Source organism: Kitasatospora sp. NPDC127111 (assembly GCF_042677465.1).
Classification (GTDB): Bacteria; Actinomycetota; Actinomycetes; order Streptomycetales; family Streptomycetaceae; genus Kitasatospora.
Window position 1 is genome coordinate 1 of sequence record NZ_JBHXTG010000018.1, and the last position, 56,783, is coordinate 56,783.

Sequence of the window (56,783 nt, forward strand, 5' to 3'; positions counted from 1 at the left end):
GCGCGGCCCCGGCCCGAACCGGCCGCGGTGTCACCCCCGCGGGGTGACTACTGCGGGGTGACGTAGGCCCCCGAGATGCCGCCGTCGACCAGGAAGGTGTTGGCGGTCATGAAGGAGGAGTCGTCGGAGGCCAGGAAGGCGACGGCGGCGGCGATCTCCTCGGGCTCGGCGAACCGGCCGAGCGGGATGTGGACCAGGCGGCGGGCGGCCCGCTCCGGGTCCTTGGCGAACAGCTCCTGGAGCAGCGGGGTGTTGACCGGCCCCGGGCAGAGCGCGTTGACCCGGATGCCCTCGCGGGCGAACTGCACGCCCAGCTCGCGGGACATCGCCAGCACGCCGCCCTTGGAGGCGCTGTACGAGATCTGCGAGGTGGCCGCGCCCATCACCGCCACGAAGGAGGCGGTGTTGATGATGGAGCCCTTGCCCTGGCGCTGCATGTGCGGGATGGCGTACTTGCAGCACAGGTAGACGGAGGTCAGGTTGACCTCCTGGACGCGCTTCCAGGCGTCCAGGCCGGTGACGAGGATGGAGTCGTCGTCCGGCGGGGAGATGCCCGCGTTGTTGAACGTGATGTCGAGCCGCCCGTACTCGTCGACGGCCCGCTGGAAGAGGTCCCGGACCGCCGCCTCGTCGGTGACGTCGACCTGGACGAAGAGGCCGCCGACCTCGTTGGCCGCCTTGGCCCCGGTCTCCGGGTCGAGGTCGGCGCAGACCACCTTGGCCCCCTCGGCGGCGAAGCGGCGGGCGGTGGCCAGGCCGATGCCGCTGCCCGCGCCGGTGATGACGGCCACCCGGCCGTCGAGTCGCTGCGTCATGCTGATCATTCCTCCGTGGCGATGAAGACGTTCTTGGTCTGGGTGAAGGCGTCGAGGGCGTCCGGGCCGAGCTCGCGGCCGAGACCGGACTGCTTGAAGCCGCCGAACGGCGTGCTGTAGCGGACCGAGGAGTGCGAGTTGACGGAGAGGTTGCCGGCCTCGACGCCGCGGGAGACCCGCAGCGCCCGGCCGACGTTCCTGGTCCAGATGGAGCCGGAGAGGCCGTACTCGGTGGCGTTGGCGATGCGCACGGCGTCCTCCTCGTCGCGGAACGGGACGACGGTGACCACCGGGCCGAAGATCTCCTCGGTGAAGGCCCGGTCGTCGGGCCGGACGGGCGCCAGCACCGTCGGCGGGTACCAGAAGCCGGGGCCCTCGGGGGCGCTGCCGCGGAAGGCGACGGGCGCGTCGGCGCCGACGTAGGAGGAGACCCGGGCGTGGTGCGCGGCCGAGATCAGCGGGCCCATCTCGGTCTTCTCGTCGGTGGGGTCGCCGACCCGCACGCCCCGGACGGCGGGCTCCAGCAGCGCCATGAACTCGTCGTGGACGGAGGCCTGCACCAGGATCCGGGAGCGGGCGCAGCAGTCCTGTCCGGCGTTGTCGAACACGGCGTAGGGGGCGGTGGCGGCGGCCTTGGCGAGGTCGGCGTCGGCGAACACGATGTTGGCGCTCTTGCCGCCGAGTTCGAGGGTGACCGGCTTCACCTGGGCGGCGCAGCCCGCCATGATCTCCTTGCCGACCCGGGTGGAGCCGGTGAAGACCACCTTCCGGACGTCGGGGTGGGTGACGAAGCGCTGTCCGACCACCGGGCCGCGGCCGGGCAGGATCTGCAGCACGTCCTCGGGGAGGCCGGCCTGCAGGGCGAGTTCGCCGAGGCGGATGGCGGTGAGCGGGGTGAGTTCGGCCGGTTTGACGATGACGGTGTTGCCTGCGGCGAGCGCCGGGGCCAGGGCCCAGGCGGCGATCGGCATCGGGAAGTTCCACGGCACGATGACGCCGACCACGCCGAGCGGTTCCTGGAAGGTGACGTCGAGGCCGCCGGCCACCGGGATCTGGCGGCCGAACAGCCGCTCGGGGGCGGCGGCGTAGTACTCGATGACGTCGCGCGCGTTCCCGGCCTCCCAGCGGGCGTTGCCGATGGTGTGGCCGGCGTTGGCGACCTCCAGGGCGGCGAGGTGCTCGCGGTCGGCGTCGACGGCCGCGGCGAAGGCGCGCAGCAGCCGGGCGCGGTCGGCGGGGGCGACGCGGCGCCAGGTGTCGAAGGCGGCCTTGGCGCGGGCGACGGCGGCGTCGGTCTCGGCGAGGCCGGCCAGTTCGACGGTGGCGATCACCTCCTCGGTGGCCGGGTTGACCACCTCGAAGAGGTCGGGTTCGGTCATCGGGCGGTCTCCCTGTGGCTCGCGGTGACGAGGGCGTGGAACAGTCGGGGGTCGTCGGGGTCGGTCTCGGGGTGCCACTGGACGGCCAACGCGAAGCGCCGGCCGGGCAGTTCGAGTGCCTCGACGGTGCCGTCGGAGCTGTGGGCGGTGGCGCGCAGCCCGTCGCCGAGCCGGTCGACGGCCTGGTGGTGGTAGCAGGAGACCTCGGCGGAGGTGCCGAGGACGTCGCCGGCCCGGCTGCCGTCGGCCACGTCGACGCGGTGGCGCACGAAGCCGGCGGGGACGATCTGGTGGCTGCGGTCGGGCAGGTGCTGGATGAGCGTGCCGCCGAGGGCGACGTTCAGCAGTTGCATGCCGCGGCAGACGCCGAGCAGCGGCAGGTCGCGGTCGAGGGCGCCGCGCAGCAGGGTGAGTTCCCAGTCGTCGCGGGCGGGGTGCGGCGGCCCGGTGCGCGGGTCGGCGGCGGCGCCGTAGCGGGCCGGGTCGACGTCGGGGCCGCCGGCCAGCACCAGCCCGTCCAGGACGTCGAGCAGGTGGCCGGCGCCGCCGGGCTGCGGCGGCAGCAGCACCGGGGTGCCGCCGGCCCGGGAGACCGCGTCGACGTAGGTCTGCGGGACGAGCGAGGCGCGTTGGCGCCAGACCGCCCAGGCGGCCTCGTCCTGGTAGCTGGTGATGCCGATCAGCGGCCTTCGGTGGTCCTCGTGGTGCACGGTCGGTGTCCTCGGTTCGCGGGCTGTCGGGGGGTCGCGGCCGGTCGCGGGGTCACAGCCGCTCGAAGCCGCGGCGGCGCTCCCAGTCGGTCACCGCCCGGTCGTAGGCGGCGAGTTCGACCTTGCCGGCGTGGGCGTAGTGGCGGACGACGTCCTTGCCGAAGGCGGCGCCCGCGACGGCGCTCTGTTCGAAGGCGGCGACCGCGTCGCGCAGGTTGGCCGGCACCCGGGGGGCGTCGGAGGCGTACGCGTTTCCGGTGAACTCCGGTTCCAGTTCCAGCTGTTGCTCGACGCCGTGCAGGCCGGCCGCGATCAGTGCGGCGACCGCGAGGTAGGGGTTGACGTCGCCGCCGGGGACGCGGTTCTCGAAGCGCAGCGAGGGGCCGTGGCCGACCACGCGCAGCGCGCAGGTGCGGTTGTCGCGCCCCCAGGCGATCGCGGTGGGTGCGAAGCTGCCGGGCACGTACCGCTTGTAGGAGTTGACGGTCGGGGCGAACAGCAGCGCGAAGTCGGCCAGGCAGGCGAGCTGTCCGGCGAGGAAGTGCTCCATGGTGCGGGAGAAGCCGTGGGGCCGGTCACCGGCGAAGACCGGCTCGCCCTGCTCGTCGCGCAGGCTGAGGTGGATGTGACAGGAGTTGCCCTCGCGCTCGTCGTACTTGGCCATGAAGGTGAGGCTGTAGCCCTCCTGGGCGGCGATCTCCTTGGCGCCGGTCTTGTAGACGGAGTGGTCGTCGCAGGTGGTGAGGGCGTCGGCGTACTTGAAGGCGATCTCGTGCTGGCCGAGGTTGCACTCGCCCTTGGCGGACTCGACGGTGAGGCCGGCGCCGGCCATGCCGTTGCGCAGCCGCCGCAGCAGGGGTTCGATCCGGCCGGTGCCGAGCACGGAGTAGTCGACGTTGTACTGGTTGGCGGGGGTGAGCCGGGTGTAGTCCTTCTCCCAGGCCTCCTCGTAGGTGTCCCGGAAGACGATGAACTCCAGCTCGGTGGCGGCGTGGGCCTGCCAGCCGTACCCGGCCAGCCGGTCCAGCTGGCGGCGCAGGACCTGGCGCGGGGAGACGGCGACGGGCGCGCCGTCGTGGTGGGTGACGTCGCACTGGACCATCACGGTGGCGGGGTGCCAGGGCACCGCCCGCAGGGTGGCGAGGTCGGGGCGGAGCGTGAGGTCGCCGTAGCCGCTCTCCCAGGAGGAGATCTCGTAGCCGTCCACGGTGTTCATGTCGACGTCGACGGCGAGCAGGTAGCCGCAGCCCTCGGCGGCGTTGGGCACCACGTCGGCGAGGAAGTACTCGGCGGCGACGCGCTTGCCCTGGAGGCGTCCCTGCATGTCGGTCATCGCGAGCACGACGGTGTCGACGGACCCGTCGGCGACGCGGGCGCGCAGTTCGTCGAGCGTGAGCCGGGGGGTGGTCATCGGGTCTCCAGTTCGGCGTCCAGGGCGGCCGGGCCGGGCGGGATCTCGTGGATGCGCGGTCCGGTGAACCAGTGGCGGGCGGAGGCGAGCCACCAGAGGCCGGCGAAGCCGACCACGACGGCGACGGCCACCGGGGTGTAGTTGAAGGTCTCGGCGGTGATCGGGTTGACGGTGGGGAGCATGAACAGGACGGTGATCACGGCCGTCCAGCCGACGGCGACGGTGCCGATGATCCCGCTCCAGCGGCCCAGGTGCCAGGGGCCACGCGGGAAGGCGGCGCCCTGGCGCAGCCGCAGGTAGACCGGGATCACGTAGGAGATGTACAGGCCGATGACCGAGATGGAGGTGACGGCGGTGTACGCGGTGGAGTTCCAGAGCGCGGGCAGGCCGAGCAGCAGGGCGCCGCCGGTCGCCAGCCAGACCGCGTTGGTGGGGGTCTGGGTGCGCGGGTCGATGCGGTGCCAGAGCGAGGAGCCGGGCAGTGCGCCGTCCCGGGAGAAGGCGTAGATCATCCGGGAGTTGGCGGTGACGGAGGCCATGCCGCAGAAGAACTGGGCACCGATGACGATCAGCAGCAGCACTTCGGCGCCGCCGGTGCCGATCGCGTCGATGAAGATCTGGGCGGGGGCCACGCCGGTGTCGCTGTCGAGCGCGCCGTCGTAGTCGCGGATGGCGAAGGTGATGCCGAGCAGCAGGATCCAGCCGGCCAGCAGGGAGACGGTGATGGCGTTGACGATGCCGCGCGGGCCGGACCGGGCGGCGTCCTGGGTCTCCTCGGTCATGTGCGCGGAGGCGTCGTAGCCGGTGAGGGTGTACTGGGCGAGCAGCAGACCGAGCATCGCCACGTAGAACTGGTTGTGGAAACCGGTGTTGTTGACGAACTCGGTGAAGACGAAGGAGGCGGAGGCGTGCTGGTCGGGCAGCAGGACGAGTGCGCCGACGATCACGGCGACGCCCACCAGGTGCCACCAGACGGACAGGTTGTTCAGGAAGGCGACCAGGCGGACGCCGCGGGTGTTGAGCAGGCCGTGCACCAGCAGGATGACGGCGAAGATCTCCACGGTGTGGGCGGGGGTGGCCTCGAAGCCGAACTGCAGGGTGAGGAAGGCGTTGGTGAAGAAGGCGGCGCCGTAGTCGACGCCGGCGGTCACCGCGACCTGGCCGAGGAAGTTGAACCAGCCGGTGAACCAGCTCCAGGCCGCGCCGCGGCTGCGGGCCAGCTTGGCGGACCAGTAGTAGAGGCCGCCGGCGGTCGGGTAGCTGGAGCAGATCTCGGCCATCGCCAGGCCGACGCAGAGCGTCAGCAGGCCGACCACCGGCCAGCCCCAGATGATCATCGCGGGGCCGCCGGCGTTCATCCCCGTCGCGTAGAGGGTCAGACAGCCGGAGAGGATCGAGACGATGGAGAAGGAGACGGCGAAGTTGGAGAAGCCGGACATCGAACGGGCGAGCTCCTGCGTGTAGCCGAGCTCGCGGAGCCGTTGTTCGTCGTCCGAAACGGGCGGTGCGTCCGCCGGAAACACCGGCGGGGCAGGGTGGTCGGTTGAGCGTTCGTCAGTCATGGGCACCCCTGGGGGTTGAGGTGTGCGGGTTGGGGCGCGGCCACGGCGGTGTGGCTTCGCCCGTCCCGGAGGGTCGACGGTCCGACGGCTCTTCAATGGTCTGGAACCAGACCATTGCGGTGGTGAGCAGCATCGTTCACCCCCCGCCGGGGCCGCGTCAAGAGCGGTACGGGCCACGATTCCCGGGCCGTCCGTGGGTACGATTCCGGCGTGGACGTGGACGAGGCACGCGAACAGGCACGCGAACGGGCGCTCATGGACTGGCAGGCGGGGGCGATCTTCCGGCCCGTCCGGACCGGCAACGCCTTCGAGGAGACCGTCGAACGGCTACTCCAGGCGATCAAGCTCGGCGTCTTCGGCCACGGCGACCGGCTGCCCCCCGAACGCGAACTCGCCGGCCGGCTCGGGGTGAGCCGCGAGACCCTCCGCGAGGCGCTGCGCACCCTGCAGCAGGCCGACTGCGTCGAACCGCGCCGCGGCCGCTACGGCGGCACCTTCGTCACCTACCGGATGCCGCCGCCGGACGTCACCGAGCTGCGGCGGGCCGCCCGCGACCTCGGCGGCGAACTGGAGGACGCGCTGACCTACCGGCTGGTGCTGGAGACCGGCGCCGCCGAGGCCGCCGCCCGGCGCACCCTCTCCGCCGGGCAGCAGACCCACCTGGAGGACCGGCTCGCCGAGCTGGAGGGCGCGCCACCGGAGCAGTACCGCCAGCTGGACTCCCGCTTCCACCTCGCCGTCGGCGAGCTGGCCGGCTCCCCCACGCTGGCGGCCCGCATCGCCGAGGCCCGGATGCGGCTCAACGACCTGCTGAACGCCATCCCGATGCTGGAGCGCAACATCGAGCACGCCGCGGATCAGCACCGCGCGATCGTCCGGGCCATCCTCGACGGCGACGGCGAGGCCGCCCGCCGCGCCACCGAGGAGCACCTCGCCGCGACCGCCGCCCTGCTGCGCGGCTTCCTGACCTGAGGCGGGTCCGACGAGATCCGCCGGACGGCACCAGCCCCCTCACCCGCCGTTCCCGCGCAGACACCCAGCGCGACCCGTACGCGCGTGCGGATATCCTGGTGGAATGAGCGAGAACCTCCCCCCCTGTCCCCAGTGCTCCAGCGAGTACACCTATGAGATGAACGCGCTGATGGTCTGCCCCGAGTGCGGCCACGAGTGGGTACCCGCCGAGGGCGGGGCCGGCGACGCCGCGGCGGCCGGCGAGCGGGTGATCAAGGACGCGGTCGGCAACGTGCTGAGCGACGGCGACACCGTGACCGTGGTGAAGGCGCTCAAGGTCAAGGGCAGCCCCTCGGGCATCAAGGCGGGGACGAAGGTCCGCAACATCCGCCTCGTCGACGGCGTCGACGGCCACGACATCGACTGCAAGATCGACGGCTTCGGGCCGATGCAGCTCAAGTCGAGCGTGGTCAAGAAGGCCTGAACCGGGCCCGCGAACGCGTACGACGGAGGCCGCCGGGTGTGCACCCGGCGGCCTCCGTCCTGTTCGCGCTCCGGCGGGATCAGACCGTGGCGCCGCCGGGCTCGGCCACCTTCGCGGCGGTCTCCCCGTCCGCCGCGGACTCGGCGGTGACCTTCGTCCCGGGGTGGAACAGCGCGCACCCGAAGGCGACCGCGAGCGCCGCCGCCATGCCGTACAGCACCGGACCGTTGGCCTCGGCGAACGCGCGGCGGACGGCGTCGATCAGCTCGGCCGAGGCGTCGGAGGCGCCACCACCGCCGTGACCGCCCTCGCCGTGGCCGGTGATGCTCTTGGTGATCTCCACCGCGGTGCCGTGCGCGGCCTCGGCCGGCACGCCGTGCGTGCGCAGGGCGTCCTCGACGTTGCCGGTGGTGCTGTGCAGCAGGACGGTGCCCAGCACGGCCATGCCGAGGCTCGCCGAGTAGTTGCGCACGGTCTGGGTGATGCCGGTGACCTCACCGTAGGAGGCGCCGATCGCGCGGTTCACGGCGTCCGTCGAGGCGGGGGTCATCAGCAGGCCGATGCCGCCACCGGCCATCGCGATGTACGGCGCCTGGGCGCCGAGCGACAGGTCGGTGATCTTGCCGGCCCAGAGCGCGAAGCCCGCGGTGGCGAGCGCCGAGCCGATCAGCATCGGCGGCCGGGCGCCGATCCGGTCCAGCAGCCGGCCGCCGAGCTGGGTGCCCGGGGCGAAGCCGGCGAAGAACACCAGCAGGTACAGGCCCGCGTCGTTCGCCGACTGGCCGAGCGCCACCTGCGCGTAGACCGAGGCGAAGAAGAACACCGGCACGAAGGCGATCATCGCGAAGAACAGCACCGCGTTGTCGGCCGCGAAGGCCCGGTCGGCGAAGACCCGCAGCTTGATCAGCGGGTCCCGGGTGCGCAGCTCGAACAGGACGAACAGCACCAGCACGACGAGGCCGCCGGCTATGCAGAGCCAGGTGGCCGGGCTGTCCCAGCCCCAGGACGACGCCTGCTGCAGGCCGAGCACGCTCAGGCCCATGCCGACCGCGATCAGCGCGGCGCCCGCCCAGTCGATCGGCTCGCGGCGGGCGGTGTTGGGGATCCGGGCCATCAGGGTCAGCACGATCGCGACCAGCGCCATCGGCACGTTGACCCAGAAGATCCCGCGCCAGGTCCAGCTGGTCAGCCAGCCGCCGAGGATCGGGCCGACCGCGGTGAGGCCGCCGGCGATGCCGAAGAACACGGCCAGGGCGCGGCCGCGCTTGTGCACCGGGTAGACCTCCACGACCACGGCCAGCGCGGCCGGGAACATGAAGGCGGCGCCGACGCCCTGGAGCGCCCGGAAGGCGACCAGCCAGGTCTGCGCCAGGCTGCCGCTCGGCACCGCGCCGCACAGGGCCGAGGCGATGACGAAGGTCAGGATGCCGACCAGGGCCATCCGGCGGTGGCCGAGCACGTCGGCCAGCCGGCCGCCGAGGGCGAAGAACGCCGCCAGCGCCAGCAGGTAGGCGTTGACCACCCACTGCATGCCGGCCGAGGAGAGGCCCAGCTCGTGGATGATGTCGGGGGCCGCGATGGAGACGATGGTCTGGTCGATGAAGGTCATCGAGACCGCGAAGAGCATGCCTGCCAGCGTCAATGACTGACTGGCGGCCACAGGTGTCGAGATGGCCGAAGCGTTCTCGGACCGCACGGGTTCCCGTCCTTTACGTTCGTGGGGTGGGGGCGGCCGTGGCTGCGCCGCCGGTTCACCCCGTCCGGCCTTGCCCGTACCGCGAACTGACACGGCGTCCCGCCGGTCAGCGGATCACTATGTCACCCGGACGGCCGCCCCGCATACCCGCGGGGCGACACCTTCGACAGATCTGTAGTTTACGGCCCGTCAGACGGACCGGAGTACCGGGTTCCGGCCGCGGGGGCGAAGAACGCCGAGGTCGCGACGGTGCCGCCGGGCGCGCCGACGTGTTCCCGTCCCGCGCCCGGGCTCACCCGGCGGCCGCTCCGCCCCTCTGCCCGGCCGTCGCCGCGGCCGTCGCCGCGGCCGGCTGCCCGTCCGCCTGCCCGACCAGGCGGCGGCGCAGGCTGAGCGGGCGGATGTCCGGCCAGACCCGGTCGACGTGGGCGCCGCACTCCTCCTCGGTGCCGGTGAAGCCCTCGGCCCGCCAGCCGGCGGGCAGCGGGGCGCCGGCCGGCCAAAGGGCGTGCTGCTCCTCGTCGTTGACGACCACTTGGTACGTGGCTGCGGTGCTCACGGGGTGCTCCTCGGTGCTTGTCGCGGAAGGTGGGGGCCCGGCGGCTCCTGCGCCGCCGGGCCGGTGGTGCTGCGGGCGTACGGGCTTCGGGTCAGACGCCGGCCGGCTCGCGGGTCTCCGGTCCCCGGGTCTCCGGCCCTCCGGGATCCGGTCCTTCGGGATCCGGTCCTCCGGTCTCCGGCTCGCGGGCGCCGGGCCGGGCGGCCCGGCGGGCGGCCGCGAGGCGGGCGCGCTCGCGCAGACCGACCAGGTCGTCCGGCTCGGCGTCGGGCACGTCCCGGTCGAACCGGGCCAGGGCCGGCAGCCGCAGGCCGACCGCGACCAGGACCAGCATCGCCAGGCCGAACAGCAGGTACATCAGGCCGATGCCCCGCCCGGGCCCGGTACCGAGCAGCGGACCGAACACCCCGGCCAGCGCGCCGCCGTCGTCCATCAGCGGGCCGAACAGCGAGGCGCCGAGCGGGGCGATCACGCCGTGCCCGAGCGGCAGGGTGGACCACGCCACCAGGGTGTTGAGCGCGAACACCCGGCCGTGGAAGCGCTGCGGCACCTTGACCTGGACGATGGTCGAGTAGACGCCGTTGACCAGGGAGAGCGCGAAGGACATCCCGAACGCCCCGGCCGCGATCACCCAGAGGCCGGCGTGCAGGCCGGTGAACGCGCAGGCCGCCGAGAGCAGCGCGGCGAGCCCGAGCATGCCGCGCAGCCGGTGCCGGCGCGGCCCGCCCCAGAAGCCCATCGCGACGCCGCCGAGCAGCGCGCCCGCACCGCCCGCCACGGCCACCCGGGCGGCGCCGTTCAGGTCGGAGAAGGCCAGCACCATCGGGGTGACCAGCAGGAACAGCGGGGAGAGGAAGACGTTCAGGCCGGCGAACCAGAGCAGCATCGAGCGGAAGCCCCGGTTGCGCCAGGAGTACCCGAAGCCGTGCCTGATCTCCTCGACCAGCGACTCCCGCCTGGTCCACGGCAGGGTCTTCGGGAACCGCACCGCCAGCAGGATGCCGACGGCCACCGCGTAGCTCGCCACGTCGAGGATCAGGATGCCGCGCAGCCCGATTGCCGCCATCAGCGCCACCGCCGCCAGCGGCACGATGAACTGGGCGGCGCCGAAGGCCAGTTGGACGATGCCGTTGGCGTGTCCGAGGTACTGCTTGGGCACGATCTGGGGCACCGCGGAGGCGTAGGCGAGCCGTTGGAAGGTGAGCGCCACCGAGAGCACGCCGAGCAGGACGTAGATCTGCCAGGAGTGCAGCCGTCCGGCGAGCAGCAGGGCGAGCATCGCGGCCTGGGTGGCACCGGCGGCGACGTCGCCCGCCAGCATCACCTTCCGCCGGTCCAGCCGGTCGACCAGGGCGCCGGCCAGCGGGCCGATGAGGATTCCGGGCAGCATGGCGACGACCGCGTAGAGCGCGTACCGGGCCATCGAGCCGGTCTCCAGCAGGATCCAGACCGGCAGCGCGAACTCGGTCAGCGCCGAGCCGGTGATCGAGACCAGCTGGCCGGCCGCGACGGCCAGGAAGCGGCGCAGGCTGGGCTGCGGCCCGTCCTCGGCGGAGACGGCGGCGGAGGCGGCGGCGGTGGTGGCGGAGGAAGCGGCGGCGGAGGAACCGGCGGCGGAGGCGGCGGCCGGTGCCCCGGGGCGCTCCGGCTCGGTGGCCGGGGCGGGCGGACCGGTCTCGCCGTGGAACCACCAGGAAGAGTCCGGGCCGCGCGCGGGCAGCCGGTCGGTCTCGCCGGCCAGGACGGCCCGGTGCACGGTGGTGACGGCCTCGGCGACCTCGTCCGCGCGGTACTTGACGAAGAAGTGGCCGCCCTGGTCGAGCACCGCGACGGCGGAGCGCTCGGCGAGCAGCAGCCACTCGCGGTAGCGCTCCTGGTAGAAGTCGGCGGCCGGGTCGCGGTCGCCGACCAGCGAGATCATCGGCGCCCTGAGCCGGGGCGCGCCCGCGTCCACCTCGGCGATCGCCCGGGTGAAGTACTCCTCGGCCGCCTTGGAGTCGCGGCGCATGTTGCCGACGATGAACCGGACCTGCTCCGGGTCCAGGTCGGAGGTGTCCACGCCCATGCCGGTCAGCCAGTTGACGTAGACCCGGTCGCCGAGCAGCGGCTCCAGCGAGGCGAGCCCGCTGAGCGCGCTGAGCACCTTGCTGCGCGGCTTGGCGAAGGGGAACTGCGCGCCCGCGTAGACGGCCTCCAGCTCGCGGCCGGAGGCCTCCAGCAGCCGGGCGGTGGCGACCGCGAGCGCCGTCCCGACGCCGCAGTGGCCGTAGACCACCACCGGGCCCTCGACGCGCTCGCGGACCTCGGCGGCCAGTTGCTCCGCCAGTTCGTCGAAGGGCAGGTGCTGCTCGGTGACGCCGACGTCGTGGCCGGGGATGGCCACCGCCCACAGCTCGGTGTCGGCCGGCAGCAGGTCGGCGACGGGCTGATAGACCACCGCGCTGCCGCCGCCGTACGGGACGCAGACCAGGGTGAGCCGGCGGCGCTCGGCCGGGACCGGGCGGGTGAGGCGGTGCAGCAGCCGGCGCGGGCCGCGGTCCTGCTCGGAGAGGTCGGCGAGCGCGGCGAGCTCGCGCACGGTGCGGCAGGTGAAGAGGTCCATCACGCTGACCGGGCGGGCGCCGGCCTCGGTGAGCCGCTTGCGGGCCCTGGCGACGACCTGCGTGGCCAGCAGCGAGTGGCCGCCGAGGTCGAAGAAGTCCTCGTCGGTGCCGACCTCGGGCACGCCGAGCACCTCGGCCCAGATCTCGGCGAGCACCCGCTCGGCCTCGGTCTCCGGCCGCTGGACGCCGCCCCCGGCGCGGCGCGCCTTCGGGGCGGGCAGCGCCCGGCGGTCCAGCTTGCCGTTCGGGGTGAGCGGCAGCGCGTCCAGCACCGGGAAGGCGGTGGGGACCTGGTGATCGGGCAGGGAGAGCTTGAGCGCGGCGCGCAGCGCGGCCGGCTCGGGCTCCTCGGCGCCCGCCGCGAGGACGAGGTAGCCGACCAGGCGCTTGTCGCCGGGGTTGTCCTCGCGGACGATCACCGCCGCGTCGGCGATGCCCGGCTGGGCGCGGAGCAGGGCCTCGGTCTCGCCGGGTTCGATCCGCAGGCCGCGGATCTTCACCTGCTGGTCGATCCGGCCGAGGTGCTCCAGGGTGCCGTCGGCGCGGCGGCGGGCGAGGTCGCCGGTGCGGTAGAGCCGGGAGCCGGGCGGGCCGTAGGGGTCGGGGACGAAGCGGGCGGCGGTGAGGCCGGGTCGGCGGTGGTAGCCGAGGGCGACGGCGGTGCCGCCGATGTGGAGCTCGCCGGGGGCACCGGGCGGGACGGGCCGCAGGGCGGCGTCCAGGACGTAGAGCCGGGTGTTGTCGATCGGCAGGCCGATCGGGACGGTCTCCAGCGGGCCCTCGCACTCCCAGGCGGAGACGTCGACGGCGGCCTCCGTCGGGCCGTACAGGTTGGCGAGCGCGCAGCCGGGCAGCCGGCTGGTGAACTCCCGTGCGGTGTCCGCCGGGAGGGCCTCGCCGCTGCAGACCACCCGGCGCAGCGCGGTGCACTCCTCGATGCCGTCCTCGGCGAGGAAGACGGTGAGCATGGAGGGCACGAAGTGGGCGACGGTGACGCCGGCCCGGGCGATCAGGTCGCGCAGGTGGCCGGCGTCCTTCTGGCCGCCGGGCTTGGCCAGCACCAGCCGGGCGCCGGTGGCCAGCGGCCAGAAGAACTCCCACACCGAGACGTCGAAGCCGGCCGGGGTCTTCTGCAGGACGGCGTCGCCGGGGCCGATCCGGTAGGCGTCCTGCATCCAGCGCAGGCGGTTGGCGATGCCGCGGTGGGTGTTGGGCACGCCCTTGGGGCGCCCGGTGGAGCCGGAGGTGTAGATCAGGTAGGCGGTGTCGTCCGGGGCGGGGCCGGCCGGGCGGCTCCTCGCCCTCGGCCACTCGGCCGGGTCGTCGAGCAGCAGGACGCGGGCGGTGCAGCCCTTGGGGATCGGCAGCCCGCGCTGGGTGAGCAGGACGGGCGCGGCGCTGTCCTCCAGCAGGAAGGCGAGCCGCTCGGCCGGGTACTCGGGCTCCAGCGGGGTGTAGCCGGCACCGGTGCGCAGCACGCCGAGCAGGCCGGCGACCAGTTCGGGCGAGCGTTCCGCGCTGACGGCGACCAGGGTGCCGGGGCCGACGCCCTCGGCCGCCAGTCGGGCGGCGATCCGGTCGGCGGCGGCGTCGAGTTGACGGTAGGTCAGGACCGGCTCGCCCTCGAAGGCGACGGCGACGGCGTCGGGGGTGCGGGCGATCTGCTCGGCGATCATCGCGGTGAGCGTGGTGTCCGGGCGATCGACCCCGGTGCGGTTGAACTCGTCGAGCTCGAAGGCGCGTTCGCGGGCGTCCAGGCCGTCGAGGGCCGACAGCGGGGCGTCCGGCCGGGCGGCGACGGCGGCCAGCAGCCGGCCGAGGTGGGCGCCGAGCCGGGCGATGTCGTCCTCGGCGAAGAGGTCGGTGTTGTAGTTGAACGCGCCGGCCAGGCCGTCCGGCCACTCCTGGAGGAACAGCTCCAGGTCGAACCGAGTGCCGCTGGCCCGGACGCCGAACGGCTCGACTTCCAGCGGGAGTTCGCCGAGGGCGTCGCGGGTGGTGGCGTAGTTCTGGACGGCCAGGACGACCTGGAAGACCGGCGGGCGGGTGACGTCGCGGGGCACCTTCAGTTCGGTGACCAGCTGGGCGAAGGGCAGCTCCTGGTGGGCGTAGGCCTCCAGGCAGGTCTCCCGGGTGCGCCGGAGCAGTTCGGCGAACGAGGGGTCGCCGCCGAGCCGGGCGGGCAGTGCCAGCACATTGACGAACATGCCGACCAGCGGCTCGAGTTCCGGCTCGGGGCGGCCGGCGATGGGCGAGCCGACGGCGAACTCGGTCTGGCCGCTGTAGCGGGCCAGCAGGGCCTGGAAGGCGGCCAGCAGCACCATGTAGACGGTGGCGTCGTGCCGCTTGCCGAGGGCGGTCAGGTCGTCCAGCAGGGCGCGCTCGACCCGGAAGCCGCGGCCGGCGCCGGCGAAGGTCTGCCGGGGCGGGCGGGGGCGGGAGAAGGCGAGTTCGAGCGGCTCGACACCGGCCAGTTCGCGGGCCCAGTGGGCGACTTCGGCGGTCAGCCGGTCGCCGCTCAGCCGCTCGCGCTGCCAGATCGCGAAGTCGCCGTACTGGACAGCGAGTTCGGGCAGCGGGTCGGGCCGGCCGGCCGCGTACGCCGCGTAGCCGCGCAGGACCTCGCCGACCAGCACCTCGCTGGACCAGCCGTCGCCGACGCTGTGGTGGACGACCAGCAGCACAACGTGGTCGTCCTCGGCCAGCCGGACCAGCAGGGCGCGCAGCAGCGGCCCGCTCTCCAGGTCGAAGGGCACGGCGGCGGCGGCGTCGATCAGCCGCCCGGCCTCCTCCTCGTCCGCCGCCTCGGCGGTGGCCAGGTCGAACGGCGCGGGGTCGGCGATCTCCAGCACCGGGCGGCCGTCGTCGGTGGCCGGGTAGCGCGAGCGCAGCGTCTCGTGCCGGGCCACCGAGGCGTCCAGCGCCCGGCGCAGCGCGGCGGTGTCCAGCGGGCCGCGCAGCCGGCGGGTCAGCGGGATGTTGTAGGCGGCGGTGCCGGGCGCGAACTGCTCCATGAACCAGAGGCGTTCCTGGGCGAAGGAGAGCGGCACCGGGCTGCCCTCCGGCCGCCGCGCGATGGCCTGCTTCGGGGCGGTGCGGGCCTTGAGGCGGCGGCTGAGCAGCTCCCGCTTGGCCGCGGAGAGCTGCGCCGCGGGGGGCTGCGCCGCGGAGGGCCGCGCCGCGGAGGGCCGCACCGCCGGGTGCGCGTCCGCTCCGGCGACGGGGGTGGGCGTGTCGGTGCTCATGACGGCGTGTTGGTCCCTTCCGGGGAGTCCTGCGCGGCGAGCAGTTCCTCGGCGGCGTCCTCGGACAGCTCGGCGAGTTCGGCGACCAGGGCGGCTTCGACGGCGTCGGCGAAGGCGGTCACGGTCCGGTGGGTGAAGAGGGTGCGCAGCGGCACGGCCAGGTCGACGGCCGAGCGGATCCGGGCGACGACGCGGGTGGCCAGCAGGGAGTGACCGCCGAGGTCGAAGAAGTCGTCGAGGGCGCCGACCCGGTCCAGGCCGAGCACCTCCTGCCAGACCTCGGCGACCAGTTCCTCGGCCTCGGTGCGGGGGGCGACGTAAGCGGCGCGCAGGTCGGGCCGGATCTCGGGGGCGGGCAGCGCCCGGCGGTCGAGCTTGCCGTTCGGGGTGAGCGGCAGCGCTTCCAGGACGAGCAGGGCGTTCGGCACCAGGTGGGCGGGGAGGGTGGCGGCGAGGCCGGTGCGCAGCGCGTCCGGCTCGGGGGCCGGGCCGCCGGCGGCGGGCACGACGTAGCCGATCAGGGCGTCGCCGCGGACGGTCACCACGGCCTGGCCGACGCCGGGCAGGGCGAGCAGGGCGCTCTCCGTCTCGCCGGGCTCGATGCGGAAGCCACGGACCTTGACCTGGCTGTCGATCCGGCCGAGGAACTCGAGCGCGCCGTCGGCGCGGCGGCGGACGAGGTCGCCGGTGCGGTAGCGGCGGGCGCCGGGCGGGCCGTCCGGGTCGGGGACGAAGGCCCGGGCGGTGGCGCCGGGGCGGCCCAGGTAGCCGAGGGTGACGCCGTCGCCGCCGATCACCAGCTCGCCCGGGGTGCCGGGCGGCACCGGGTTGCCGTGCCGGTCGAGGACGGCCACGGTGGTGCCGCCGATCGGCCGCCCGATCGGCGGGCGGGCGGTGGCGTCGGCGGCGCCCAGCTCGGCGGTGGTGGCGATGATCGTGGTCTCGGTGGGCCCGTAGGAGTTGACCACCCGGACGGTGTCGCCGAAGCGCGCGCGCCAGGCGGCGACGGCCTCCGGCCGCACCTGGTCGGCGCCGAGGACGAGCAGCCGCAGCCCGGCCGGCCAGGGCGTGGCGTCCAGGTCGGCGACCAGCTGGTGCCAGTACGGGGTGGGCAGGTCGAGCACCGTCAGCCCGGCGGCGGAGGGCTCGGCGAGCTGTTCCGGCAGCGCGGCGCCCGGCTCGGCGACCACCAGGGTGGCTCCGGCGGCGAGCGCCGGGAACACCTCCTCGGCGCAGGTGTCGAAGGAGAGCGAGGCGAACTGCAGCACCCGGTCCGCGGCGGTGACGCCGTAGCCCTCGCGCATCCAGGCGACCCGGGCGGCGAGCGCCCGGTGCGGCACCAGGACGCCCTTGGGGGTGCCGGTGGAGCCGGAGGTGTAGACCAGGTAGGCGGGGTCGTCCGCGGTCGCGGCGGCGTCGGGCGGGATCACGGTCCCGGATGCGTCCGCCGCGTCCCCGGGGGCGTCCGCCGTGGTCGCGGCGGCGCCGGGCGGCATCACGGTCCCGGATGCGTCCGCCGTGTCCCCGGGGGCGTCCGCCGTGGTGGCGGGGACCACGGGGAGGTCGGACGGCAGGCCGTCGACCGGGCGGCCGTCGGCGGTGACCAGCACCTTGGCGCCGCTGTCCGCCAGCATGAAGGCGAGCCGGGCGGCCGGGTACTCCGGGTCCAGCGGCAGGTAGCCGGCGCCGGCCCGCCAGGCGGCCAGCATGGTGACCACCGCACGCGGGCCGCGCGGCAGGCAGAACGCCACCACGTCGCCGCGGCGGACCCCGTGCACGGCCAGCCGGGCCGCCAACCGGGCCGACTCCCCGGCCAGTTGGGCACGGGTCAGCCGTTCGTCCCGCCCCTCCAGCGCGGGGGCGCCGGGGGCCTCGGCGGCGGCCAGGTCGATCGCGGCGAGCACCGTCCCCGGGTGGGGCGCCGACGCGGGGCCGGCGGCGGCCGCGGCAACCCCGGCGCGTTCGGCCTCGTCCAGCAGCGCCAGCCCGTGCACGGGCGCGTCCGGGCGTGCCAGGCCGTCCCGCAGCAGGGTGTCGAACCAGCGGCCGAGCCGGGTGATCCAGGCCTCGTCGAGCAGCTCGGTCTGGTAGCCGAAGATCGCCAGCAGGTCGTCGCCGTCCCACCGGACGTCCAGGGTGAGTTCGAACTTGGCGGCCGTGTAGCCGCCGTCGAGTTCGGTGCAGCGCAGGTCGGCGAAGGCGTGCTCGTCCAGCGCGCCGCCGCTCTGGGTGTGGACGGTCAGCAGGGTCTGGAACACCGGGGTGCGGCCGGGGTCGCGCTCGATCCGCAGTTCCTCGGTGAGCTGCTCGAACGGCACCTGGCTGTGGCCGAGCGCGCCGAGCCAGCCGGAGCGGGTGCGGCGCAGCAGCTCCGCGAAGGTCGGTGCGCCGGCGAGGTCGGCGCGCAGGACCAGGGCGCTGGAGAAGTAGCCGACGGTCTGCTCGGCCTCGACGGTGGTGCGGGCGGCGACGGGCACGCCGACGCAGAAGTCGTCCTGGCCGGTGCAGCGGTGCAGCACGGCCTGGTAGGCGGCGGCGAGCACCATGAAGGGCGTCAGCCGGCGGGCCCGCGCGAAGGTGTCCAGTTCGGGGCCGAGGCCGCGCAGGATCCGGGTGTGGAAGGCGCCGGCGCTGCTCGGGTGGGCGGGCCGGGGCCGCTCCAGCGGCAGTTCCAGGGCGGGCGCGTCGGCCAGCCGGTCGACCCAGTAGGCCAGGCCGGCCCGGGCCTCCGGGCCGGCCAGCCACTCGCGTTCGGCGGCGGCGTGGGCCAGGTAGGAGGGCGGCACGGGCAGGTCTAGGGGCAGGGCGAGCGGCCCGCCGGCGCGGTGCGCGGCGTAGCGGGCGGCGAGTTCGGCGCGCAGCAGGCCGAGTGACCAGCCGTCGGCGGCGATGTGGTGCACGACCAGGCAGAGCACGTGCTCCCGCTCGCCGGTCCGGAACAGGGCGGTGCGCAGCAGCGGGCCGGCCGCGAGGTCGAAGCCGCGGTTGGTGCGCTCGGCGAGGGCGGCGGGCAGCCGCTCCGGCGCCGCGCCGCGCAGGTCGACCTCGTCCAGCGGGACGGGCGCCGGCCGGTCGACGACCACGGCGGGCCGCCCGTCCTCGTTCGGGAAGCGGCTGCGCAGCGCCTCGTGCCGGGCCACCACCCCGCCGAGGGCGGCGCGCAGGGCGACCGGGTCCAGTTCGCCGGTGAGCCGCAGCACGAGCGGGATGTTGTAGGACGGGTCCCCCGGTTCCAACTGGTCCAGGAACCAAAGGCGTTCCTGTCCGACGGTCAGGACGGCCGACGCCGGGGAGACCTGGTCGGACCGGTGGTGTGCCGCATGGACGGACGTGCTCATCGTGCTCCTCAGGACGCGCCGGCGGTCTACGGACGGCAGGGCTCGGACATGGCTCGGCCGCGTGCCCTGTCGGTGGGAGGGAGCTGCGCGCTCGGCGAGGCGGCGGGCCCCCGTATGGCCGCCGCGGTGCGGATCATGCTAGGGAGCGGGGTCGGCGAGCGTCAATGGTCTGGACCAGCTAACCGTCAGCGCGATGGCCGGACCGCCGGCGGAACTGACGGAGGGTTGACTCCGCAAGGTGTGAGTGATTGAGTACTCACATGAAGAACGAACGCCCCCGCCAGTTGTCCACGGCCGAGGAGCGCCGCGAAACGGTGCTCCGCACCGCGATCGGAGCCTTCGCCTCGCGGGGGTACTTCGGCACCACGACCACCGAGGTCGGCAAGGCCGCCGGCATCTCGCAGGCCTACGTCTACCGCCTCTTCCCCAACAAGGAGTCACTGTTCGTCGCCGTCGTCGAGCACTGCTTCACCCGGGTCCGGGCCAGCCTGGAGGAGGGCGCGGCGCAGGCCGCGAGCAGCGCGCCGGAGGCCGTCCTGCACGCCATGGGGGAGGCCTACGCCAAACTGATCAGCGACAACGACCTGATGCTCGTCCAGCTGCACGCCCAGGCGGCGGCGGTCTCCGAACCGGCGATCCGGGAGGCCGTCCGGGCGGGCTACGCCCGGCTGGTCGAGTACGCCCGGGGCGCCTCCGGGGGCGACGAGCGGCAGATCCAGGAGTTCTTCGCCACCGGCATGCTCTGCCACCTGCTGGTGTCGATGGGCGCCGACGAGGTGGACGCGCCCTGGACGCGCACCCTGGCGGCCGGCATCACGCACTACTGAGGCACCGCGCCACCCCGGGACCGCCGGCCGGTGAGCGCCGGTCCCCGAGCACACCCGGCCGGCGGTCCCGGAGCACCGCACCCGGCCGGCGGTCCCGAAGCACCGCCCCCCGGCGGACCGCCGGTCCGCGCCCGAGCCAACCCCGCCGCGGCGGGGCGGCAGCCCGCACTCCCCCGAGGGCCGCCGCCTCGCCCACCCTTTGGCCATCCGAGTGAGTGGTCAATCACACATAGGAGTTCCAGTGGCCGCACCCGGCACGGAAACCGGTACGAACAGCGCTTTACGGCCCGGCGCCGCCGCACTCGCCGCCCTGGCGGGCGCCCAGTTCACCGTCGTCCTCAGCACCTCGATCGTCAACGTTGCCCTCCCGGCCGTCCGGGACGGCATCGGCCTCTCCGAGAGCGGCATGTCCTGGGTGGTCAACGCCTACGGCCTCGCCTTCGGCGCGCTGCTGCTGCCCGGCGGCCGGGTGGCGGACCTGCTCGGCCGCCGCCGCGTCCTCCTCGCCGGCCTCGCGCTCTTCGCCGCCGCCGCGCTCACCGCCGGCCTGGCCACCACCCCCTGGCTGCTCGTCACCGCCCGGGCCCTGCAGGGTCTCGGCGCCGCCGCGGTGGCCCCGGCCGCGCTCGCCCTGGTCATGCAACTCCACCCGGCCGGCCCCGGACGCGGAAGGGCACTCGGCGTCTGGGGTGCCGTCTCCGGCGCCGGCGGCGCGGCCGGCGTCCTGCTCGGCGGGGTGCTCACCGAGCGCCTCGGGTGGCCCTGGGTCTTCCACGCCTCGGCCGCCGGGGCGGTGCTGGTCCTCGTCGGCACCGTGCTCCTGGTGCCGGGCGGCGCCCCCACCGCGGCCGGCGGACGACTGGACCTCGGCGGCACCGTCACCGCCGCCCTCGGCCTGACCGCCCTCACCTACGGCCTCACCGCGGGCGGGCACGGCGGCTGGACCGCCCCCGGCCCCCTCACCGCCTTCGCGCTCGCCGCCGTGCTCCTCCCCGCCTTCGTGCTGCTGGAGCGGCGCCACCCGGATCCGCTGCTGCCGCGGCGCGTCCTCGCGGCGGGCCCGGTCGCCCCCGCCAACCTGGTGATGGCGCTCCTGGGCTCGGTCTGGGTCGGCCTCTTCTACTTCCTGCCGCTCTACCAGCAGCAGGTGCTCGGCGCGGGCCCCCTGGCCGCCGGGCTCGGCCAGCTCCCGCTCGCCGCCGCCACCACGGCCGGCTCCTCGCTCGCGCCGCGGATCGCCGCCCGGATCGGCCCGACCGCCACCCTCGCCGCGGGCCTGCTCACCCTGGCCGGCGGGCTGCTCTGGCTCGCCGCGATCCGGTCCGACGGCACCTACCCCGCCGACCTGCTCGGCCCGCTCCTGCTGGTCGGGTTCGGCCTCGGCCCCGCCTTCGTCCAGCTGACCTCGGCAGCCGTCACCGGCGTCGCCGCGGCCGACTCCGGCCTGGCCGGCGGCCTGGTCAACACCAGCCGGCAACTCGGCGGCGCCGTCGGCCTGGCCGTCCTCGGCAGCCTCGCCGCCTCGGCCACCGCCGGCTCGGCCGCCCACCACGCCCGGGCCGCCGCGCTCACCGAGGGGTACCGCACCGCCTTCCTGGCCTCGGCACTCGTGCTCGCCGCCGCGACGGCGCTCACCCCCTACCTGGCGCGCCGCACGCCCGCGGCCGCCCCCGCCGTCCCCGCGCCGGCCCCGCGTTAACCGCAGGGCCAGGGCCCCCGACGCGCCCCCACGCCCGTCCCGCCGGCCCGCCTCCGCACGTTCCGTCCCACACGTTCCACTCAGGGAGAGACCACCATGACCGTCCACACCATCGACCAGAACGCGCCCGTCATCGTCCGCCTGACCACCACGGTCGGCGCACCGCTCGCCGTCGTCTGGTCCCTGCACACCGACGTCGACTCCTGGGCCACCTGGCTCCCGGACGTCGACCGGGCCCGCCTGGACGGCCCGCTCGCCCCCGGCGCCTCCTTCCACTGGCAGACCCACGGCCTGGACATCACGTCCACCGTGCTGGAGCTCGTCCCCGGCCGGCGGATCGTCTGGGGCGGCCCGGCCAACGGCATCGACGGCGTCCACGTCTGGACCTTCGAGGAGCGGGACGGCGCGGTCGTCGTCCACACCGAGGAGTCCTGGGCCGGCGCGCCGGTCGAGGCGCAGCCCGTCGAGCTGGAGGCCGCGCTGCGGGCCTCCCTGGAGGGCTGGCTCGGGCACCTCAAGGCGCAGGCCGAGCAGCGCTGAACCCACCCCGGCGATCGAGAACGTCGCCGATCCCTCGTCGAGCAAAGCCGAAGACGTCCACCGCACACCGAGATCCGAGGAGCACCGACCACCATGACCGCCACCAAGCCCCCCTACCTGACCGGCCACTACACCCCCGTCGCCGACGAGATCACCGCCACCGACCTCACCGTCGAGGGCCACCTGCCGCCCGAACTGACCGGCCGACTGATCCGCAACAGCCACAACCCCAAGCCCGGCATCACCCCCACCCACTGGTTCAAGGGCAGCGGCATGGTCCACGGCATCCGCCTGCGCGACGGCCGCGCCGAGTGGTACCGCAACCGCTGGGTGCACACCCCCGCCCTCGACGGCGCCCCCTACCTCACCGACCACGGCCCCGACCTCACCGCCTCCACCGCCGGCACCCACGTCATCGAACACGGCGGCCGCCTGCTCGCCCTCTGCGAGGCCGCGCTCCCCTTCGAGCTCACCCCCGACCTGGAAACGGTCGGCGCGTTCGACTGGAACGGCAAGCTGACCTCCGCCATGACCGCCCACCCCAAGGAGGACCCGGTCACCGGCGAGCTGCACTTCTTCGCCTCCTCACCCTTCCCGCCCTACCTGATCCACCACGTCGCCTCCCCCGACGGCGCGGGTCTGACCAGCCAGGAGGTCCCGGGCGCGACCGCGGCGCTCAAGCACGACTTCGCCATCACCGAGCACCACGTGGTCTTCCTGGAGGGCTCGGTCGCCCTGGACCTGTCCGACCACTCGGGCATCCCGTACGGCTGGAGCGACGCCCAGGTCTCGCGGATCGGCGTCATGCCGCGCGGCAACGGCGGTGCGGCGAAGGTCCGTTGGTACGAGATCGGCCAGGGCTTCGCGATGCACCTGGCCAACGCCTACGAGGACGCGCGGGGCCGGATCGTCGTCGAGGGCCCGTCGGTGGGCAGGGACGGCTGGCAGCGCTCCTGGAACTGGTGGGTCGGTGCCCCCGACCGCGGCGCCGAGCCCAACTCCGGCTCCCGCAGCCGCCGCTGGACCGTCGACCCGGCGGCCGGCACCGTCCGGGAGGAGCAGACCGACGACCTCACCGTCGAGTTCCCGACCATCAACGAGGCGTTCCTCGGGCGTGAGCACCGGTTCCAGTACGCGCTCTCCTTCCCCGACGACCGCGGCATCGGCAACCACGCCCTGGTCAAGTACGACCGCCGCACCGGCGAGCGGCGGTTGCTCCCGGTCGGTACCGGGCAGCTCCCGAGCGAGGCGGTGTTCGTCCCGGCGGAGGACGGCGCCGACGAGGACGCCGGGTACCTGCTGACGGTCGTCAGCGACCTCAACGCGGACGCCTCGAAGCTGCTCGTCCTGGACGCCTCCGACCTCTCCGTCCCGCCGGTCGCCACCGTCCACCTCCCGCGCCGGGTGCCGGCGATGATCCACGGCTCCTGGATTCCGGACACCGACCTCGGCTGACGGCCCCACCCCCTTCTCCGCGGCCTCCGCCCCCCACCCCCTTCTCCGCGTCCGCCCCGGCTCTCCCCGCCAGGGCGGACGCGGTCAGGCGCGGGCCCGGTCAGGTGGGCGCGGGCGCGGCCAGGCGTTGACGCGGTCGCGGCCAGGCGGACGCGGCCAGGGCTCACGCGGGCGCGATCAGGCGTTGGCGCCCTGGACGGCGTCCAGGGCCGGGGCGAGGACGGCGAAGGCCTGCTCCAGCAGGGCGCCCGGGTCCTCGGCGCCGTCGCTGTCGCTCCACCGGCGCAGCACCGCGTCGAACGCGGACAGCGCCATCCCGGCGGCGAGCGACGGGTACATCGCGGTGGCCGGGTCGAGGCGGAGACGGTCCGCCAGCTCCGCCGCCAACTCCTCGCGCCACTGCGCCTGGCGCTCCAGGAACCGGGCGAGCAGGGCCGGGGTCCGCAGGATCAGCTGCACCACGCGCAGAGCCCGGTCGTCGTGGCCGGGACGGTCATCGCCGCCGGGACGGTCGGCGGGGGCGGCGGGGGCGGCATGACCGGTCCGGCCGGCGCCGTCCGCGCAGGCGGTGACGGAGATCCAGACCGCATGCCGCAGGGCGGCGGAGGGCGACTCCCCGGCCGGCCGGGCCGCCAACTCCGCGCGCATCCCCGGCCCCAGCTCGGCCAGGACCTGGACCACGACGTCCTCCTTGGACGCGAAGTACCGGAAGAACGTCCGCTTGGAGACCCCGGCGGCCACCGCGATCTCGTCGATGGTGACCGCGTCGAACCCCTTCTCCGCGAGCAGTCGCAGGGCCGCTTCGGCCAGTTCGTTCGCGACGAGTCGACGCTTGCGCTCGGCCATGGTCAGTTCGGGGCGAGGAGTCACCCCGCCATCGTAGCGCGATGCCTTCCATGACACTTGGAGGCGTCTTGACACCAAGTGCCATCGCGGTCAGCATGTGCCGCATGACTGTGCATCAGGAATGGACCGCCGCGCACATCCCCGACCAGACCGGCCGGGTCTTCGTCGTCACGGGGGCCAACAGCGGCCTCGGCCTCGCCACCACCCGCGCCCTGGCCCGACGGGGCGGAACGGTGGTCCTGGCGGTACGCGACGAGCGGAAGGGCCACCGGGCCGTCGCCGACCTGCGCGCCGCACAGCCGGACGCGCGACTGGAGGTGCGCCGGCTCGACCTGGCCGACCTCGACTCCGTCCGCGCCTTCGCCCGCGAGCTCCGCGCCGACCACCCCCGGCTGGACGTGCTGGTCAACAACGCCGGCATCATGGCCCCGCCGCGCACGCTGAGCGCCCAGGGCCACGAGCTCCAGTTCGCCGCCCACCACCTCGGCCACTTCGCGCTCACCGGCCTGCTGCTCGACCGCCTCGCCGAAGGGCACGACCCCCGGGTGGTCACGGTGAGCTCGATCAACCACCGGAAGGGGCGCCTCCACTTCGACGACCTAGACGGGCGCGAGGGGTACGCGCCGATGACCTTCTACAACCAGTCCAAGTTCGCCAACGCGGTCTTCGGCCGGCAGCTGCACCTGCGACTGGCCGCGGCCGGCAGCCCGGTGCGCAGCCTGCTCGCGCACCCCGGGTTCACCGCCACCAACATCGTGACCGGCGAACCGACCGCGCTGTACCGGGTGCTCTTCGGCCTCCTCGCCCGCCCGTTGGCCCAGCACCCCGACCGGGGCGCGCTGCCGCAGCTCTACGCGGCGACCGGACCGGGGCTCGCGGGCGGAGAGTTCGTCGGCCCGGACGGCCGGGGCGAACTGCGCGGCGCGCCCACCCTGGTGGAGCTGTCGCCCGCGGCGGCGGACACCGAAACCGGGCGTCGGCTCTGGGAGTTGTCGGAACGCCTGACCGACGTCCGGTACGGCCTGCCGAGCCCCGCCTGACCTCGTGAGCCCCCGCACCCGGGACCGCCCCAGGACCGTGCGCACCTGCCGCGATCCCACCCGCTCCCGGCTCGTGCTTGGGGACGGCGCCGGCCCGCCCGTGCTCGGCCGGCCGACTCCGGGTGGGTCGGCCGGCCGTACGGCTCCTGGGCTGCCGAGGTGTCAGCTCACGGGAGTGGTGATGGTCGCGGTGTTGTTGTCGGGGTTGGGGTCGGGGGTGCTGCTGCTGACCTTCGCGGTGGTGGTGATGCTCCCGCCGCTGGTGGCCACCGCCTTGACCACGATCGTGGTGGTCGCGTCGGTGCCGCCGGCGCGCGCCCCGAGGTTGCAGGTCACCGAGTTGGTGGAGCCGGCCGGCGGCGTGGTGCAGCTGCCGGTGGACGGGGTGGCGCTGACGAACCTGGCGTTGGCCGGCAGGGTGTCCGTGAAGGTCACGTTCTCCGCGGTGGCCGGTCCGGCGTTGTGCACGGTGACCGTGTAGGTGAGGTTGGTGCCGTTCGGCACCGGTTCGGGGCTGGCGCTGATCGCCACGGACAGGTCGGCGAGCGGGGTGCTCAGCCCCAGGCTGAACCGGGTGCCGGCGGAGAGGGCGGTGACGCCGTCGAGGAACCGGGTGCAGGGCGCGACCTGCCCGACGGCGCAGACCTGGACCGGCTTGTTCCGGCTGGTGGTCGTGCCGTCCCCCAATTGACCGTAGGCGTTGTAGCCCCAGGTGACCGCGGTGCTGTTGGAGCGGACCGCCATGCTGTGGACGGCGTTCGAACCAGCCGCGACGGCGCTGACGCCGCTCAGGTACGTGCCGCAGGGAGTGGGCACGCCGGGGGCGCAGACGCGCACGGGCGTGGTCCGGTTGGTGTTCGTGCCGTCGCCGAGCTGGCCGCTGAAGTTGTACCCCCAGGCGCGGACGAAGCCGCCGGAGACCAGCGCCAGACTGTGGCTGTTTCCGGCCGCGATGCCCGTGACGCCGTTCAGGTAGCTCGCGCAGGGGGCGGTCGCCCCGATGGCGCAGACCGGCACCGGACCGAGCCGGTTCGTGGTGGTGCCGTCGCCGAGCTGGCCGCTGCTGTTGTCGCCCCAGGCGACGACGGTGCCGTCGGCACGCAGCGCCATGCTGTGGGAGGCTCCGGCGGCGAGTGCCGTCACGCCGGTCAGGTAGCTGGTGCAGTCGGGTGTCCCGCAGACCCGTACGGGGACGGGACTGGCGGTGGTGGTTCCGTCCCCCAGCTGGCCGATGCCGTTGTTCCCCCAGGCGACCACACTGCCGTCGGAGAGCAGCGCGAGGGTGTGGGTGTAGCCGGCGGACACGGCGACCACGTCGCTCAGCGGCTGGCTGCAGTCGCCCACCGCGCAGACGTACACCGGTACGGCCCGGTCGGTGTTGGTGCCGTCCCCGATCTGGTCGTTGAGGTTGTTCCCCCAGGCGACGACCGTGCCGTCCTTGCGCAGCGCCACGGTGTGGAGGTAGCCCGCGGAGACCGCGACCACGTCGGTCAGCGGACCGTCGCAGGTGAACGGCGCGCAGACCTGGACGGGGGTGGTCCGGTCGATCGTGGTGCCGTCCCCGAGCTTGCCGGTGTAGTTGTTGCCCCAGGTGACGACGGTGCCGTCGGCGCGCAGCGCCACGCCCTGCGTGTCACCGGCGGAGACGGCGATGGCGTCCTGGAGCGCACCGGTACAGGACGCGGACCCGCAGACGCGTCCTGGGGCGAGGCTCTGGCCGGCGGTGGTGCCGTCGCCGAGGGTGGCGGAGGTGTTGTCGCCCCACGCCAGCGCGGTGCCGGGGACGGCGGGGCGGATGTCCCGGCCGGCGGCGGCCTCCGCCCGGGCTCCCGGGGAACCGGGCAGCAGCAGGACGGCCGCCAGTGCGCCGACCAGGAGTGCCCGGCTTCTTCGCACGGGACGGGGGCGGGGGTCGGGCCGGTGTTCCAACGCGGTCATGCACGCTCCTCTCACGGGTACCGGCCCGGCCGCCCATGCGCACCGGACCGGGATGTCGCTCCACACCATGCGACGCGACCTCGGCGCGTACGCGTCAGCGACACCTCGGGGTCACTCGTTCAGTGGCGCCGGTTCACGTGCTCCGCAGCGGCCCTCCCGGATGCGACCGCCCGGCGTGGGAAGTCGCACCCGCCGACTTCCCGTGCTTCACCGTTCTGTCCTCCGTTCTCCTCCCCGTTCAGCTCCGGGCTGCCGAGCGGTCGAGGAAGCACCGCAGGCCGGTCCGGACGCCCTGACACCCCCGCCCCCGCTGCAGGCCCTCGCGCCGGAGCTCACCTGTTACGTCGCCGGTCTGTCGAAGAACGTGGCCCCGGGCTGCGGTTCGGGTTCGCCGTCCTGCCCGGCCGTCAGCTCGCCGCCGTCACCAGCGGCCTGCGCGCCACGGCGTGGGGCACCCCGGGACTGGCCACCGCGGTCGCCACCGGCTGGCTCGCCGACGGTACGGTCACCCGCCTCGACCGGGACCGCCGCGCGGACGCCGCCGCCCGGCAGGCCATCGCCCGCACCGCACTGGCCGGCCTGGACGTCACCGCGCACCCGGCCTCGTACCTGGTGTGGCTCGGCCTGGAGCCGCACCAGCGTCCCGACCACGTCGCGACCGTGCTCGCCGAGGCCGGGATCCTGGTGTCCACCGCGGACGCCTTCGCCACCGGCCCGCGCCGACCGCGGGCACTCCGGCTGGCCCTGGCCACGGGGCGAACTGGGCGATGCGCTGAGGCGGCTGCGGACGGCGATCGATTCGATTCCACCGTGACCGGAGCTCGGTCTGGCTGCCGTGCCCGGAGTGGGAAGTTCGGACCCACCGGCTTCCCACTCCGGGAGCGGGGCGGCGCTGCGGGGCGGCGCTGCGGGGCGCCTGCCCGCCGTTCCGCGGGCTCGCCGTCGGCGGAGGGCGCGGTGCGCTCGGAGCGGAGGTGGACCAGCGCCTCGTCCACGAGGCCGCGCAGGAGACCGGGGCACCGCCACGGCTCGACCGGATCGTCGCTCCACGACCTGAGTTCGGCCCGCCCACCGGGACCGCGCAGGTGGTGGCCGGTCGCGGCCCCGCCGCTCGGATCGCCGTCCCGTTCGGGGTGCTCGTCGGCGGCGTGCGAGCAGGACGCCTCGCCCAGGTGCGACAACGCCGCCTCAAGGCCCGCGGTCATCGAGTCGAAGACGGGCTTCTCGGTGCTCCGGCCCGAGATCGCGTACCACTGGCTCGCGTGCCGGCTGCTGACGTAGCCGGCCGCACGCCCTTGGTCGGTCGATCCGGGACCGGCTCAAGGACTTGCCCCCGGTGACGACTGAGGTGCTGCGGCTGCTGGGCGCGTACGCCGGTTCACTCGCCGCCCGCGACCTGGCCGCCCGCTGCCGGGACGGCCTGAACCATTCCGACCCCAGGTGGGCGGCGCGCAAGCGCGCGCTGACGGCGCAGTCGTCGTCGCGGTGGGCCGGGTCGATCCACACCAGCGGATCGGCCTCAGCAGGGTCAGATTCCGCCGAGACGCGGCCCCACGCCTCGATGAGCCACTCGGTCTCGGGGCCAGAAGTGTCGATCACGGACGGTAGGACACGCGCAACCCGTGCGGGCTTCCTGACTGGCCTGCTTGTCCCTCCTCTCACCTCCGCTCCGGCGCTCCTCCAGGAAGCCCGAAACTCTTCGGCAGGCACTCATCGGCCGGCCTCCGGGCTCGGGGCGGCGGGTATGGGCGGCAGCTCGGCGGCGTGGACGGTCAGGTCGCCGGAGGAGACCGGGGCGAAGGGAGCCGGGGCCATGCAGGTGCCCACCCTGCCCTCCACGGGCTGGCCGTTGCCGTCGGTGTCCATGTTGGCCACGCCCCAGGAGAAGCCGACCCGGTCGGGATGCTCGGGCGAGCCGCCGTCGTAGACGCTGAAGCCGCGCCGCCGGCCGACGGTGTCGGCGACCTCCGGGTCGGCCCTGGTGACGACCGCCGTGAACGACGCCGCCCGATCGCCCGTCACCAGACAGTCCACGGCCGCCTCCGAGGTCACCGTGCGATCCTGCGCCGTGACGTGGTGCGAGATCCGCACCGTGCCGCGCGCATCGGTCGGCAGACCCTGCGGCGCCCCCGGCAGCGGCCGGCTGAACGGCGCCGCCTCCACGTCGAAGGTGAACCGGATGTCGTCGTCCGGCGAGTAGACGTACGCGATCCGCGCCGATCCGCTGACCGCCGCCTTCGGCGCGTGCGCCACAGCCGTCGCCACAGCCGTCGCCGTCGCTTTCGCGTTCGAGGAGGCCGGGGCGCTGCCGGGCGCCGAGGTGGCGGCGGACGCGGAGGATCCCGCGCAGCCCCCCGCGGTGGCCATCAGCGCGGCCGCGGCGGCGAGCGCGCCGAGGGCCTTGGTACGGGTGGTGGTGACGGCGACGGACATGGCGAACTTCCTTCTCTGCCGGGCTGATGGCCCCGTCGACCGGGGCCCGGGGCATCGTCCTGATGACGGTTCAAGCGTGCCGCGCGGCCGCAGGCCGACCCAGTGCCGATCGGCAGGTCTTTGCCCCCTGGTTCGCATCCCGGTGCCCCTGCCGTTCGGCAGGGGCACCGGGCAGACCAGGCGCGCACCGACGGGGCCGCCGGTCCGGGGCGCCACGCTCCGCCCGAGCAGATGTCCGCGGCGGCGGCGGCCGGGTCGGAGCTCCGCGAGGGAGAGGCCGAACAGTGACCGTGGAGTCCCCGGAGTTCCGCGCGAACGTGGAACCACCGCGGAACCCGCGCCGCCCGCCCCGCGGGGGGCGCAGCCGGGGCGCGGCGGCGGCCGTCGCCGCCCGGTGACCGGTGCGGTCGCCCTCGCCGCCGTCGCGGCCGCCGGGACCGGTGCCACCTCCGCCGCGGGCCCCGGGAGGGCGAGCTGCGGCAGGCGCTCCGCGGCCCGCCGCGGGCGCACGACCCAGGCACCCCACTCGGCCTGCTCCTCCCGAAGAACCGCCCGGCCGTCGGGCAGCGCGCCGTTTCCTCCGACGCGATGGGCGGGCCCACCTAGCTCACCTGCGACATCGGTGGACGGCCGGCAGCTGGTCCACGTCCTGGCCTCCAGCCAGCACCCCGACCGGCCGGCCGGGACCAGCAACACCGCCCCGGCGTCCGGGAGCTGATCGACCGGGGCGTCGTCACCGGCGCCGGCAGTGCCTCGGTGGCGGGCTCCTGCCCGGACTCCCGGGACCTGGCGGCCGTGGTCACCGTCCTGTCGGCCCCCGCCGTCCGCCCCGCCCCCCGGCGGACCAGGATCCGGGCCGGCGTGCCCAGGCCGACCTGGCCGACCTGGCCGACCTCGCCGACCTGGCCGAGGCCGTCCTCGCCGGACAGCGCCAGGAGATCCGCCATTGACCCCCGCCCGTCAGCGCGAGTTGTCAGTTCCCTCCCCTAGTCTGCGGGCATGACCACTACCGAGGCCGGAACCCTCTCGCGTGCGGTGCTCGACGAGCACGTCGCGGCGATCGACGGCATGCTCGCGCAGCCCTTCCCGGAGACGGCGCGGGCCGACCGGACCGGGCACGCCGGCCCGGGGCACCGGGTGCGCCTCCTGCGGGAGAGCCGGGACTTCTGGGACGACGAGGACGGCCGCGCAATGCAGGAGGCCGACGCGGAGATGTCCGCGTGCCTCGACGCCCTGGTCGCGGTGTTCACGGACCGCTGGGGTGAGCCGGTGGACGTCGACCTGTGGTCGTACCTGACGGCCGGCTACGAGGACGACGGGGCGGCCGACGTGCCCGAGCCGATCGAGTCCCTCTGCCAGCTGGCCGTCACCCTCTGGGTGTGGCCGCTCCCGGAGCACGACCGCTGGCTCGGGCTCACCGTCGGCCAGGGGGACAAGGAGCTGCCGCTCGAACTGCTGGCGGCCGTCGGCCGCGGGCCCGTGCCCGCGCGGAGTGCGAAAGACGATTGACGCCCGTCGCGGGCCGGTGGTCGGATGACGTCCATGAGCGCAGCGCAGCCGCACCCCGGCACACACCCCATGGACGACGGCCTCGTCCGCCGGTTGATCGCCGGTCAGTTCCCGCAGTGGGCGGGGCGGACGGTGGAGCGCTGGCCGTCCGGCGGCACGGTCAACGCCGTGTACCGGCTGGGCGACGACCTCGTCGTCAGACTGCCGCTGGTGCGGGGCGGGGCCGGCGACGTGGCGATGGAGCAGGAGTGGCTGCCCCGCCTCGCGCCCCACCTGCCCACGCGCATTCCCGAGGTGCTCGGGGCCGGGACGCCCGCCGAGGGGTATCCGTGGCCGTGGTCGGTGTACAGCTGGCTGGCCGGCGAGCTGCCCGAGGCGGGGGCGCTGAGCGAGCCCGCGCTGCTGGCCAAGGACCTGGCCGAGTTCGTGGCGGCGATGTGGGTCGTCCCGCTGCCGGGCGCGCCGCGGGCGCACCGGGGCGGGCCGGTCGCCTCGCTCGACGGGGAGACCCGGGCGGCCGTCGAGGCGCTGCGCGGGATCCCCGAGGAGGGCGTCGACTGCGACGCCGTGCTCGCCGTCTGGGAGGACACGCTGCGGGCCCCGGCGTGGGACGGCCCGCCGGTGTGGCTGCACGGCGACCTGATGCCGGGCAACCTGCTGGTCGACGGCGGCAGGCTGGCCGCGGTGATCGACTTCGGCTGCGCGGGGGTGGGGGATCCGGCCTGCGACCTCTTCCCGGCGTGGAACCTGCTGCCGGCCGACGCCAGGGCGGTCTTCCGCGCGGCGCTGGCCGTGGACGAGGCGACCTGGATCCGCGGCCGCGGGCGGACGCTCTCCCAGGCAGTGATCGCGCTGCCGTACTACCGGACGACGAACCCCGCGATGGCGGCGAACGCCCGGCACGTGATCCGGGCGGTGCTGGCGGAGGGCTGACGAGCCGGCCGCCCGGTCGAGCCTGTGCCGTCAGCTGCCGTGGCCGGCCGCCAGCGACTTGCCCGCGGCGCCGGCCCGGGGGATTCCGTCGACCGCGACACAGATGCCGAAGACGCGGTCATGACCGGTCCAGCCGTTGACGCGGCCCCGGTTGTTGCTGATCTGCACCCGCTTCCGCGCCGGGTCGAGCGAGGACACCAGGTGCGGGTACACGGTGCCGGCGACCCGGGCGAGGACGATGTCCCCGAGCTCCAGCTTCGACGGGTCGGCCGGGGCCGCCGTCACCAGCTGCCGACTGCGTATCAGCGGAACCATCGAGGAGCCGCTCGGGCGGAACTCGACGGTGGCCCCGCCGGCGACCCGCGCTGCCACCGCGTCCAATGCACCCATCCGGCGATCGTGGCAGCTCCAGCCCGGTCCGCCCACCGGTTTTCCCCCGGGTTGCCACCGCCCCGCGGCCGGCGGCCTCGTCGCACTGGGCGGCGGCGTACCGCCGGATCGTGCGGCCGCCTCCGGCCCCGGCCGGGGGCGGCCTCCCGGGGAAGCCGGCCCCTACCCGTAGGTGGGCCGCTGCGGCCAGCCCGCCGGGGAGTCCTCCCAGTCCTCCTGGCGGCCGTACGGGGTGAGGTCGAGGACGCTGTTGTGGAAGACCAGCCGGTCCACCCCGCGCGAGTAGGTGCTGTACGTCCGGTAGACGTCGTCCCCGTCGCGCAGGAACACGCTCAGCAGGAAGCCGCCACCGGCCCCGGTGTCCTCGGCGAACGACGTGCCGTGCGACGAGACGAACGGCAGCGTCCAGCCCATCCGTTCCTTGAGCGCCTCGATCTGCGCGAGCGGCATGTCGGACACGGTCACCCAGGTCACGCCGCGCTCGGCCAGCCGGTCCAGCCCCTGCGTCGGGACGTTCTTGGTGAAGCCCGTGCAGCCCGGGCAGACGTGGTCCGGCCCCCGGTCCATGAACTGGTAGACGACGAGCTGGTTCCGGCCCTCGAACAGGTCGAGCAGGCTCCTCGTCCCCGCCGGGGTGTCGAAGGCGTAGTCGGTGGCGAACTTGACCATCGGCAGACGGCGGCGGCGGGCCGCGAGCGCGTCCTGGGCGCGGGTCAGTTCCTTCTCGGCCTTGAGCAGCTCCTCGCGCGCGAGCTGCCACTCCTCGGCCGTGACGATCGCAGGTTTCTCCATGCGGGGATTGTGGCGCGCGGGTCTGACACTCGACGGCCAACCAGCGTGTCACGAAGGTGTGGTGTCGGCTCGTCAGGCGGCTCGCTGGCCGTGGATGAGGAGGGGGAGAGCACGGGAGAGGTTGGCGAGGGCCTGTTGGACGCGGGCGTTCTGGGCGGGGCTCATCAGAGCGGGGAGGTGGGCCGGGTCGGCGAAGCGGGCGCCGTGCAGGTTGGAGCGGCACTGGGGCGGGACGGTGAGGCGGGAGGCGTCGTGGTCGGTGACGGTGCCGCCGTCGAAGACGAGGTTGAGGCGCTCCAGGTGGCGGTCGGCGGGGGTGAAGTCCACGGCGAGGAGCGTGGTGAGGCGGCGCTGCAGGCCGGTCTGGGCGTGGAGGTGGCGGGCGGCGGCGTGGTGCGGGGGCTCGTTGGGCGCGGCCGCGCCCCCGGGGAGAATGAGGCCGTCCAGGTAGTCGGGGTCGACGAGGAGCACCTGCCCGGCGGGGTCGCGCAGGAGGGTGAGGCAGCCGAGCCGGCAGACCGGCGGCTTGGCGAGCAGGCGGGGGTCGCGGTGCATGGGGGACACGGCTCTACTTCCGGGTGTGACGGTGGTGCGTGGCGGCGAGCAGGGACGGCGGCGAAGAGGAGCCACCAGGCGAGGCGGGCGGCGAGGAGGTCAATCGCCATCGGTTCGCCCGCGCTCGTGGCGCAGGCCCTTCCGGAGCAGGTCGGTGATGCGCAGGATCGTGTCGGTGCGGGCCGAGCCGAGGTTGACGAGGTAGGCGCCGGTGAGGCGACCGTAGTCCCAGTCCACTTCGAGGGAGGGGAGTTTGGCGTCGGCGAGGGCGAGGACGGCGGCGAGGTCCTCGACGGCGGAGGCGGCCTCCCGGCGCTGCTCGGCGGTGGCGCGGTTGAGGACGGCACCCATCAGGCGGCCCTCCGGCGGGACTCGAAGGTGCGCCAGGCCGAAGCGGCGGCGGAGAGCGTGGGGAAGCCGGCGAGTTCACCGGAGGGGTCGCGGAGCCACTCCCCCGTGAGCTCGTTGCGGACGCGGTAGACCCGGGCGGCGGGGTCCCAGCGGAGCCCGTAGCCGTGGAGCGTGGTGGGCGGGTGGACGCGAGCGGAATACATGGACACCCTCCGGAGTTGGGATCTCACGTTCTGTACCCATGCTGCCCCGGTCGCAGTTACCCTCGGAAGCGAAGTTGGATTTGACTTTGAGGAGGCCCACGTTGGAGCACCCGTGGTGAACCGCAAGGAACTCGATCCCTCGGCCGGTAGATGGGCGCCCTTCGGAGTGCAGCTCCGCAGGTCACGGGAGGCTGCCGGCCTCACGCAGTCTCAACTGGCCAAGCTCATGGGCTTCCACTACTCAACAGTTTCGTTCGCAGAACTTGGAACGAAGCAGGTGTCACTGAACTTCGCACGTGCGGCAGATCAGGCGTTGTCGACGCACGGAACTCTGGCGCTCATGTGGCGGCAGGCGTCCAACTCCGCCGGCCTCGCGGAGGGGTTCACCGAGTTCGCCGGCCTCGAGGCGAAGGCCAAGGAGCTGCGACTCTACGAAGTCACCCTGATTCCAGGCCTGCTCCAGACCCATGCCTATGCGGAGGCAGAGCTGTCCGAGGCCGTCCTGCGTGGCGAGATCACGAACGATCAGGCCGATGAGCGCCTGAACTTCCGACTCGCCCGACAGGCGCTTCTTCACCGCGCCCAGCCGCCCCTGGTATACGCGGCATTGGCCGAGAGCGTCATTCGCTGGTCCCTCGGAGGCCCGGTCGTCATGGCAAGGCAACTCCAACACCTCGAGGAGCTGGCGTCGCAGCCGAACATCCTCGTCCAGGTGGTGCCGTTCTCGCTCGCCACGCGGCCGTACCAAACAGCCGTGACCCTGCTGACCATGCCCGATGAAAGCCAGCTCGGTTACACCGAGATCCCCAATCGCGGATTCCTGGAGCGGGACCGCTCAACCGTTGCCATTTGGCGTAGACGATACGATCGTCTCCAGGTTGAAGCCCCGATGCGGGCCGTGTCCTTGGACATGATCCGTGCTGCACGGAAGGATCTATCAACATGACTCATCGCGGCACCAGTTGGCGAAAGAGCAGCTACAGCGGCGACGCGGGTCAGTGCATCGAGGTTGCCGACGGCTTCGCCGATGTCATGCCGGTCCGCGACTCCAAGGACCCGAACGGGCCCGCTCTCGTCTTTCCTTCCGAAGCCTGGGCGTCCTTCATCTCCGCCGTCCGCAACGGCGAGTTCGACTCCTGAGCCCCTCGACCACCGAACGGCCCGCACCGCCCTGCGCGGTGCGGGCCGTTCGACGTCCTACACCTCCGCCGACTCGCCCGACGCCAGCGCCGCGTACTCCGTGCCGCCCTTCGCCTCCACCCACGAGTCGAAGTACTCCTGGCCGAGCGCGTTCAGCGTCGCGTTGTGGATCGGGAACGCCCGCTGTGGCTTCGTCTCGCGCAGGAAGTCCAGCGCCTCCGCGAGCTTCAGCCACGGCGCCGCCGCCGGCACCAGCAGCGTCTCCACTGCCACCGGCGGCACGAACAGCGAGTCCCCCGGGTGGTACACCTTCCCGCCGTCCACCACGAACCCGACGTTCGCGCAGCCGGGCAGCCCCTCGTAGATCTCGGCGTGCAGGCCTCCCACCGCCTCCACGCCGAACCCCGCGGCCTCGAAGCGCTCCCCGCTCTCCACCACGACCGCCGCATCGCCCAGAGCGGACGCGTGGTGGGCCGCGGCTGCCGGCAGGTGGACCCGCAGCGCCGAACTCCGCGCCCGAGCCGCGACGAGCTTCTCGATGTCGAAGTGGTCGGGGTGCTCGTGCGTCACCAGGACCGCATCGGCTCCGTCCAACGCCTCCGCCTCGGTGAAGACGCCCGGGTCGATGACGAGGACCCGGTCGCCGTCCTCCAGCCGTACACAGGCATGACCGTACTTGATCAATCGCATGCGCCCACTATGCCGTCAGGGAGTGGCGGTGATCCAGAGCCGGTCGTCATCGCGTACGGGGCAGGGTCCACACCGTGGGGTCGGCGGGTGGCGGGGTCACCCGCCACAGGCTGCGGTCGGCGTACTCGTCCCAGTACGGGACCCGGTCCTCGTAGTAGAACGCGTGCGCCCAGTGCTCGGGCGACTCGTGGCAAGCGATGTCCGGGTACGGGGAGAACTCCACGCCCGCCCAGGCGTAGTTGACCCGGGCCACCGCCTCGCTCCGAGAAGCGCCCAACTTCTCCAGCTCGTCGGCGATCTCGGAGAAGAACTCCTGCATCCGCTCGTCCGCATCGATGAGGAACACCGTCACCACTTCCTTCCCCTCGCTCGCCACCACACGCTACCTGCCGGCTCAGGTGCGTTCGAAGGCGTGGGTGCGGCCGATGACCTCGAAGCCGCGCCGCTCGTACCAGTGGCGCGGCCAGTCGTCGGCGTCGGCGGTCAGGAAGCGGGTGCCACAACCGGCGTCGACCGCCCGCCGCAGGGCGGTGGCCAGGACGGCGTCGGCGTGTCCCCGCCGCAGGTGCGCCTCGGCGGTCATCACGTCCTCGATCTGCGCGATGCCGAGCGCGGGTTCGAGGTAGAGGTCGGCCCAGGAGGCGACCTCTCCGCTCTCCGCCCGCGATCCGAGGAACTCCACGATCTCGGCCCCGCGCCGGCGCGTCTCGCGGCGGTCGACCAGCATGTGGATCACGTCCTCATCGGCCTCCGGGAGCAGGCTGCGCCAGCTCGCGGCGAGCGGTTCGCGGATGGCTTCGAGGTCGATGTCCTCGGCCGGCTGCCCAGCGCTCGCGGGCGCCGGGCCGGTGTGCCGCATCACCAGGTGGGTGTGGTGCCGGTACCCGGCCTGCTCGAACGGCCCGGCGCACGCGTACCCGAGGTCTCCGTCGAGGACGGACACGATCCGGAACGAGCGGTCGCCCATCGCCTCGTCCACCAGCCCGGGCAGGGCGGCCGGTTCGACGCCGCCCCGGTCGACGACGACCTGGTTGTGTGACCACGACTCGGCGAACCGGTCGTCGAACACCGCGAACCCGCAGGGGAGTTCGGTGGTGCGCCCGGCCTGCCGGCGTGCGAATCCGGCGAGGAAGGCGCCGATCCGCTGCACTTCGGGATCCGGCATGACCGTCACCCTAGGACTCCTAACCGCCGGGCGCACCCGAGAAACGAGCTCCGCTTCGCGTCACTTCTCGTCGAAGGTCAGGTCCTCCGCCGGGTGGGTGAGCCGCAGGGTCTGCCCGTTGGTGATCTCCAGGATGTGGTGCAGGCCGCGGTACTCCTTCCGGTCGCCCTGGATCTTGAAGACGTCGTCGGCCCCGGCGAGGAAGGAGGGCAGGCAGTCCAAGGCGTCGTTGCCGAGGTCGAAGTAGTCCTTGAGCCGCCGGAACAGCTTCGGCAGGATCACCACGTCGTTGGTGATCGAGTGCATTCCGGCGATCTTCGCGCCGCTGACGGTCACGTCGTACGGCCACAGGCCGTTGGCCGGGGGCATCGCGGCCTGCGCCGCGTGGACGGCGTCGGTCAGGATGCGGCGCAGGTCACCCGGGAAGCCCTTGTAGTAGGTCGGGTAGGCCAGGCCCTTCTCCAGCAGGTGGTAGTTGGCGGTCTTCTTCAGCAGCTTCTCGTCGACGTCGATCTCGTAGCCGCTGGCCCCCGGCGGCGTGCCGCGGCCCACCAGGGAGACGCAGCGGCCCTTGCTGTCACCGCCGCGGGTGAGGATGTAGCCGGGCACGCTGTCCGGCGTGACGCTGACGGTCTCGTCCTCGTGGCGTTCGATGTTCTGGAAGCCGAGCCAGCCGAGCAGTTCGTCGGCGGCGGCGTGGGCGTAGGTCAGCGGCTGGTGCTCGTTGTGCTCGTTGGCACCGGGGTAGTGGGTCTCCAGGGTGTCGATGGCCTCCAGCCGCACGTTGATGTGGCCGTCGGCGCCGGGATGGAGCGGTCGGCCGCCGTGGACGAGCTTCCACTCGCCCACGTAGTCGGGAATGAATCCGATGGTGTCGCCGTCCGGCTGGGACTTGGCGGAGATGTGGAACGAGCCCTTGATCAACAGCATGGGCATGGTGACTCCCTGATGGCCTAACGGGGTCGCCGGGTGGGACGGGGGTGGGGTGGGTGCCGGCAGACGTCCGGTCCGGCGCGGGGGGAGCGCTCGGCGGCCCGGGAGCGCTCGGCGGCCCCGGCGTCACGCGCGGGGCACTCTCGTGAATATTCGTGCACGCCGCATGCCGTCGCAACCGCGCCGGAACGCGGACGCGGTGCCCGCCCGGCGAACCGGGTGGGCACCGCGTCAGTGCGTCACCGCACGCGTCACATGCAGGCGCGCGAGGACCAGTGGCTGCACCAGAGCGACTCGATGACGGACTCGGACTCCTCGTGCAGGCCCTGGAGGTCGAGGATGAAAGCCATGACACACCTCATTTCGCATCTCGGTCGGCACCGCTGCCCGGGCGGGAACGGTGGTGGTGCTGTGCGGTGGTGCTGTGCGGTGGTGCTGTGCGGTGGTGCTGTGCTCACCGCGGCGACGGAGTGCCGCGGTGGTCCAGGAGGGGAAGGGCGGTGCCGCCGTTCCCGGTCGACGCCGCGTGGAGCGCCAGGAGGACGCCGGCGGAGCCGGTGGCCAGGTCGGTGGAGAGCCGGTAGAGCTGCCGGCCGGGCACGGCGGCCCGGTCCCGGTGGCGGACCAGGTGCCAGGCGAGCCGCTCGACCTGGGGCCGCAGCTGCGGGTGGTCGCCCGCGGCGAGGGAGCAGATCAGGCCCGCGCGGCCCTCGAAGAGACCGGGCATCAGGAAGAACTCGGCCGCGCAGGCCCGGTCCAGCTGCTCGACGGCCTCGGCGAGCCGGGCGTCGGGGCGGTGCCGGAGCAGCGCGCGGACGGCGATCGCCGCACCGGCCGAACCCGAGCCGAGGTACGCCGTGGACTGGTTGTCCTGGGTGAGCAGCAGCCCCTTCTCGTCCAGCCGGGAGCTCGCCAGATCGCGGGCCAGGGCTCCCCCGGCGAGGTCCAGCCAGCGCGGGTCGCCGGTGTGCTCGTGGAGCCGGACCAGGAAGAGCGCCACCCCCGAGCCGCCGTGCAGCAGGCCGACCCGGCCCTTGCCCAGCGGCGGGCCGCCGGGCGCGGCGAACTCCTCGCCGATGGCGAGCGCCTCTTCCGCGAGAGCGGGGTCGGCGTGGCGGTCGGCGAAGTGCAGGAGGTTGAGGCCGATGCCGGCCAGGCCGCCGGACAGGTCCGCGCCGAAGACGCCGAGTCGGCGCCGGTGCCGGGTGAGTTCGCGGGCGCGGTCGAGGACGTCACGGGCCTCCTCCGCGCGGCCGACCTGATCGAGCGCGAGGGCGGCGCCGTGCAGGCCGTCGTAGAGGCCGGGGCGGACCACCTTCCGGTCCCGGGCGGCCCGCAGCAGCCAGTCGACGTGTTCCTCCGGCACGGGATAGCCGGTGGTGGCGAGGGCGTGGATCACGCCCGAGGCACCGTGGGCGAGGTCGACGCCGGCCCGGTCGAACTGTTCCGGGTCGCCCGGGTAGAGGCGGTCGGCCCGCTCCGGGGTGGCGGCGGCGAGGATGCCCTCCGCGAGGTCGTCCATCACGCGGCGCCGGTCGACGGCGGGGGACGGCCCGGCGGCGGTGGACGGCACGACGGCGGTGTGCGGCACGACGGGTGCCCGGCCAGCGCCCGTGCCGCTGTCGATGCCAGCGCCCGTGCCGGTGCCGATGCCGCTGTCGATGCCGGTGCCGGTGCCGGTGTGGATGCCGGTGCCGGTGCCGGTGTGGATGCCGGTGCCGGTGCCCGCGCCCGTGCCGCTGTCCGCGGGGGCACCCGCGCTCGCCGTGGCGCCGGGCGGGAGGGTCCCGCCGGTGGCCGCGGACAGGTCGCGGACCAGGTCCTCGGCCCAGCCGGCGGGCAGGCCGAAGCGGTCAGCGGCGGCCCGGGCGAGCTGGGCGGCCTTCGCGGAGTCCAGCTCGATCAGGAAGGTCAGCGGGAGGAAGAGGAAGAGCCGCATGCACGCGAGCGCGTAGTCGTCGACCGACCGGCCGGTGCGGGCGGCCGGGGAGATGAAGCCCGGCGCCCCGAACCCGGGCGGGGTGCCCCCGTCGAGGTCGAAGGCGAGCTCGAAGTCGACCAGGGCCAGCCGGCCGTCCGGCCGGACCATCACGTTGCCCGGGTGCAGGTCGCCGAAGGCGATCCCGTGCTGCTCGTGCAGGGTGCGCAGCATCGTGGTCAGCTGCTCGGCGAAGTCCAGGGCCGTCGCGGTGTACTCGGCGAGTGCGGCCTCGTCCGGCTCGGCCCGCAGCAGCGGGTGGCGGCCCGTGAAGAGGTACCGCTCCAGCTTCTCGCCCTCGATGAACTCCTCGACCAGGTATTCGTGTTCCCACACCTTCAGGTGCTCGAAGAGCCGCGGCACGAAGTCGAGCCCGGCGAGCCGGCGCAGCATGTCGCCCTCGCGGTGCAGGCGCTGGACGGCGTCCGCGCCGTGCTGGTCGAGGCCGGCCAGCGGGCGGGCCTCGCGCAGGACGACCACCCGGCCGTCGCGGCGGTCCCGGGCCTTGTAGACGCCACCGCCGTTGGAGAAGTGGAGCGCCCGCTCGATGTCGTACGGGAAGTCCTCGGGGGCGCCCTGGCGGCCGCGGGCGGCGATCTGCTCGGCGAGGAAGTCGGGGACCTCCACCCACTCGGGGACGGAGAACACCGGGCGGCGCAGGTCGGGGACCAGCGTGCCGGTGGCGTCGCGCAGGGCGGGGACGGTGCGGCCCTGCTCGTCCAGGCAGTACAGCTGGCGGAAGGCGCCGTAGCGCACGTAGAGCAGGCTGTCGTGCCACCGCAGGTCGCTGAGGATGTAGGGGCCCTGCCGGCCGGCGAGCAGCGGGGTCAGGCCGTCGAGCAGCCGGCGGAGTTCGTCCTGGTCGCGCGGATAGAGGGTCAGCAGTTTTCCGCTGGAGCCGCGCGGCGCGTACTTCGAGTTCGCTTTGAGCACGATTTCCCGGCCGGCCAGGAATTTCGCGCTGATCCGCTCGGTGCGGCAGAATTCCAGGACGGTCTCGATGATTTCGGGGGCCTCGTCGAGGCTGCCGGAGACGTGGACCTTCCAGCCCTGGTCCGGCAGCGTGGTGCCCGCCGGGTGCAGGTAGACCCAGACGGTGTCCCGGCTGCGCTCCCATCCGGCCGGCACCGGCCGGACGGCGGGCGGGTACAGGTCGGCCGCGCTCTCGTCGGAGCCGGGCCGGTCGTAGAAGACCGGGTCCGTCTCACAGAACTGCCCGTAGTCCGCTGGCCGCATGTCCGGGGGTCCCCCTCGCGTTCTCGCGCGTTCTCGACGGCCCGTGCGGGTTTTGCCGGGCCGTTTTGCCGCGGTGCCGGGCGGTCGGCCCGGCGGTGGCTCAGGTATATCCGGCGGCCGGAGAACGGCTCAAGGCTTGCGGGGACAATAACGGCGTGTTAAGCGGCGGCACCCCGGGGGGAATTCCGTCCGAATTGACACCGTTCCACGTCGGCCGGAAACCGGCGGGCCGTCGCCGGGTGCCCGCACGTTCCCGGCTGCCGCCGCGGCACCGGTCCGCGCACGGCGGGGCCCGGCGCAGGCCGTACGACCCCCGGTTCCGTACGGCGGCGCGCTTTCCTGGCCTGTTCCGGCCGCACGCGCCAAGCTGTTTCGGCCATACCGTCCGGCAGGCCGCCGGTGGCCCGGGAGAACGGTGCCCGGAGGCACCGGCCCTGCCCGATCGGGCAGCCGTGGCCTTCCGAGCCCGGCGAGGGGTGGGCCACTGCTCGGCCGGCGCGGCCGCCGTCAGCCCCGGGCGCGGCGGTGCACGAGGTCCTTGATCTCCGCCGGGAGGGCGTCGGCGGCGAGGAGGTGCGGGAGGAGGTGAGGTTCGAGGGTCAGGGCGCGGAAGGTGAGGGCGACGGTGACGTCGTGGTCGGGCCGGTGCACGAGGTCGATGCGGTCGCCGGCACGGATGTGGCCCGGTTCGATGACGCGGAGGTAGGCGCCGGGCAGGGCGGCCCGGGTGAACCGCTTGATCCAGCCCTCGCGGTCGAGCCAGCCCTGGAACGTGCCGCACGGGACGCGTGGGCACGAGACCTCGAGGACGACGTCCGGTCCGACGCGCCACCGCTCGCCGATCAGGGCGCCGTTGACGTCGACGCCGAGGGTGGTGAGGTTCTCCCCGAAGACGCCGCCGGCGAGCGGGCGGCCGAGCTCGGCCTGCCAGCCGTCGAGGTCCTCGCGGGCGTAGGCGTAGACGGCCTGGTCGGCGCCGCCGTGGTGCTTGACGTCGTAGACGCGGTCGCCCGCGAGGCCGACCTCGCCGGTGCCCTTGGGGCCGGGAGCGGAGACGGCGACGGGGCCGTCGACCGGCCGCTTGTCGATGCCGGTCGTGCCGCTCTCCTTCCACGGATTCGGCCGGGGCCTGCCGATGTTGACGGAGAGCAGCTTCATGCCGGCCACCGTACGGACCGCCGCCCGCCGGGGCCAGCGTTTTTACGGCCGCATGCCGGCTCCCGGGGCGCCGGGTCCGTCGTCAGAGCGGGAGGACCATGCCCTCCTCGGCGGGGAGGATCTCGCCGGAGAAGGTGGTCCGGGCGTCCGCGGTCGAGCGGGCGCGGTCGCTGCCGGGCCAGAAATGGGTGAGGAGCAGCCGGGCGGCGCCGGCGCGGGCCGCCCAGGCGCCGGCGTCGGCGGCGCTCATCAGGTGCGGGTCGCCGCCGTCCTCCGGGTCGCCCTGCAGGGTGGCTCCGGCGACGAACAGGTCGGCTCCGGCGGCCAGTCGGGCGAGGGCCGGGGACGGCCCGGCGTCGCCGCTGTAGGCGAGGGTGAGGCCCGGCGCGGTCAGCCGCACTCCGGCGTGCGGGACGTGGTGCGGCAGCGGCTCGGCGTCCAGCCGGAACGGGCCGATCCGGTGGACGGCCGGGATGGTGTGCGGGTCGAAGACGTCGTGCAGGTCCTCGGTCGGCTCCATCGCCTGGACCCGGGCGATCACCCCGGGGGTGCAGTACAGCGGGATCCGGGGGCCGCGCTCCGGCGCGAAGTGGCGTACGCGGCAGAGCGCGCTGAGGTCGGCGCAGTGGTCGGGGTGCTCGTGGGTGATCACCACCGCGTCCACGTCCCCGCCGGGGCGGTGTTCCAGCAGTCGCGGGAGCGTCGCGTAGCCCAGGTCCAGCACCAGCCGGAACCCGTCGTACTCCAGCAGGAAGCCGCTGGCGCTCCGGCCGGCCTCGGGCCAGGCCCCGCACGTTCCCAGTACCGTCAGTCGGCGCATCCGCCGATGCTCTCACGGGGGCGGCCGCGGCCGGGCCCGGTTTTCCCCGGGGGGAGCGGGTCCGGTCACGGCTGACGGCCGTCCCCGGGTTCCGGGTGCAGCGCGGCGCGGGCCGGGGCCATGCTGGGAGAGGGAGCGCCGAGCAGGGCAGGTGATCCACATGACCCGGACCAACAGGACGCGGCGCCGGTCGGGCGTCGTCACCGCGACCATGGTGGTGTTAGCAGGCCTCGCCGGGCCGGGCGGCGCCCTGGCCGGGCCGGCGGCATCGGCGTCGGCGTCGGTGAGCGCGCCGGCGGCCGCACCGGCGGCCGTGGCCGAGGACCCGCAGGGTGACGGGCGGCTGGTGGTCTCCTACGACCCGGGCGAGACGGAAGCGGACGGCCAGGCCGAGGCGTTCCTGGAGGACCGCCAGGTGCTGGAGGACGTCGCCGACTACGCCACCGCCCGGATCGCCCTGCCGCAGGACATCCCGCTGCGGGCCGCCAGCTGCGGGGAGGCCAACGCGTACTGGGACCCGGACACGCAGTCCATCACGCTCTGCTACGAGCTCATCGAGGAACTGGATCCGCTGTTCGCCGCGCAGAACACCACGGGCACTCCGGACGAGCAGTCCGAGGCGGTCGCGCAGGACCTCGTCGGCTTCACCAACGGCACCCTGCTGCACGAACTCGGCCACGGCCTGGTGGACCTCTACCACCTGCCGATCACCGGCCGCGAGGAGGACGCCGTGGACCAGCTGGCCATGCTGCTGCTGGCCGACGACGTGGAGCACAAGGCGTACGCGGTGAGCACCATCAACGCCTGGGCCGCGCTGGCCTCGGCCGAGGAAGAGGGGCAGCGGCCGATCGAGGCCTACGCCGACCAGCACTCGCTGGACGCCCAGCGCTACTACAACTGGGTGTGCTGGCTCTACGGCTCGGCCCCGGACGAGTACGCCGACGTGGTCGAGACCGCGCAGAGCCCGGACGGCGTGCTGCCCGAGGACCGGGCGCAGCAGTGCCCGGCGGAGTTCCAGTCGATCAACGAGTCCTGGAGCACGCTGCTGCGCCCGTACCTCAAGGTCTGACGGCCGGCCCGCCGCCGCGGCGGGCCGGTACGGTCGTGGCACGCGCACGGTGCCCCGGCGGAGGAGCCCGCCGGGGCACCGCTCCGTCCGCGGGCCTCAGCAGGCGCAGGAGATGCCGGAGCGGGGGGCGGTGAGGTCGTCGACCGGCCGCTGCTCGGTGCCGTGGTCGGTGTCGTAGGCGAAGCCCTCGCGCGCCCAGTACTCGAAGCCGCCGAGCATCTCCTTGACCGCGTAGCCGAGCCGGGCGAACTCGAGCGCGGCCCGGGTGGCGCCGTTGCAGCCGGGGCCCCAGCAGTAGGTGACGACGGTGGCCGAGCGGTCGATCAGCTGCGGTGCCAGTTCGGCGATCCGGGCGGTGGGGATGTGCACCGCGCCGGGGATCCGGCCCTGCGCCCAGGCGACGTCGCCGCGGGAGTCGACCACGACCACGCCGGGGACGCCGGCCGCCAGGTCGGCGTGCACGTCGGAGACGTCGGCCTCGAAGGTGAGCCGGGAGAGGTAGTGGGCGGCGGCGACGGCGGGGTCGGCGGCGGGGACGCTGAGAACGGCGCTGGCGGTCATCGGGGTGCTCCTCACAGTGGTCCGGGGCCGCCCTGTTCGGCGGTGGTCCGATCCTCGCCGGTCGGGGGCGGGGCCTGCGAGCGGCGTGATCGCCTACGATCGTCAAGATCCCGCCAACCCCCGCCGGCCCCCAGCCCCCGGCCCCCCGCCCTCCAGCCCCCGGCTCTCCGGCTCTCCAGCCCTGCCGGCCCTGGCGGCACCCGTCAGGCGCTCCTCCCCCGCCCGGGGCCCGCCGGCCCGGCGGCGGTGAGCCGGCCGCGCAGGCCGCGGAGCTCGTGGCGGACCAGCGCCGGCAGTTCGGTGGCCTCGTCCAGCAGCGGGGCGAGCAGCTCGACGGCGGTCCGCGGGTCGTGCGCGCACAGGTGGCAGTCGGCCATCCGGATGGTGAACAGCATGCGGGTGGTGGGGAGTTGGCCGGGGCCGAGCAGGCGCAGCGCGGTGTCGGCGGCGTCGACGGCGCGCAGCGCCAGCCGGGGGTCGTCGACGGCCGCGGCGGCGTCGCGCAGGGCGGCGGCCGCGGCGGACTCGACCCGCAGCCGCATGGAGGCGATGGTGAGCCAGGGCGCGTCGGTCTCGTCGTGCTCGCCGATGTGGTCGAGGTGCAGCCGGGCCCGGCCGATGTGCCGGACGGTGGCGCGGACGTCGCCGGCCAGGGCGTGCGCGCGGGCCTGGCCGATCTGCGACATGGCGCCGGCCCAGTGCCGGCCGGGGGCGGCGTTGGCGATCTCGCGGGCGTAGCCGAGGGCGGCGGCGGGGTCGCCGTCGAGGCGGGCGAGGGTGCTCATGTCGCTGAGCGCGGCGACCTGGGTGGCCGGGTCGTCGGCCAGTTCGGCCCAGCCGAGCGCGCGGTCGAAGCAGGCCATCGCGGTGGCGTTGCGGCCGTGCTGCATCCGCAGTCCGCCGGCGGCGTGCGCGTATTCGGCGGCGAGCCGGGCGAGCGGGCGGCGGGCGGCGGCGGAGCGGGTGCGGCCGAGGCGGCCGAGGATGGCGCGCAGGGTCTCCTCGACGATGCCGGTGCCGGGGCCGGCGGGCGTCTCGCCGGCCCGGAGGCGGGCGGCCAGCAGGCCGGTGAGGGCGTGGGCGGTGTCGGTGTCCAGGGGCGCTGCGGTGTCGGGGTCGGCGGTGCAGAACTCGGCGTGCAGGGCGGCGAGTTCGGTGGGTTCGGGGACGGCGCAGCCGGTGGCGCCGTGCAGCGGGCAGAGCAGGCCGTAGTCGGGCAGGCGGCGGGGCGGCTCGCCGCCGGCCAGGGGCGGGAGGGCGGGTTCGGGGCCGGCGGGGCGGCCGGGCAGCGGCGGGCGGGCCCAGCCGGCGGGGACGGCCGGGGTGTCGGGCTCGCCGTCCTCGGCGCGGCGGCAGGCGGTGCGCAGCTCGCCGCCGGCGGCGAGCAGGTCGTCGAGCCGGTCGGCGATCCGCGGGCTGGTGCGCCGGGTGCCGTGTTCGAGCTTGCTGACGGCGGTGTGGTCGTAGCCGATCTCGGCACCGAGTTGGGCCTGGGTGAGGCCGGCCCGGCGGCGCCAGTGGCGCAGGCGGGCGCCGAAGACCCGCCAGGGCTCCTGGGCCGGCGCCTCCCGAATCGACGCCGCCCGGCCCGACGGCGCGTCCGCCGACGCCTCCCGAATCGACGCCGCCCGGCCCGACGGCGCGTCGGCGGGCGCCGCGCCGGTGTGGTTCCGGTGCACGGGGCTGCCCTCCCGAGTCCGTTCCCGGTCCTTCCGATGACGAGGACGCTACTGGACCGGGAGCCCCCCGTACATGACTCGGCATCAACTGGTCTCAACCTTTTGGTCTCAACCTCTTCACGAAACCCGCAGCTTGACAGAACTTGCCAACCGCCCGAACGGCCTGCCGCAGCCGTTGACCGGGGCATGACGGCATGTGAGGGTTCCGGCACCCGAGCGCGGACGACCGCCCGGCCGTCCCCCCGCGGCCCGAGGTGAGCGCCAGTCAGGCGCACCGTCCGTGGTCGAGCACCCCCACGTTCGAGGAGCCTCGGAATGAAACGCAGATTACTGACGGCGGGCACCACCCTGACCGTCCTGGCCGGCATGCTCACCGCCACCGCGGTCGGCCGGGCCGCCGCGGACCCGGGCCCGGCCCCCTCGGCACCGCCGAGCGCACTGGCCGCCGCCGTCGACGCCGCCGACCTGGCGGCCGCGGCGGGCCTGGACGCCCTGGCCAAGGGGCCGGGCGAGAGCTACGAGCGCCAGTCCGTCACCCCCTGGCTCGGCGGGCTGTACTCGGTCGCGTACGAGCGCAGCTACCGCGGCCTGCCGGTGGTCGGCGGCGACGCCGTCGTGATAGCCGACGGCCAGGGCAAGGTCCGCGGCCTCACCTCGGCCGCCACCGGCCCGGTCGGCGGGACCGCCGTCGCCCCGCTGGCCACCACCCCGCTGGTCAGCGCCGCCAACGCGGAGAAGACCGCCCGCACCCGGCTGGCCGCCGTGGCGGGCGTGGACACCCGCCGCCTCGTCGTCCGGGTCAAGGACGGCGCCGGGCGGCTCGCCTGGGAGACCGTGCTCACCGGCCGCACCTCCGAGGCGCCGAGCCGGCTGCACGTCTTCGTCGACGCCCGCACCGGCGAGGTGATCGACAGCTACGACGACGTCAAGGCCGGTACCGCCAACAGCAAGTGGAACGGCCCGGCCCCGGTCACCATCAGCACCACCGGCTCCGGCGGCTCGTACTCGCTGCGCGACCCGAACCGGCCCGGGCTGAGCTGCGCCGACTACAGCAGCGGGCAGGTGTTCTCCAAGTCCAGCGACTCCTGGGGCACCGGCAACCCGACCAGCAAGGAGACCGGCTGCGCCGACGTGATGTTCGCGGCGCAGAAGGAGTGGGACATGCTCCGCGACTGGCTGGGCCGCAACGGCCACAACGGCAACGGCGGCAGCTGGCCGGTCAAGGTCGGCCTGAACGACGTCAACGCCTACTGGGACGGCTCCTCGGTCTCGATCGGCCACAACCAGGCCAACGAGTGGATCGGCTCGATCGACGTGGTCGGCCACGAGTTCGGCCACGGCCTCGACCAGTACACACCGGGCGGCGCCAACAACGAGAACGGCCTCGGCGAGGCCACCGGTGACATCTTCGGCGCGCTCACCGAGGCGTACGCCGACGAGCCGGCGCCGTACGACAACCCCGACTTCACCGTCGGCGAGATGATCAACCTGGTCGGCAGCGGGCCGATCCGCAACATGTACAACCCCTCGCTGGTGAGCAACAACCCGAACTGCTACTCGGCGTCCATCCCCAACACCGAGGTGCACGCCGCGGCCGGGCCGCTCAACCACTGGTTCTACCTGCTCTCCGAGGGCTCCAACCCGGGCGGCGGCAAGCCCTCCAGCCCGACCTGCAACAACTCCACGGTCACCGGCGTCGGCATCAGGGACGCCGGGCGGATCTTCTACGGCGGCATGCTGCTCAAGACCAGCGGCATGACGCACAAGAAGTACCGGGTCGCCACCCTGACCGCCGCCAAGAACCTCGACACCACCTGCACCCTGTTCAGCCGCGCCAAGGCGGCCTGGGACGCGATCAGCGTGCCCGCCCAGAGCGGTGAGCCGACCTGCACGCCGTCCGGCACCAACGACTACTCGCTGGCCCTCAGCCCGGCCGCCGGCTCCGTCCAGCCCGGCGCCGCCACCACCGCCACGGTGAGCACCACGGTCACCTCGGGCACCGCCCAGACCGTCAGCCTGGCCGTGTCCGGCGCCCCGGCCGGCGTCACCGCCTCGGTCAGCCCGTCCTCGGTGCAGGCCGGCTCCTCCGCGACGCTGAACGTCTCCGCGTCGGCCTCCGCCACCCCGGGCACCTACGTCCTCACCGTGACCGGTACCGGCTCCGCCACCCACACCGCGCAGTACACGCTGACGGTCGGCGGCGGCAACCCCGGCGGCAACGCGCCCGACATCAGCGTGGCCAACGTCCAGGCGCACCTGGCCCAGCTGAACACCATCGCGTCGCAGAACGGCGGCAACCGGCGGGCCGGCACCGCCGGACACAGCCAGTCCCTCGCCTACGTCAAGGGCAGGCTGCAGGCCGCCGGCTTCACCGTCAGCGAGCAGACCTGCACCTCCTGCACCTACCAGTCCAACAACCTGATCGCCGACTGGCCGGGCGGCCCGGCCGACCAGGTCACCCTGTTCGGCGCCCACCTGGACGGCGTCGGCGCCGGCCCGGGCATCAACGACAACGGCTCCGGCTCCGCCGTCCTGCTGGAAACCGCGCTCGCCCTCGCCCAGCAGAACCCCACCCTGACCCGGCACGTCCGGTTCGCCTGGTGGACCGGTGAGGAGCAGGGCCTGCAGGGCTCGCAGTACTACGTCGGCCAGCTGGGCTCGGCCCAGCGCAGCGCCATCAAGGGCTACTACAACTTCGACATGGTCGGCTCGCCCAACGCCGGCTACTTCGTCAACAACCTCACCTCCGCCGCCTCGGCGCCGATGAAGGCCTACTGGGACTCCCTGGGCCTGCAGCCCGAGGAGAACGTCGAGGGCCAGGGCCGCTCGGACGACTACTCGTTCCAGCAGGCCGGCATCCCCACCTCCGGCTACGCGGCCGGCGCCAGCGCCACCAAGACCGCGTCCCAGGCGGCCAAGTGGGGCGGCACCGCGGGCCGCGCGTACGACTCCTGCTACCACGCGGCGTGCGACACCGCCAGCAACATCAACGCCACCGCGCTGGACCGCAGCGCCGACGGCGTCGCGTACACCCTGTGGAAGACCTCGGTCGGCGCCGGCCCGGTCCCGACCAACGACTTCTCGCTCGCGGTCAACCCGGCCACCGGCACCACCACCCCGGGCGGCTCGGTCAGCGCCACCGTGTCCACGGCCACCACCTCCGGCTCGGCCCAGACGGTGAACCTCGCCGTCACCGGCGCCCCGGCCGGCGTGACGGCCACCGTCAGCCCGTCCTCGGTCCAGTCCGGCTCCTCCGCGACGCTCAACGTCTCGGTCGGCTCCGGCACCGCGGCCGGCGCCTACACCCTCACCGTGACCGGCACCGGCTCGACCACCCACAGCACCACCTACTCGCTGGTGGTCGGCACCGACCCGGGCAACCCGGGCGGCACCTGGACGCCGGGCACCACCTACCAGGCGGGTGACGTGGTCACCTACAACGGCATCAGCTACCGCTGCGTCCAGGGCCACACCGCCCAGGTCGGCTGGGAGCCTCCGATCGTCCCGGCCCTCTGGCAGCAGATCTGAGCGGACGGATCCGCTCCGGCGGGCGGGATGGGCTGTGCCGCGGTTTCGTCGAGGGGGACGAGCCGCGGCACAGCCGCGCTCGGGGGCAGGGCCCGCCCTCCGGCACAGCCGCCCTTCGGGGGCAGGGCCGCGCTCGGGGCAGGGCCGCGCTCCGGGACCGGCGGCGGAGCCGCGTTGGGCCGTTCCGGTGACCGTGCCTTGACGTACAGTCAGGGGGCGCCCGCACCCCCGCGGCCGACCGAGGAGGAGCCCCGTGGCCACCGAAGCCCACCCCGCCCCCGTCCCGCCACCCGCCGGAGAGGCGGCCGCCGCAGAGGCGCCCGCCGGGGAGGTGGCCGCCCGGCCGGTGCCCGAGCTGCCGGCCGAGGCCGTCGCCCAGTGGCAGGCCGAGGGGGCCGACCTGGTCGAGCTGCTGGCCACGGCGCAGCGCCGGCTCGGGGGCGTCGCCGCGTTCCGGCTCGGGCCGCGGCCGACCGTGGTGGTCACCGACCCGGAGGCCGTCCAGCACGTGCTCGGACGTCATCCCGACCGCTACGTGAAGCGCTCGCACCGGGCCCGGATGCTGGCCGGCGAGGGCGTGCTCTCGGCCACCGGCGAGGCCTGGAAGCGCCAACGGCGGATGCTGCAGTCCCAGTTCACCGGCACCGGGATGCGCCGCTACGAGCACCGGATCGCCGAGGCCGCCCGGCACGCCGCCGACCGCTGGGCCGGCCACGCGCGCACCGGCGAGCGGTTCGACGTCGGCGAGGAGATGCGGCACTTCGCCCTGGACACCGTCTGGCGCGCGCTGACCGGACACCCGCTGGACGACCGGACCGACGGCGAACTCGCCTCCGTGGCCCGGGTGGTGGCCGCACTGCCGACGCTGCCGGCGGACGGCGGCGACGCCCGGGAGGCGGTCGCCGCCGACCTGGCCCGGATCGACGCCGTCGCGCACGCCGCGATCGACGCCGCCCGCCGAGGCCCGGACGGGGACGGGCTGCTGCGGGTGCTGCTGGACGCCGCCGTGGAGCGCCCCGAGTACACCGACACGCTGATCCGGGACGAGCTGGTCACCCTGCTGGTCGCCGGGCACGAGACCACCGCGACCACCCTGACCTGGCTCTTCCTCCTGCTCGACCGCCACCCCGAGGCCCGGGACTGGGCGCTGGCGGCAGGCCCCGACGGCTCTCCGGAGCGGCGGGAGGCGCTCCAGGCCCTGGTCAGCGAGACCCTCCGGCTCTACCCGGCGGCCTGGATCCTGCCCCGGCACGCCGCCGAGGCGGACACCCTGGCGGGCCACCGCATCGAGGCCGGCACCGACCTGCTGGTCTCCCCCTACCTCACCCACCGCGATCCGGCCCTGTGGCCGGACCCCGAGCGCTTCGACCCCGCCCGCTTCACCACCCCCGGCGCCCGCCCGGCCCAGCTCGGCGCCTACTACCCCTTCGGTCTGGGCGCCCGCGCCTGCCTGGGCACCCAGTTCGCCGTCCGCGAGACCACGGCGCTGCTCGAACTCCTACTGCCCGCGTACCGCCCGCGGTTCCTGAGCACCCCGGCCGGTGCCGCGTACAGCATCACCGTCCGCCCGGACGGCCCGGCACCGGCGGTGCTCCGACCGGCGTAACCGGGCGGAGCCCGGAGTGACCGTCCGATGATCGGGACTGCTCAAGGACCTTCGGCGGTTCACGGTCATCACGTCGTCAACATCCCGTAGGACCCGTCAGCGCGCGGACGGACGCTCGGTCGGGGTTCCCGGCCGAGCGTCCCGCGTCGACCCGCCCGTCGGGCCTCCGTGCCAGTCGCTGATCCTGACCTCGTGCGGGGCCGGCCCGCGCTTGCCGGTCTCGACCGCCGGCCACGCCGAACTACGCGGGCCCGCGCTGCCGGGAGGCGTAGGAGCGGGACTTGTTGCGGTTGCCGCACACCCTCATCGAGCACCAGCGGCGACTGCGGTTCTTCGACATGTCCCAGAACGCCCAGCCGCAGGTGTGCTCCGCGCAACGCTTGAGGCGGGCGGCGTCACCGGTCGCGACCAGTCCGCTCCAGGCGATCGCCAGGGCGGCCAGCGGACCGCGCTCCGGGGACAGCCCCGGCGCCGGGACCAGGGCGCCGCCCGCCGTGATCAGCACCGGGTGCCCGGCGAGGACGCGGTCGGCGGCGGCCAGCAGCTCCGGATCGGGGGTGTCACCGACGTGGGCGCCCAGCTCCTCGCGGATGCCGGCCCGCAGGGCCAGGTAGCCCGCGTGGACTTCGGCGGGGATCCGGGCCGGGATCCCGCCGGGGGCCCGGCCGGGGCGCTTTCCAGCGGTCTCGTCGGGGGCCTCGCCGGGGGCCTCGTCCGGGGTACCGCCGGGGGGCTCGTCCGGCGCGGCGAGCAGTCCACGGCCCGTCAACCAGGCGGCCAGCCCCTCCGGATCGGCGATCTCGTCGCTCGCCAACTCCACGTCGACGGTGTTGGCGAACGCCTCCACCAGGACGGCTGCGGCCGGCGGCTCCAGCATGACGGGCACCTCCCTGTCGGCTCCGGCCATTCTACCGGCCAAGCGTTTTACCGGTTGCCGACTCGCGACCCGCATGCCATCGTGATCTCACCAGTCAAAGCGTTAGACGGTTAGGGGTGGCAGGCCATGGTCACGGTGGCACGCGAGCGGACGACGACCGACGGAAGCGACCAGCCGGACCCTCCCCGCCGCAACGCCGCCGTCCTGGTCGGCTTCACCGCCGCCACCAACCTCGCCGACGGCGTGCTGAAGACGGCCCTGCCGCTGATCGCGGCCCGGCTCACCGACTCCCCCGCCCAGGTCACCGCCGCTTCCCTCACCCTGACGCTGCCCTGGCTGCTGACCGCCCTGCACATCGGCGTGCTGGTCGACCGCTTCGACCGGCGGCGGCTGCTCTGGGCCGCGAACGGGGTGCGACTGGCGGCCATGGCCTGGCTCACCGTCTCCGCCGCCACCGGCGGCCTCACGCTCGGGCCGCTCCTGGCGGCCGGAGGGGTCCTCGGCACCGCCGACGTGCTGGCCCTCACCTCCGCGGCCGCCCTCGTCCCGGCCGCGGTGCCGCCGGCCGGGCGGGAGCGGGTCAACGCCTGGATGGTGGGGGCCGAGACCGTCGGACAGGAGTTCGCCGGACCCTTCGTCGGCGGATTGCTGCTGGCCGCCGGGACCGGCCTGGCACTCGGGGTGACCAGCGCCTGCTACGCCGCGGCGGCCCTCTCCCTGCTCCTGCTGGTGGGCCGCTTCCGGCCCACCGCGCCCACCGGGTCAGCCGGGTCGGCCGGGCCAGCCGGATCCGTCGGTTCAGCCGGGTCGGCCGGATCCGTCAGGTCGGCCGGGTCGGCCGGGTCCGCCCCGGCTGCGGCCCCCGCCTCGGTCACCGGCCGGATCGCCGAGGGCCTGCGGTTCCTCTGGCGGGACGCGGTGCTGCGCACGCTGTCGCTGATCGTCGCGGTGCTCGCCGGCGTCTGGGGCGCCTGGCTCGCGCTGATGCCGCTCTACGCCCGGCAGGCCATGGCGCTCGGGCCGCAGCAGTACGGCATCGTGCTCAGCGCACTGGGAATCGGCGGGCTGGCCGGGACGGTGACCGTGACCTCGGTGAACCGGCTGCTCGGCGTCCGCTGGGCGATGTTCGCCGACCTCGTCGGCACCACCGCGATGGTGGCGCTTCCCGCCCTGACCACCAGCGTCTGGGCCGTGGCGGCCGGCGCCTTCCTCGGCGGCATGGGCGGCACGCTCTGGTCGGTCAACGCCCGCACCCTCACTCAACGGGTGGTCCCCGACGAGATGCTCGGCCGCTACGGCGCGGCGGCCCGGCTCTTCACCTTCGGCGCCATGCCGCTGGGCGCGGCCCTGGTCGGCCTGCTGGCCGAACTCGTCGGCCTGCGGGCGGCCTTCGGGGTCTTCGCGGTGGTCACCGCGGCGACGGTGGTGCCCTTCCTGCGGACCGTCACCCCGTCCACCCTGCACTCCCGTTAGGGCCGCGGCCTCCCACCGGAGGCGGACACCGCGGGGGTGCCGCCCGACCTTCGGACGGCACCCCGTCACTCCGCGGCGGCGGTCACTCGCAGGCCACGCCGTCGTTGTCGCGGTCGAGCCCCGCACGGTACCCCGCGTCGCCGCGGTGGAGCGGAGCCGCGCCGGCGGCGCGGGCGGCGGCGCAGTTGGCGTAGTACGGAGCCGCTCCGCCACCGCCGGTGGACGAACCGCCACTGGTGGACGAACCGCCGCTGGACGACGAACCGCCGCTGGTGGAGCCACCGCTCACCGAGCCTCCCGAGGCACTGCCGCCGGAGGAGGAACCGCCGCCGGAGGTGCCGGCGTAGGGCTCGCAGGCGACGCCGTCCCCGTCGGCATCCAGGTCCGGGCGGTACCCGGGGTCACCCCGGTGCAGCGGGGCCACCCCGGCCGCGCGGGCCGCCGTGCAGTTCGGGTAGTACGCGGTCGGCGTGCCGGCCGGCGCGGGCGCGGGGGCCGCCGCCTGCGGGGGCGCCTGTGTGGGCGTCGCCGTCGGGGTGGGCGTCGGGGTGGGCGTCGCCGTCGGGGTGGGCGCGGCCGTCGGGGTCGCGGTCCGCGCCGCGGGGGCCGGCGCCGCGGCGGCGGACGAGGTGGCGGCCGCGGCCGGCTGGACGAGCTCGGTGCGGTCGGGCTTCGGGTCCGTGAGCACCGCGCCGAACCAGATCAGGCAGTAGATCCCGCCGATCACACTGACGGCCACCTTCACCGGCCGCTGCCAGAGCGAGGTCCACACCAGGACCAGGCCGACCGGCGGCAGGAAGAGCAGGGCGAGGACGATCGTCGCAGGTCGACGCCACCACGGGCGGGTCGGAGCGGCTGCCGGCGGCGGGTACGCGTAGGTCATTGGCCCATCAGATCACCGGCTGCTCACCGCTCGCGCAGAAATAGATCACATTTCAACCACACTCCGGACAAGGAAGGGTCAGCGCGCGAGAGGGCCCGGATGCCCGTTCGAAAGCGGATCTTGACGCCGCACCAGGCACCGGCCCCCGATGGCCCGTCCCGGTCCCCGTCGGCAGCCGTTCGGGGGACACCCGTCCGCTCCCGGTGCCCCGAGCGCCCGCCGCGGGCATCCGTGACCCTCGTCGGCCCTCCGCGCACCGGGAGGGCGGTTCCGGAGGAGACGCCATGGATGACGAGCAGGTAGTACCGGCCCAGGACGACGCGCTCATCTCACTGAGGGAGTACTCCTCGTCCGGCACCGCCCCGGCCCTGCACCGCCTCATGGCCGAGATCGACGAATCCGGCGACCCCACCTCACTGCCGCTCTCCTTCTCCGGCGTGAAGGTGCTCGGCGACGTCGTCACCGGGGACGCCGCCTTCGACCTCCGCCTCGGCCACGAGACCAGTGGTTCGTTCCGGATCCTGTTCTTCGTCCCCGAGGACGACACCGGCACCCCGCTCCCCCCGCCCTACGGCGACCGGACCGACGGCACCGCCATCCTCTTCCCGGGGGCCGCCGGCATCCTCTCCCCCGGCACGCCCGCCGCCGACCGCCGCCGTGGCTACGGCATCCAGCCGCCGAAGGTCCTCGCCTGCCCGAACGGCATCCTCGTCTCCGGCCGCTGCGACCTCTACGGCGACTACACGATGATGGGCAGCCTCGGCTTCCAGGTCACCCTCGGCCCCCGCCCGTAGCGCCCGGGCCTCACCCGAGCACACGACCACCTCGAACCCGGCCCGCCGAGCGCACCGCTCGGCGGGCTCCGCGGGACGGCTATCCGGCGGTCACCCGGGCATCCGTCACGAGACGGTCGAGCCTGGCCTTCACGTCGGCATGGGCGGACGTCGCCCGCGACGCCGACGGCGGGGACGGGGGCTGCGGGGCACCGTCGTACGGGGGCGGCGGAGGAGGGGAGGGGAGGGTCCGCGCGCGGTGCTCCTCGGCGAGCACCTCCGTCAGCTCGGCGTGGAAGCCGAGACCGACCGCGTAGTCGTCCGCACGGTATTCGGCGCGGCGGTGGAGCCAGGCGACCAGGAGAGGGGCGAGCGCGGCCGGGAGCAGGAGCCACCACAGATCGGCGGCGACCGCCAGGAAGAAGGCCACGACCACCAGGGTCAGGCAACCGCCGCAGCCGGCGATCCGCTTGTCGGACGAGCTCACGAGTCGGGCGAGGACGATCACCGTCCACCGCCGGACCGTCCGGGCCGGGAGGGCGTACCAGTCCGCCAGCAGGCCGGCCCACGTGTGGCCGCCCACGTGGTGGCCCAGTTCGTGCGCGAGGATCGCGGCCAGTTGGGAGTTGGGGAGACGGTCCAGCGCGTGCCGGGTGACGGCGACGATGTGACCTGCCGTCGCAGTGGCGTTGAGCTCCTCCCGCTCCTGGATCCACAGCTCGTAGGTCCCCGGCCGGACACCCGCGCGACGTGCCACCTCCTCCCACACCTCGGCCAGGCGCCCGGCCTCCGCGGGTCCGGGGCGTCGCATGCCCAGGAGGCGGCGCGCGATCGCCGCTTCCGTGGGGCGGTGGAACACCAGGGCACCTGACAGTACCCAGAGCACCGTGACGACGGCCCCGACCACGGAGTTGACCACCGAACCGCCCACCGCCACCACGCCGAGGCTC

45 protein-coding genes (1 of these 45 running past the window's edge) are annotated in these 56,783 nt (G+C 74.4%); 16 read left to right on the forward strand and 29 right to left on the reverse strand.

The annotated features are described in order from the left end of the window. Positions 1-47: 47 nt before the first annotated feature. From ACFVHB_RS14125 to ACFVHB_RS14145, 5 genes are read right to left on the reverse strand one after another with little or no spacing between them, the layout of a single operon-like run. Positions 48-815: a 3-oxoacyl-ACP reductase gene (locus ACFVHB_RS14125; protein WP_360187350.1), complete on the reverse strand. Its 768-nt coding sequence runs from the start codon at positions 813-815 to the stop codon at positions 48-50. A 5-nt stretch (positions 816-820) separates the two neighbouring features. Beyond that, positions 821-2,194: an aldehyde dehydrogenase family protein gene (locus ACFVHB_RS14130; protein WP_380320258.1), complete on the reverse strand. Its 1,374-nt coding sequence runs from the start codon at positions 2,192-2,194 to the stop codon at positions 821-823. After that, entirely contained in the window at positions 2,191-2,904 is a 714-nt protein-coding gene (locus ACFVHB_RS14135; RefSeq protein WP_380320261.1) for a gamma-glutamyl-gamma-aminobutyrate hydrolase family protein, read from the reverse strand. Before ACFVHB_RS14135 ends, ACFVHB_RS14130 begins: the two co-directional genes overlap by 4 nt. Positions 2,905-2,956: 52 nt before the next feature. Further along, positions 2,957-4,315: a glutamine synthetase family protein gene (locus ACFVHB_RS14140; protein ID WP_380320264.1), complete on the reverse strand. Its 1,359-nt coding sequence runs from the start codon at positions 4,313-4,315 to the stop codon at positions 2,957-2,959. After that, entirely contained in the window at positions 4,312-5,877 is a 1,566-nt protein-coding gene (locus ACFVHB_RS14145) for an amino acid permease (protein WP_380320267.1), read from the reverse strand. The genes ACFVHB_RS14140 and ACFVHB_RS14145 overlap by 4 nt, the downstream gene beginning before the upstream one ends. A gap of 210 nt (positions 5,878-6,087) precedes the next feature. Between ACFVHB_RS14145 and ACFVHB_RS14150 the strand changes: the two genes are divergently transcribed. Then, complete coding sequence (locus ACFVHB_RS14150) at positions 6,088-6,849, forward strand: FadR/GntR family transcriptional regulator (RefSeq protein WP_380320270.1); 762 nt, start codon at positions 6,088-6,090, stop codon at positions 6,847-6,849. Positions 6,850-6,952: 103 nt separating this feature from the next. Then, entirely contained in the window at positions 6,953-7,312 is a 360-nt protein-coding gene (locus ACFVHB_RS14155; protein WP_380320273.1) for a zinc ribbon domain-containing protein YjdM, read from the forward strand. A gap of 79 nt (positions 7,313-7,391) precedes the next feature. On the opposite strand, the gene ACFVHB_RS14160 is transcribed toward ACFVHB_RS14155, so the two are convergent. From ACFVHB_RS14160 to ACFVHB_RS14175, 4 genes are all read right to left on the reverse strand, one after another. Then, positions 7,392-9,008, reverse strand: coding sequence for an MFS transporter (locus ACFVHB_RS14160; protein WP_380320276.1), 1,617 nt, complete (start codon positions 9,006-9,008; stop codon positions 7,392-7,394). Between the two features lie 292 nt (positions 9,009-9,300). After that, the gene (locus ACFVHB_RS14165) at positions 9,301-9,567 is read right to left on the reverse strand and encodes an MbtH family protein (protein WP_380320279.1); all 267 of its coding nucleotides are present in this window, start codon (positions 9,565-9,567) and stop codon (positions 9,301-9,303) included. A gap of 91 nt (positions 9,568-9,658) precedes the next feature. Beyond that, positions 9,659-15,415 (reverse strand): amino acid adenylation domain-containing protein, encoded by a 5,757-nt coding sequence (locus ACFVHB_RS14170; RefSeq protein ID WP_380320282.1) that lies wholly within the window; start codon positions 15,413-15,415, stop codon positions 9,659-9,661. Then, positions 15,412-18,753, reverse strand: coding sequence for an amino acid adenylation domain-containing protein (locus ACFVHB_RS14175; RefSeq protein WP_380320285.1), 3,342 nt, complete (start codon positions 18,751-18,753; stop codon positions 15,412-15,414). The genes ACFVHB_RS14170 and ACFVHB_RS14175 overlap by 4 nt, the downstream gene beginning before the upstream one ends. Before the next feature lie 260 nt (positions 18,754-19,013). Between ACFVHB_RS14175 and ACFVHB_RS14180 the strand changes: the two genes are divergently transcribed. The 4 genes from ACFVHB_RS14180 to ACFVHB_RS14195 all read left to right on the forward strand — a co-directional run bounded on the left by ACFVHB_RS14180 (position 19,014) and on the right by ACFVHB_RS14195 (position 23,274). Continuing rightward, on the forward strand, positions 19,014-19,580 hold the full coding sequence (locus tag ACFVHB_RS14180; RefSeq protein ID WP_380320288.1) for a TetR/AcrR family transcriptional regulator: 567 nt from the start codon (positions 19,014-19,016) through the stop codon (positions 19,578-19,580). A gap of 241 nt (positions 19,581-19,821) precedes the next feature. Then, a complete protein-coding gene (locus ACFVHB_RS14185) occupies positions 19,822-21,279 on the forward strand; it encodes an MFS transporter (protein WP_380320290.1) in 1,458 nt (485 codons plus the stop codon). Between the two features lie 96 nt (positions 21,280-21,375). Continuing rightward, the gene (locus ACFVHB_RS14190; protein WP_380320293.1) at positions 21,376-21,819 is read left to right on the forward strand and encodes an SRPBCC family protein; all 444 of its coding nucleotides are present in this window, start codon (positions 21,376-21,378) and stop codon (positions 21,817-21,819) included. 93 nt (positions 21,820-21,912) lie between these two features. Beyond that, entirely contained in the window at positions 21,913-23,274 is a 1,362-nt protein-coding gene (locus ACFVHB_RS14195; RefSeq protein WP_380320296.1) for a carotenoid oxygenase family protein, read from the forward strand. Positions 23,275-23,451: 177 nt separating this feature from the next. Here the strand turns inward: ACFVHB_RS14195 and ACFVHB_RS14200 are convergent, their stop codons facing one another. Continuing rightward, a complete protein-coding gene (locus tag ACFVHB_RS14200; protein ID WP_380320511.1) occupies positions 23,452-24,120 on the reverse strand; it encodes a TetR family transcriptional regulator in 669 nt (222 codons plus the stop codon). 104 nt (positions 24,121-24,224) lie between these two features. On the opposite strand from ACFVHB_RS14200, the gene ACFVHB_RS14205 reads away from it, so the two are divergent. Beyond that, entirely contained in the window at positions 24,225-25,160 is a 936-nt protein-coding gene (locus ACFVHB_RS14205; protein ID WP_380320299.1) for an oxidoreductase, read from the forward strand. Between the two features lie 162 nt (positions 25,161-25,322). Here ACFVHB_RS14205 and ACFVHB_RS14210 read toward each other — a convergent pair whose 3' ends face one another. Together ACFVHB_RS14210 and ACFVHB_RS14215 are read right to left on the reverse strand one after the other, a co-directional pair. Beyond that, positions 25,323-27,056: a hypothetical protein gene (locus ACFVHB_RS14210; RefSeq protein ID WP_380320301.1), complete on the reverse strand. Its 1,734-nt coding sequence runs from the start codon at positions 27,054-27,056 to the stop codon at positions 25,323-25,325. A gap of 1,752 nt (positions 27,057-28,808) precedes the next feature. Then, complete coding sequence (locus ACFVHB_RS14215; RefSeq protein ID WP_380320304.1) at positions 28,809-29,531, reverse strand: hypothetical protein; 723 nt, start codon at positions 29,529-29,531, stop codon at positions 28,809-28,811. 999 nt (positions 29,532-30,530) lie between these two features. Here ACFVHB_RS14215 and ACFVHB_RS14220 point away from each other — a divergent pair. Together ACFVHB_RS14220 and ACFVHB_RS14225 are read left to right on the forward strand one after the other, a co-directional pair. After that, complete coding sequence (locus ACFVHB_RS14220) at positions 30,531-31,040, forward strand: hypothetical protein (RefSeq protein WP_380320307.1); 510 nt, start codon at positions 30,531-30,533, stop codon at positions 31,038-31,040. 33 nt (positions 31,041-31,073) lie between these two features. Next, the gene (locus ACFVHB_RS14225; protein ID WP_380320310.1) at positions 31,074-31,973 is read left to right on the forward strand and encodes an aminoglycoside phosphotransferase family protein; all 900 of its coding nucleotides are present in this window, start codon (positions 31,074-31,076) and stop codon (positions 31,971-31,973) included. Between the two features lie 30 nt (positions 31,974-32,003). Here the strand turns inward: ACFVHB_RS14225 and ACFVHB_RS14230 are convergent, their stop codons facing one another. From ACFVHB_RS14230 to ACFVHB_RS14250, 5 genes are all read right to left on the reverse strand, one after another. Next, a complete protein-coding gene (locus ACFVHB_RS14230) occupies positions 32,004-32,363 on the reverse strand; it encodes a S26 family signal peptidase (protein ID WP_380320313.1) in 360 nt (119 codons plus the stop codon). Positions 32,364-32,525: 162 nt separating this feature from the next. Beyond that, complete coding sequence (locus ACFVHB_RS14235; protein ID WP_380320316.1) at positions 32,526-33,155, reverse strand: DUF899 domain-containing protein; 630 nt, start codon at positions 33,153-33,155, stop codon at positions 32,526-32,528. Positions 33,156-33,227: 72 nt separating this feature from the next. After that, positions 33,228-33,710, reverse strand: coding sequence for an NUDIX domain-containing protein (locus ACFVHB_RS14240; protein WP_380320319.1), 483 nt, complete (start codon positions 33,708-33,710; stop codon positions 33,228-33,230). Positions 33,711-33,809: 99 nt separating this feature from the next. Beyond that, positions 33,810-34,061 (reverse strand): hypothetical protein, encoded by a 252-nt coding sequence (locus ACFVHB_RS14245; protein WP_380320322.1) that lies wholly within the window; start codon positions 34,059-34,061, stop codon positions 33,810-33,812. Next, on the reverse strand, positions 34,061-34,264 hold the full coding sequence (locus ACFVHB_RS14250) for a hypothetical protein (protein WP_380320325.1): 204 nt from the start codon (positions 34,262-34,264) through the stop codon (positions 34,061-34,063). Before ACFVHB_RS14250 ends, ACFVHB_RS14245 begins: the two co-directional genes overlap by 1 nt. A gap of 112 nt (positions 34,265-34,376) precedes the next feature. Here ACFVHB_RS14250 and ACFVHB_RS14255 point away from each other — a divergent pair, with 112 nt between their 5' ends. Further along, positions 34,377-35,210 (forward strand): Scr1 family TA system antitoxin-like transcriptional regulator, encoded by an 834-nt coding sequence (locus tag ACFVHB_RS14255; protein WP_380320328.1) that lies wholly within the window; start codon positions 34,377-34,379, stop codon positions 35,208-35,210. Next, a complete protein-coding gene (locus ACFVHB_RS14260) occupies positions 35,207-35,404 on the forward strand; it encodes a DUF397 domain-containing protein (protein ID WP_380320331.1) in 198 nt (65 codons plus the stop codon). Before ACFVHB_RS14255 ends, ACFVHB_RS14260 begins: the two co-directional genes overlap by 4 nt. Positions 35,405-35,461: 57 nt before the next feature. Here ACFVHB_RS14260 and ACFVHB_RS14265 read toward each other — a convergent pair whose 3' ends face one another. From ACFVHB_RS14265 to ACFVHB_RS14295, 7 genes are all read right to left on the reverse strand, one after another. Then, a complete protein-coding gene (locus tag ACFVHB_RS14265; RefSeq protein WP_380320334.1) occupies positions 35,462-36,094 on the reverse strand; it encodes an MBL fold metallo-hydrolase in 633 nt (210 codons plus the stop codon). Positions 36,095-36,140: 46 nt separating this feature from the next. Further along, a complete protein-coding gene (locus ACFVHB_RS14270) occupies positions 36,141-36,440 on the reverse strand; it encodes a hypothetical protein (RefSeq protein ID WP_380320337.1) in 300 nt (99 codons plus the stop codon). Positions 36,441-36,488: 48 nt separating this feature from the next. After that, the gene (locus ACFVHB_RS14275; protein ID WP_380320340.1) at positions 36,489-37,259 is read right to left on the reverse strand and encodes a GNAT family N-acetyltransferase; all 771 of its coding nucleotides are present in this window, start codon (positions 37,257-37,259) and stop codon (positions 36,489-36,491) included. A gap of 60 nt (positions 37,260-37,319) precedes the next feature. Next, complete coding sequence (locus tag ACFVHB_RS14280; protein WP_380320343.1) at positions 37,320-38,195, reverse strand: nuclease; 876 nt, start codon at positions 38,193-38,195, stop codon at positions 37,320-37,322. Between the two features lie 451 nt (positions 38,196-38,646). Next, a complete protein-coding gene (lanKC, locus tag ACFVHB_RS14285) occupies positions 38,647-41,406 on the reverse strand; it encodes a class III lanthionine synthetase LanKC (RefSeq protein ID WP_380320346.1) in 2,760 nt (919 codons plus the stop codon). Between the two features lie 507 nt (positions 41,407-41,913). After that, positions 41,914-42,564, reverse strand: coding sequence for an MOSC domain-containing protein (locus ACFVHB_RS14290; RefSeq protein ID WP_380320349.1), 651 nt, complete (start codon positions 42,562-42,564; stop codon positions 41,914-41,916). Between the two features lie 82 nt (positions 42,565-42,646). Further along, the gene (locus ACFVHB_RS14295; protein ID WP_380320352.1) at positions 42,647-43,384 is read right to left on the reverse strand and encodes an MBL fold metallo-hydrolase; all 738 of its coding nucleotides are present in this window, start codon (positions 43,382-43,384) and stop codon (positions 42,647-42,649) included. A 160-nt stretch (positions 43,385-43,544) separates the two neighbouring features. On the opposite strand from ACFVHB_RS14295, the gene ACFVHB_RS14300 reads away from it, so the two are divergent. Next, complete coding sequence (locus ACFVHB_RS14300; RefSeq protein ID WP_380320355.1) at positions 43,545-44,453, forward strand: DUF4344 domain-containing metallopeptidase; 909 nt, start codon at positions 43,545-43,547, stop codon at positions 44,451-44,453. Between the two features lie 96 nt (positions 44,454-44,549). Here ACFVHB_RS14300 and ACFVHB_RS14305 read toward each other — a convergent pair whose 3' ends face one another. Both ACFVHB_RS14305 and ACFVHB_RS14310 read right to left on the reverse strand, forming a co-directional pair. Further along, positions 44,550-45,014, reverse strand: coding sequence for a rhodanese-like domain-containing protein (locus ACFVHB_RS14305; RefSeq protein ID WP_380320358.1), 465 nt, complete (start codon positions 45,012-45,014; stop codon positions 44,550-44,552). A 203-nt stretch (positions 45,015-45,217) separates the two neighbouring features. After that, entirely contained in the window at positions 45,218-46,693 is a 1,476-nt protein-coding gene (locus ACFVHB_RS14310; protein ID WP_380320361.1) for a helix-turn-helix domain-containing protein, read from the reverse strand. Positions 46,694-47,008: 315 nt separating this feature from the next. Between ACFVHB_RS14310 and ACFVHB_RS14315 the strand changes: the two genes are divergently transcribed. Next, positions 47,009-50,221, forward strand: coding sequence for a M28 family peptidase (locus ACFVHB_RS14315; RefSeq protein ID WP_380320364.1), 3,213 nt, complete (start codon positions 47,009-47,011; stop codon positions 50,219-50,221). 346 nt (positions 50,222-50,567) lie between these two features. Further along, entirely contained in the window at positions 50,568-51,827 is a 1,260-nt protein-coding gene (locus tag ACFVHB_RS14320) for a cytochrome P450 (RefSeq protein WP_380320514.1), read from the forward strand. A gap of 241 nt (positions 51,828-52,068) precedes the next feature. On the opposite strand, the gene ACFVHB_RS14325 is transcribed toward ACFVHB_RS14320, so the two are convergent. Continuing rightward, a complete protein-coding gene (locus tag ACFVHB_RS14325; protein WP_380320367.1) occupies positions 52,069-52,704 on the reverse strand; it encodes a CGNR zinc finger domain-containing protein in 636 nt (211 codons plus the stop codon). 126 nt (positions 52,705-52,830) lie between these two features. On the opposite strand from ACFVHB_RS14325, the gene ACFVHB_RS14330 reads away from it, so the two are divergent. Then, complete coding sequence (locus ACFVHB_RS14330; RefSeq protein ID WP_380320370.1) at positions 52,831-54,177, forward strand: MFS transporter; 1,347 nt, start codon at positions 52,831-52,833, stop codon at positions 54,175-54,177. A gap of 82 nt (positions 54,178-54,259) precedes the next feature. Here the strand turns inward: ACFVHB_RS14330 and ACFVHB_RS14335 are convergent, their stop codons facing one another. After that, positions 54,260-55,060 carry an excalibur calcium-binding domain-containing protein gene (locus tag ACFVHB_RS14335; protein WP_380320373.1) on the reverse strand — a complete coding sequence of 267 codons (801 nt, stop codon included), beginning with the start codon at positions 55,058-55,060 and terminating at the stop codon, positions 54,260-54,262. Between the two features lie 284 nt (positions 55,061-55,344). On the opposite strand from ACFVHB_RS14335, the gene ACFVHB_RS14340 reads away from it, so the two are divergent. Beyond that, a complete protein-coding gene (locus tag ACFVHB_RS14340) occupies positions 55,345-55,854 on the forward strand; it encodes a hypothetical protein (protein ID WP_380320376.1) in 510 nt (169 codons plus the stop codon). Positions 55,855-55,933: 79 nt separating this feature from the next. Here ACFVHB_RS14340 and ACFVHB_RS14345 read toward each other — a convergent pair whose 3' ends face one another. Further along, a protein-coding gene (locus ACFVHB_RS14345) for a M48 family metalloprotease (RefSeq protein ID WP_380320379.1) crosses the window boundary here: on the reverse strand, positions 55,934-56,783 show its 3' portion. 26 nt of this gene lie beyond the right edge of the window; only the last 850 of its 876 coding nucleotides appear in the window; its start codon lies beyond the right edge, outside the window — the gene reads right to left on this strand; the stop codon is at positions 55,934-55,936.

Excerpts from the sequence above, each read along its gene's own strand:
- ACFVHB_RS14305 (WP_380320358.1), bottom strand. The coding sequence starts at position 45,014 with ATGACCGCCAGCGCCGTTCTCAGCGTCCCCGCCGCCGACCCCGCCGTC.
- ACFVHB_RS14125 (WP_360187350.1), bottom strand. The coding sequence starts at position 815 with ATGACGCAGCGACTCGACGGCCGGGTGGCCGTCATCACCGGCGCGGGC.
- ACFVHB_RS14295 (WP_380320352.1), bottom strand. The coding sequence starts at position 43,384 with ATGCGCCGACTGACGGTACTGGGAACGTGCGGGGCCTGGCCCGAGGCC.
- ACFVHB_RS14130 (WP_380320258.1), bottom strand. The coding sequence starts at position 2,194 with ATGACCGAACCCGACCTCTTCGAGGTGGTCAACCCGGCCACCGAGGAG.
- lanKC (WP_380320346.1), bottom strand. The coding sequence starts at position 41,406 with ATGCGGCCAGCGGACTACGGGCAGTTCTGTGAGACGGACCCGGTCTTC.
- ACFVHB_RS14240 (WP_380320319.1), bottom strand. The coding sequence starts at position 33,710 with ATGCACCGCGACCCCCGCCTGCTCGCCAAGCCGCCGGTCTGCCGGCTC.
- ACFVHB_RS14315 (WP_380320364.1), top strand. The coding sequence starts at position 47,009 with ATGAAACGCAGATTACTGACGGCGGGCACCACCCTGACCGTCCTGGCC.
- ACFVHB_RS14335 (WP_380320373.1), bottom strand. The coding sequence starts at position 55,060 with ATGACCTACGCGTACCCGCCGCCGGCAGCCGCTCCGACCCGCCCGTGG.
- ACFVHB_RS14245 (WP_380320322.1), bottom strand. The coding sequence starts at position 34,061 with ATGGGTGCCGTCCTCAACCGCGCCACCGCCGAGCAGCGCCGGGAGGCC.
- ACFVHB_RS14230 (WP_380320313.1), bottom strand. The coding sequence starts at position 32,363 with ATGGGTGCATTGGACGCGGTGGCAGCGCGGGTCGCCGGCGGGGCCACC.
- ACFVHB_RS14195 (WP_380320296.1), top strand. The coding sequence starts at position 21,913 with ATGACCGCCACCAAGCCCCCCTACCTGACCGGCCACTACACCCCCGTC.
- ACFVHB_RS14330 (WP_380320370.1), top strand. The coding sequence starts at position 52,831 with ATGGTCACGGTGGCACGCGAGCGGACGACGACCGACGGAAGCGACCAG.
- ACFVHB_RS14205 (WP_380320299.1), top strand. The coding sequence starts at position 24,225 with ATGACTGTGCATCAGGAATGGACCGCCGCGCACATCCCCGACCAGACC.
- ACFVHB_RS14155 (WP_380320273.1), top strand. The coding sequence starts at position 6,953 with ATGAGCGAGAACCTCCCCCCCTGTCCCCAGTGCTCCAGCGAGTACACC.
- ACFVHB_RS14215 (WP_380320304.1), bottom strand. The coding sequence starts at position 29,531 with ATGTCCGTCGCCGTCACCACCACCCGTACCAAGGCCCTCGGCGCGCTC.
- ACFVHB_RS14225 (WP_380320310.1), top strand. The coding sequence starts at position 31,074 with ATGAGCGCAGCGCAGCCGCACCCCGGCACACACCCCATGGACGACGGC.
- ACFVHB_RS14145 (WP_380320267.1), bottom strand. The coding sequence starts at position 5,877 with ATGACTGACGAACGCTCAACCGACCACCCTGCCCCGCCGGTGTTTCCG.
- ACFVHB_RS14180 (WP_380320288.1), top strand. The coding sequence starts at position 19,014 with ATGAAGAACGAACGCCCCCGCCAGTTGTCCACGGCCGAGGAGCGCCGC.
- ACFVHB_RS14275 (WP_380320340.1), bottom strand. The coding sequence starts at position 37,259 with ATGCCGGATCCCGAAGTGCAGCGGATCGGCGCCTTCCTCGCCGGATTC.
- ACFVHB_RS14235 (WP_380320316.1), bottom strand. The coding sequence starts at position 33,155 with ATGGAGAAACCTGCGATCGTCACGGCCGAGGAGTGGCAGCTCGCGCGC.
- ACFVHB_RS14140 (WP_380320264.1), bottom strand. The coding sequence starts at position 4,315 with ATGACCACCCCCCGGCTCACGCTCGACGAACTGCGCGCCCGCGTCGCC.
- ACFVHB_RS14290 (WP_380320349.1), bottom strand. The coding sequence starts at position 42,564 with ATGAAGCTGCTCTCCGTCAACATCGGCAGGCCCCGGCCGAATCCGTGG.
- ACFVHB_RS14175 (WP_380320285.1), bottom strand. The coding sequence starts at position 18,753 with ATGAGCACGTCCGTCCATGCGGCACACCACCGGTCCGACCAGGTCTCC.
- ACFVHB_RS14260 (WP_380320331.1), top strand. The coding sequence starts at position 35,207 with ATGACTCATCGCGGCACCAGTTGGCGAAAGAGCAGCTACAGCGGCGAC.
- ACFVHB_RS14325 (WP_380320367.1), bottom strand. The coding sequence starts at position 52,704 with ATGCTGGAGCCGCCGGCCGCAGCCGTCCTGGTGGAGGCGTTCGCCAAC.
- ACFVHB_RS14170 (WP_380320282.1), bottom strand. The coding sequence starts at position 15,415 with ATGAGCACCGACACGCCCACCCCCGTCGCCGGAGCGGACGCGCACCCG.
- ACFVHB_RS14190 (WP_380320293.1), top strand. The coding sequence starts at position 21,376 with ATGACCGTCCACACCATCGACCAGAACGCGCCCGTCATCGTCCGCCTG.
- ACFVHB_RS14265 (WP_380320334.1), bottom strand. The coding sequence starts at position 36,094 with ATGCGATTGATCAAGTACGGTCATGCCTGTGTACGGCTGGAGGACGGC.
- ACFVHB_RS14200 (WP_380320511.1), bottom strand. The coding sequence starts at position 24,120 with ATGGCCGAGCGCAAGCGTCGACTCGTCGCGAACGAACTGGCCGAAGCG.
- ACFVHB_RS14220 (WP_380320307.1), top strand. The coding sequence starts at position 30,531 with ATGACCACTACCGAGGCCGGAACCCTCTCGCGTGCGGTGCTCGACGAG.
- ACFVHB_RS14340 (WP_380320376.1), top strand. The coding sequence starts at position 55,345 with ATGGATGACGAGCAGGTAGTACCGGCCCAGGACGACGCGCTCATCTCA.
- ACFVHB_RS14300 (WP_380320355.1), top strand. The coding sequence starts at position 43,545 with ATGACCCGGACCAACAGGACGCGGCGCCGGTCGGGCGTCGTCACCGCG.
- ACFVHB_RS14250 (WP_380320325.1), bottom strand. The coding sequence starts at position 34,264 with ATGTATTCCGCTCGCGTCCACCCGCCCACCACGCTCCACGGCTACGGG.
- ACFVHB_RS14280 (WP_380320343.1), bottom strand. The coding sequence starts at position 38,195 with ATGCCCATGCTGTTGATCAAGGGCTCGTTCCACATCTCCGCCAAGTCC.